We start from the raw sequence: 57671 nt of genomic DNA on the forward strand, positions 1-57671 counted from the left end.
AAAGAACACCTGGCGCGGGGTGGAGCAGTCCGGTAGCTCGTCAGGCTCATAACCTGAAGGTCAGAGGTTCAAATCCTCTCCCCGCAACCAAAATCCAAACAGCCCGTTCGATCTACAAACAGTCCACTGGACTGTTTGCTCGACGATCAAACCTCGTCAGGCTCATAACCTGAAGGGTGACGAGGAAAATAGTAAGCGTTGCATCTGACCCCCAAATTGGCGTCTTCCGGCATAGGCATCTATCGATCAAGAGCACAGGCATACATACCTAGTAGCGAAACCCAGGCAGCGACTACCGCGTTGTGGTTGGAAGCACGAATGTAGTTTCTGATCGCAAACGAAATGAATAATGAAGCCGAAACCATCGAGCGAACGAATGCTGGCTTCTTCGTTTTCGGTCTTTTCTTAGAAATGGCCAAAATTGCATCGAGGGAACTCGACAGCAACTCCATGTCAGGCTGATCTCTCCCGTCCACGTTGTACATACGGATAAGGTTTTCATGTACAGAGAAGTCATTCGGCCAAAAGTCCCCAGAGTGCTCGATTGCCCAAGCCAGCATTTGTCCCCTAGACACTATTTCCAACCGCTGGTTGGGATGAAAGCCACGACGCTCTAGGTCACGGTTCATATCGTCAATGGCTCTTTGAACTTCTTCCTCAACTTCACCATTTGTCACCAACACGCATTTGTGGGGTGAATCTGGAACTCCGGCATAGACGATTGGTTGCTCAACAAGCTCTGTAAGTTGTGGTTTGATGTCCCGAAACTGACTTAATGTCAGCCGTGATCCAGGATTACCTTTTAGCTGATACGCACAAGGCGTCCCATCAGAGTCGATTGTTATTACGTCTTTCCCAAATTCTATCGGCGTGTGGCGGGTTGAATGAACAATTGTATGACCCTCGCCTACCAGCATTTGCAGGAACGCCGACTGATAGCCACGCTCTCCTATGCTATCCAACCAATGTTCGATTAGCTTCTCGATCACGCCACTCAAGCCTCTTCTTTTCAATTATCTTTTGTTGTTCCTTCTCAAAGTTTTTTGCCGCGGGGTCATCAATTAGTTCCTTAATTCGCGGCTCCATGGCTGGGCTAATCATCATCGTTGGCATCCTTGGGTTCCCGTCTGCGTCGAAATCAATCTGTATGGTTTCCAGAACTTCCAAGATCATTTCGTGAGAAAGCGGTTGCCCGCCTCCGTCCACGACGTTTCCGGTCTTCTTTGTGGTTTCTTGCATGACCTCAAAGAACATCTTCTCGTGGTCAGATGCCATCGCCTCTGCAACGGGGAGAAAACACTGGAGAATTTCGTCGAGGTTGGCATACAGTACGGTCTTGCTGGGGATTTCAGATTCAGCAGAAAACTCTCGAATCTCGGTTTCATCCTCCTCGCCATTGGGCCGAACGATGGCCGAATTGTGCCCTTCAAATAGACGATGCCTGGTAATCTCGCCCATGGCCGGAGCTCGGGCCCTTGTGGCGTTCTCAACGAACCTGCTTACGAGGGTCTCTAGCTCTTCCTCAAGTTGAGGTATGGTTTCCTGCAAAAGTACTTTCCTTAAAGACTTAAGTATCGAAAACAGATTGCTCTAAATGCCTGCGTTGGTCGAGGGTTCATTTCGTTATGTTGTTGCTAGATCGTCCGACAGACGGCCCAAGAAGTGCCGATAGGCAATGTCCGCTGTGGGTTGCGACCCGCCAAATGCATCCGTAGCATCCAGTTGGTGTGGCAATGACAGCTCAGGGCTCGTTTGGCGCGTTTGATGCTTTAAAAACAATCACGGTTGAAAAATTGCGGTCAAGAGATCAGTGTAAAGCAACAAAATGCAGGCGAGATTATTGTGCCTGAAAACTCTGAAATTGTTCGATTTAATGCCCATGATTTCTAAACACAACACTCCAATGAGCCTTAGAGACTGGTTGGGTTTTACCAGTTCTCCAAACTATGCCAACGCTAAGCCATTGGGGAGAGTGCTGGGCAGCTTGTTGCTTTTGTTTGTACTCCTTTTGGTTGTATCTGTTCTTGTGGTACTTGCGGATTTTTTTCAGGCGAGCTTAAGGGTCGGTCCCTACAAGAACGACGCGGATGGATCTGCTATACGCAACATTGGTCTTGTCCTCGCCGCACTGATCGGTGCGCCCTTCATCATTTGGCGCACAATTGTCGCTTCGAAACAGGTTGCGGTCGCGGAAGAATCGCTCTTCAACGAAAAAATCAGCGCCGCTCAGCAAGGCTTAACGGCACGCCACGAGATTTCTCATGTTCAGAATGATGGCGAAGGTCAACAGATTGTCGTTAATGAGTGGGTTGACGACTTGGTGACGAGGGCTGCTGCTTTAGATACTCTTGAAGGCTTGGTCGCTGAGAGGCCTGAAGCTGCGCCACGTATTGTCAAAATTGTTGCCGCTTACGTTAGAGGGACATTCCCGGCCAAAAATTTAATTTTTACGGAGCCGCCCTTTGACAGAAAAACGCCTCGGTTAGATTTGCAGAGAGCAGTTGACGTTATTGGCCGAGTTCACAGAACAGCTGTGAAAGTTGACACCGGTAAATGGCGACTGGATTTGCGGAAGTGTGACTTTGATGGAGTCAATTTTCAGGAAGGGTATTTTTGGGCATCAGATTTTAGCGGTAGCCGATTTGAAGCAAGCTTTCTTGATGGTGGAGTGTTTGAGGGATGTCGCTTCATAGATACGCTTCTTAAATTTGCTTCATTCAAAAAGACAAATCTTGTTGGCGTACGGTTTGATGTGGCGATAATCAACCGCCCGGAAGCGCCACCACATCAGTTTGTCAGTAGTATTAATCTCGGCAATATCAGGGGCGCATCTTTCATAAAGGCAGATATTTCAGCACTGCACTTTCTTGGGACGAAGGCAACACTTCCTACAACATTCGGGACTCAGGACACGCAGGTTTCTGTCACGTTACGCATGCAAATGCCGGATCCCGGCAAGCACTCGAACGTAGTTACGCGGCGGTTGGCAAGCTCAGAGAACCCTCTTGATGCAGCAGAAGTTGCGGAAACGCAGGAAGTAGACGCAACCGGTTTCCAAAACTGGGCCCCTTGGGCTTCGTCAGATATGTCGACCTCTTTTTTGTTTGAGAACCACCTGGAATCGTTGGGTATGAAGAAGTGGCCGTACTGGTAGATGAGCAAAGTCCGAAAGCACGATCGATGGCGGCAATGGGTTCAGTGCCACCACTGAATACTTATGCAGCGAAGGACTGTTATGGGGGCGATCCACAAAGTACATTGCACACTCGGTACCAACGACTAAGTTGAAACAAAGCAGAGTTGTTTCATCCAATTGATCCTATATTTTTTGTAAGATATGAAAAATTTTGATGCCTCAGATTGGGAAATCCGACTGTCCAATGCTTTGAGCAGACTTGCAAAAGTCCAAGACAGTTTCTTGCGAGATTATTGGGAAACCAATGGGTATCCGGTGCAGTGTACCTTCAATGGAAAGGACGAAACTCCATTTCCGACAGAGGCCTACTACCAAGTCTACAATGATGCATTGACCGCCAAACAGTGCGATCAAAGGCGATACTACAAGCCGCTAGTGGAGGCGCTTGCACCGGTAAGATCTCTTCTGCGCATCCACCCAGCATTTGCTTCGATACTCAGGATGCAGCTTGGACCTGAAGTTGTTCATGTTGGAATTTTGAACGGCAGCACCTACACTGACGTCGCCCAACTCATTTCTGGGGTGATGGCTCGACAATATTACCGATCCAACAAAAAATTCCTGAACACTGTCCAGGAGTTAAATTCTTTACTGTCGCTTGCGTCGCGACATGCGACCTCGCCCTTGAGTAGTGATTTCGACTTGGGCTTGGATGTCGATCTGTTTTACGGCGTAGAAGTTCCGCATAAGATCGAGCTAGGCAATGGCTTCTTTATCGCGCCCTTCGCTGAATTGCGTGACTACATTGAGCCAGAATGGTTTCGAAATCGAGCGCCGGATCAAGTAGAGGCACGGAATCTAGATTTGTTTTTTGGCTTTGCATCACCATTCCGCTGGCAGCCCGAAATCCGCCATGTAAATGCTCGCATCCCCGACAGACCTCCGAGGGATGTGCCTCCTTTGTTTCATCGCAAAAGCGCCGAATTTGCGGAACTTTTGTCGGTTGTTTTACGGTGCGCGATTACTTGGGTTTACGATTTTCCGGGTACCGTTCACAAGTCTAGCACGCAACTATTAGGGCAAGATCAAAAGGTGACATCGCCTCGCGCTGGCGAATTTGTTGGGAACTTTCACGACCCATTCCAAAAACGTAAGGCGGCAGATGTTGACCTGATTCTAGAAGCGGTAAACTTGTTCTCGAGAAAGAGCGAAACAGAATACCCGACTGTCGCCCCGCTCATCCACCGGCTCGCTGAAGCGCAACGAACATTTGGCAGATACGCGAAAGAAGATCGAATACTTGATCTAGCGATCATCTTTGAACGTTTTTATCCAGAAGAAAGTACACGTAGCAAACAATTGAGTAAGAAGGTTTCGAGAGCATTGGGTGGCAGTGACGCTGAGATCGCGAAGACAGAAGAGGCCTTCAGACACTTTTACAAAGTTCGCAGCGCTTTAATCCACGGAGCAAAAAAGGAAAGTGACAAGGATCTATTGCAGGAAATCGACGTCGCATTGGAAAACGGCTTTAGATTCGCACGAGCTTTGTTGTTGAATTCTATCTCGTAAAATCCTCGCAGAAAAATACCTAGCTCTTTGACAAGAACCGTTTGAGGATCGTTCAGGCAATCAGTGACCGACTGTTTTGGGCTGTGATCAGCCGAGTGCGCTCGCAGCGGTCACCTCGGACGGCTATCCTAACCGACGCCGCTCAGAGGCCAGTTCTTTCATCCTTGTGCGCAGTTCCGTGTCGGCAGGGCGCTTCGACGTGCGCCGAGACACACGCGGATCGATCCCGGCCAGCGCGCAGGCGCGTCGTTGATTGTAGCCCTTGGTCTTCATCGCCCAGTTCACAGCATTCCTCCTCGAACCGGGCTTCAGAAGTTTTTTCCGAGCATCTCTTTCAGCATCGCCACGTCCATCATCTGCTCAGCCAGCATCTTCTTCAGTTTGGCGTTCTCAGATTCCAGCGTCTTCAGCCACCGAGCGTCGGAAACCTCCATGCCGCCATACTTGGATCGCCACTTGTAGAAGGTCGCATCGCTGATCCCATGCTTGCGGCACAACTCCTTCGCGCCAAGCCCAGCCTGGTGATCCATCGGAATGCCAATGATCTGCTCTTCGCTGAAACGGCTTCTCTTCATCGTCTGTCTCCTCAGTTGGAGAACAGGCTAATCTCAAATCGAGGGCATTTCAGGGGAGCAGGTCATCTGCAATGAAGTTCCCATTCGTGCATTTTCCCCAAGGCACCGATCATCGACAGGTTCATCATCGACCGCGTCTTGGCACCGATGACGATCATGCCAATGCCGACAAGGCCAATGATGGGGGCAAGAAATTGGGCGAGATAAAAGAAAAAACGCATAGGGTTTGGATGCTGTTTTAAGTTGGCAAAAATGTGACGGGCGGAGTTGAGGTGGAAATCGCCTGTTACTTGGGGTCGGGTTCAATTTTTTCGACAAAAATAGTCCGTGATTTCAGAGCTCTAATCAGCTCTACGGGAAACCCCCAGTATCGAAAGAAATCAGGTTCCGTTAACCGTAACTTATCGAACGGAATACTCGGACGATACCACTTTTCCCCTGTGGGGGGCTGGCTACTTACCCCCTCGGCCGGCCCCTCATTAACGGGATGGTATGCATGCTGCGCTATGCGCTTTTCCCCAGAGATAGCAATACATCGGTAACGATCCCGGGCAATTCCGAAGCAGCGTCATAGGTGGCTGTGTGCGGAATCTCGGTGATTGGCGACTTACGGTACCCTTCGGTAAACAGAAGAAATGGGACTTCTGCCCGCAGCGCGGTTTCCGCGTCCACTTCGCTGTCTCCAACAAAAAGGAACGGGCCGGTTTGGGGGACAGCGGCAAAGCTGGCTTGCAGGTGGCGCGGATCCGGTTTGCGGTTGGTTACGCTGTCACCGCCAAGAACGGCATCGAAGTATTGCGAAAGGCCCAGAGCCTCAAGAATATGGCGCGCGGGGGCTTCGGGCTTGTTGGTGCAAACGCCCATCGCGCAGCCCATGTCGCGTAGCTGCTCAAGCGCCTCAATCACGCTGGGATAAACAACCGTTTGATCGCTGGCGGCGTTGTTGTAGTGGGTCAGCGTTTGCTGTGTCAGCTCGACATGCTTTTCCAATGGCAGGGTGCAATGTAAAATCACCCGCTCAACCAGCTTTGGCAGGCCGTTGCCCACAAACTGCTGAATCTGAGACAGGGGTAGGGGTGCTACCTTTTGATCCTCTAGCATTCTGTTCGCGGCGGCGGCCAGATCGGCAATGCTGTCTACCAGTGTTCCGTCCAGATCGAACATGATGGTTGCGCTCATGGGGGCCTCATGGGGGTTGCGATAGGGTTTTGCGGCAATCTGCCGGATATTTTCACGAAATAACAGCGCTTTGGTGAATCTGCTCGAACAGGTCTTGACATACCTGACTAAATTAATCAGATTACAGGCCAAGACGACAGCCAACCCCGGTCGGGTCAGCCATGTGACGAAAAAAAACGCGAACAGATTCAGGTATTTCGCTCGAGACCCTTTGGAGTTGTCCCGATGAACATGCAAAACACAGATACCAGCCAAACCTATGCCGTCTCCATGCTGCCCTCGCACAAGGCAGAAGATCTGACCAAGGGTGGAAACCTGGCCCATATCGAGTTGGGTGACCAGCTGTATACGCTGCGCATCACCCGCGCCGGTAAGTTGATCTTGACGAAATGAGCAGGTCCTCGCCCCGTGGCGGTGCAGCCGTTGGCCGACTTGCAGACCTAAGCCCTGTTGAGGCAGGTGCCGTAATGTATTTGCGGCTATGGGGCGAAGGCGCGCAGGGCCGCGCAGATGCCGCCAGCGACTTTGAGATCGCGCTTGGCCTGGAAAGCGGGCGCGCTGCGATGCTAACGCTGGATCGGCTGTGCACGCTTTGTGCGCATCACGGTCGACGTCCCTTGATCCGTCATGGGTTGGGATGTGCGTGCCTGGGTGCGGATGAGAATTGCTTTGCGCAGATGATCGCTGCAGCCTCAGAGGGTGCGCGCGAAGACGCCATGATGATGGCTTCGTTGATCGTACGGGCGGACTTTGCGCCCGCGCTGACCTCATTGTCCGAAGAACTTGGGCTGACCCTGCGCCGTATGACGGCCTCTGTCCCGATGCCCAGCACCGGACACCGACCCCCCGCAGCCGTGCTGCATTAAGCAGCAGGCAAGCGCTAAACCCCGGCCCCCCTCGTGCCGGGGTTTTTTATCAGCAGCATCCGCAACCGGCGTGATGGTGATCATGGTCGCAGACCGGCACCGGGGCAAAATCACCCACCTCGGACAGCACATCGCGCAACGCCCACAGGATCATGTCCACATCTTCGGCCTCGATCGTCAGAGGCGGGCGGATTTTCAGGATATTGTCTCTGGGCCCTTCGCTGCCGATCAGGATACGATGATCCCGCATCCGGTTCTTGACGTATTTGCAGATCTCGGTGCCCTCGGACCCGTCCGGGTTGATCAGTTCGACACCCAGGAACAGGCCCATACCGCGCACATCGCCGACGCAGCCGAAATCGGCCTCGATCTTGCGCAGTCCGTCCATCAGGCGGGCCCCCATGGTGCGGGCGTTGTCCTGCAGCCCTTCGTCATCGACGATGTCCAGAACCTCTTTCCCGATCCGGCAGGACAGGGTTGATCCGCCGAAGGTCGAAAAGAACTCAATCCCGTTGTCAAAGCTGCGGGCGATGTCCTCGGTGGTGACAAGCACGCCCAGGGGGTGCCCGTTGCCGATGGGTTTGCCCATGACAACGATGTCCGGCAGCGCGCCCTGGTGTTCAAAACCGAAGTAATATTCGCCCAGACGCCCAAGCCCGGTCTGCACTTCATCGGCGATACAGACACCGCCCGCGGCACGGATTTTCTCGTAAACCGCCGGCAGATAGCCCTTGGGCGGGATGATCTGCCCCCCGACCGAGGGGAAGGTCTCGGCGATGAAACCGGCGACACCGTGCCCTTTGTCTTGCAAGGCGGCAATCGCAGGGTCCACAAAATTCGCGAATTTTGTGGCGCGGTCGGGATCGTCGCGCCTGAACGATCCGCGATAATCGTCGGCCACCTCAACCAGTTCGACCCAATCGGCCTGACCTACCCCGCCGGGCTTGTTGAACTTGTAGGCCGAGATCGCAACGGCTGCGTTCGTATTCCCGTGATAGCCGTGATCCGGGGTTACGATCCCCATGGCCCCGGTATGTGCGCGGGCCAGCCGCAGCGCCAGCTCATTCGCCTCAGTGCCGGAATTGACGAAGAAACAGACCTCCAGATGATCCGGCAGTTTCGACAGAATCTTATCTGCAAAAGCGGTTTGCGCCGGGTGCAGATAGCGGGTGTTTGAATTCATCCGTTTCAACTGATCCGCCGCCACAGCCTGAATGCGCGGATGCGCGTGGCCCACATGAGGAACGTTGTTATAGGCGTCCAGATAAGGCCGCCCCCATTCGTCAAACAGGTGATGTTTCCACCCCCGCACCAGCATCACCGGATCATCGTAGGTCAGACTGAGATTGCCGCCGAAATGGTCTTGCCGCCCCTGCAGGATCGCGTGTTTGTCGGTCGGCTGATAAAACACCTTGTCATCGGGCAGGTTCAGCAGAGCCGCCGGGTTGGGGCAAACCGCATGCCACAGCTCCATCTCATCCGGGTCGCCCACGCCGGGCCAGTCGTTTTGCATCCCGTCGGTGGTCAGGGCCAGCTGGAAATGGACATGCGGGGCCCAGCCGCCATTTTGACTGGCATCCCCCAGCTGCGCAAAGGCGGCCCCCTGTGCCACCGGGTCGCCCGGTTTCAGCCGGTCGCAGACCTCGGGGTCCAGATGACCATAGAGCGTATAGAACGGATCGCCCTCGGGGGTTTCGTGGTGCAGGATCACCACGCCGCCATAATCCAGATGCGCATCCCGGTTCTCGATGGCTTCAACCCGACCGCTCATCGGCGCGTGCAGCACGGTGCCAGCAGGGGCAAACACATCTACGGCCAGATGCACGGTGCGCCGGTCAGAGGCCTTCCAAGGGCCCTTGCGGAACCCGGGCTCGGCGTAAATCAGGCGGGGTTCGTTGTAGTAGCCCAGCCATAGGCCCTCGCCAAATTCCTCACCCACGCGGGCGGCTTCTTCGAGGGGCATATGAAACGGGTTCTGGGGCCAGACAGAGTTCTCAACAGACAATGAGCCCATGAGAACATCGCTCAGGTCCTGGCCAAACATCGGGGCGAATTGGCCGCGATGCTCGGACAGATAGGCATGGATACGCTCGGCCCCATCGGTGACAGGCAGACCGCAGGCCGCGCGCAGCCGGGCCGCCATCAGGCTGCCATTGACGTCCGCGTTTTCAAGGAACCGCCAGGCCGGGGCCTGACTGATCGTCACATAGGGGTCATCGGGGTTGTCAGCCGCCATCAGGGTCGAGTTCACCACCGACACCGCCAACCGCATCCGCAGCAGTGGCCAGATCAGATCAACCTCATCCGCGCGCAGCCGGTTGGCCGCGTGATAGCCCCGCACCAGCGCGGCCAAAGCACGTTCCGGCTTGGGATGATCCAGAACGATATACGCCCCACAAATCGCCAGATCACAAACGCGCGGAGAGGCACACATATCCCCCAGATCAATCAGGCCCGAGACGGTCTGACGCTGCCCCAGCTCACCTTCGACCAGAACATTGTAGTCATTGGCGTCATTGTGGATGGCCTGTTTGGGCAGCCCCTCAAGCCGTTCTGAAATCGCACGGAACCCATCGCAAATGTCAGCCAAAAGCGCCCGCCGCGCAGGGTCGGCAATCGCGTCCAAGCGGTCCGTGATCCAACCGGCTTGCAAAATGTCCCATTTGAAATCCGCCCGATGCAGCCCGTCATGGGTGAACCGCTCCAGCGCCTTGTCCGTCGCCCCCAGAACACGCCCCAGTTTCAGGATCAATTCCTCAGATTTCGGCGCGGCCTTGGCATAGCATTGCCCCGGCAAGCACTCCAACAACCAGACCAGGTGCGTCTGACCCTGCTGATCCGCGATTTCAGGCAGCAGCTCTCCGTTCAAATCCGCAAACACCTGCGGAAACGGCAGACCCGGTGCGGCGCTCGCCAGATGCGCCAGCGCCTTCACCTGCAGATCAACGAATTCCGCCTCGCACCCCGCGCGCATGACCTTCAGCACATAGTCCTGACCATTCGTGGCCCGCACCATGAAATTCAGATCATACTCACCATCCAGCCGCGATAGCTTGGCCTCCAGCCCCCAGTGGTTGCGCAGGGCACCCGCCCAGAAATCCGCCATGCCGCTCATGCGATGTCCAATCCCTCTTCCAACGGGATCCCCTTCATCTGTCTAAAAATATCCTCGGGGGGAATCGCGCCCAAGGCGCGATGGGGGGCAGACAGCCCCCCTGACCCGTTACCCCAAAGCGCGCAACCGCTTGATCAGCGAAGAGGTATCCCATCGTCCGCCGCCCAGCTTCTGCACATCTTTGTAGAACTGATCGACCAAAGCCGTCACCGGCAGCGACGCTCCGGTCTCATCCGCCGTATCCAGACAAATGCCCAGATCCTTGCGCATCCAGTCAACGGCAAAGCCGTGATCGAAATGATCATCCAGCATGGTTTCATACCGGTTCGCCATCTGCCAGCTGCCAGCCGCACCCTGACTGATCACCTCAACGACCGCGCGCCCGTCCAGCCCGGCTTTCTCGGCAAAATGCAGCGCTTCGCTGAGGCCCTGCACCAGACCGGCAATGGCAATCTGGTTGCACATCTTGGTCATCTGGCCCGCGCCACTGTCGCCGATCCGGCGGCAGATCTTGGAATAGACCTGCATGATCGGTTCAGCCGCGTCATAAGCCGTCAGGTCCCCACCGCACATGATCGACAACACGCCGTTCTCAGCCCCGGCCTGACCGCCCGAGATCGGGGCATCGACAAAGGCGATCCCTTGGCTTTGACCCGCCTCATACAATTCACGGGTCACTTTCGCCGACACGGTGGTGTGATCGACAAAGGTTGTACCCTCGGCCATGCCGTGAAACGCGCCATCCGCGCCGGTGCAGACCATCCGCAGGTCGTCGTCATTGCCAACGCAGGCCATGACAAATCCCGCGCCCTGAGCCGCCTCTTTCGGGGTGGCCGCCATCGCGCCGCCATGCTGGGCAACCCACGCTTCGGCCTTGGCAGCAGTGCGGTTGTATACGGTCACCTCATGACCGGCCGCCTGCAGGTGTCCTGCCATTGGGTAGCCCATGACGCCCAGGCCCAGAAACGTAACTTTTGCCATTTGGTGATCCTCTCTGCTGTCCGGTCCCTTACTGTTCGGCGGGCCGGATTGTCAGGCAGAGACAAAGCAAAGCTGCGCACAAAGAGCAACCCCGCGTCAGGCTTTGCCGCCCAAATCCTGCAGGATCGGGCAATCGGGGCGGCCATCGCCCGCGCAGGCGTCGATCAGATGGCCCAGCGTGTCGCGCATTGCATTGAGATCGGCGATCTTGGCCTCGATCTGCGCCAGATGATCGCGTGCCACTTTCTTCACATCGGCACTGGCGCGGCTTTCGTCTTCGTAAAGCGCCAGCAGGGTGCGGCAGTCTTCGATGGTGAAGCCCAGGGCGCGGGCGCGACCCAGAAAATTCAGCTTATGCACATCCTGCGTGCGAAACTGGCGGTACCCGTTGTTGTCGCGCAGCGGTTTGATCAGGCCGATATCCTCGTAGTAGCGGATCGTTTTGGCGGGCAGGCCGGTTTGAGTGGCAACTTCTCCGATATTCATGGCGTCACCTTTTGCGTGCTGTGATCCTGTGGCACCTCGGGCAGGCTGGCGCGGACGCGGCGCAGGCGCAGCGCGTTCGAGACGACAAAGACGCTCGACAAGGCCATCGCCCCGGCAGCCAGGGCAGGGGACAGAAGGTGGCCGCTGAACGGGTACAGAACCCCGGCGGCCACCGGGATCAGCAGGATGTTGTAGCCGAAGGCCCAGCCGAGATTCTGGCGGATGTTGCGCATGGTGCGGCGGCTGATCTCGACCGCATTGGCCACGCCGCGCAGGTCGCCGGACATCAGCACCACATCCGCCGTCTCAATCGCCACATCAGTGCCGGTGCCAATGGCCACCCCGATATCCGCCGCCGCCAGAGCAGGGGCATCGTTGATCCCGTCCCCGACAAAGGCAAGCGTTCCGTGCTGCTCGCGCAGCGCGGTGATTGCGGCCAGTTTGCCATCCGGCAGAACCTCGGCCGTGACGTGGTCGATACCCAGACGGTTGGCCAGCGCCTGTGCGGTGCGTGCGTTGTCTCCGGTCACCATCGCCAGCGTGACACCGGCCGCATGCAACCGTTCCAACGCTTGTTTGGTGCCGGGTTTGATCGGGTCCGAAACCGACAGCAAACCCGCGGCCTGTCCGTCAATGGCAGCAAACAGCGGCGTTGCCCCTTCGCTGGCGCGGTGATCGGCCTCGGCGGTCAGGTCGGACAGATCGATACCGTTCTGCGCCATCAGGCGCGGGGACCCGATCAGCACGTCGTGGCCCTCGACCGTCGCGCGAACACCCAGCCCGGTCATCGATTGGAACGCGGACAAGGGCGGCAGGTCCGCCGGCCCCGCGCGGGTGACCGCCGTGGCAATCGGGTGCTCGGATTGGGATTCAACCGCGGCGGCCAGCCGCAGAACGGTGTCACGGTCAAACCCGTTCACTGGCGTGATACTCTCCAGCTCGGGCCGCCCAAGTGTGAGTGTCCCGGTCTTGTCCAGCGCGATCACCCTGGCCTGTTGCAACTGCTGCAAGGCATCGCCTTTGCGGAACAGCACGCCCAACTCTGCCGCACGTCCTGTGCCGACCATGATCGAGGTTGGTGTAGCCAGCCCCATGGCGCAGGGGCAGGCGATGATCAGAACGGACACACCGGTCACCAGCGCCATCGGCAGGGCCGGGGCCGGGCCAAAGATCAGCCAGACCGCAATGGTCAGCACGGCCACCGCCATCACGGCAGGAACGAACCAGGCGGTGATCCGGTCGACCAGCCCCTGAATCGGTAGCTTGGCCCCCTGTGCCTGCTCAACCATGCGAATAACCTGCGCCAGAACGGTATCTGCCCCGACGCGCGTCGCCCGGACACGCAGCGCGCCGGTTCCGTTGACAGTGCCGCCCACAACCTGATCACCCTGCGCCTTGCCGACCGGAACAGGCTCGCCCGTGATCATGCTTTCATCGACATAAGAGGTGCCGTCCAGCACGTCGCCATCCACCGGGACACGCTCACCGGGGCGGATTTGCAGGATGTTGCCAACGGTGATTTCTGCGATAGGACGATCGACGAAAGACCCATTCTGTTCGACCCGCGCGGTTTTGGGCTGCAACCCAACCAGCTTGCGGATCGCGGCACCTGTGCGGCCCTTGGCGCGCGCCTCCATCACCCGGCCCAGCAGGATCAGAACCACGATGACCGAGGCGGCCTCAAAATACACATTCGCACTGCCCTGCGGCAGAATCTGCGGGGCAAAGGTTGCCGTGACCGAAAACAGGTAGGCCGCGCCGGTGCCCAAAGCCACCAGCGCATTCATATCGGGCGATCCGCGCAGCAGGGACGGGATGCCCTTGGCATAGAACACGCTCCCCGGCCCCAGCAGCAGGACCGAGGTGAGCGCGAATTGGATCAGGTGACTGGTCTGCGTGCCAATTGTCGCCTGCACCCAGTGGTGGAAAGCCGGGATCATATGGCCGCCCATCTCCAACACGAAAACCGGCAGAGCCAGTATCGCGGCGAATGTGGTGGCCCGTGTCAGCGCATGTGCTTCGCCCGACTTTGTTGACGCGGATGCGGTCTCGGAGCCATCCGCGATCTGCGCCGGATACCCTGCATCCGCGCATAGTTTCGCCAGCGCCTGCGGGTCTGTTGCGCCGTCGAGATAGGTGAGAGTCGCGGTCTCGGTCGCCAGATTGACCTGCGCATCGACCACCGCCGGGTTGGCCGTCAAGGCGCGCTGCAACCGCGACACGCACGAGGCGCAGCTCATGCCGTCGACTTTCAAGGTCGTTTGCCGCGTCGCCGCCGGATAACCGGCTTGCGTCAACGCGTCTGTCACAGCGCTGACAGGCCCCTCAAAAGTAACCTGCGCAGTGTCCGTCGCGAAATTCACGGATGCGTCTGAGACTTCGGGCACAGCCTGCAGCGCACTTTCCACCCGTCCGACGCAGGACGCACATCCCATACCGGTGATTTTCAACTGAGTTGTTTGCGGCGTGGCCATGCGACTCATCCCGTGGAGGTTGTCACCTCCCACATGAGGGTTCCAGTCACGGGAAGGTCAAGAGGGGATCGCAGATTTCTGTATCTCCGCCTGCGCTCTTAATCGTCCGAAAGCCGGTCCAACAGCAGAGAATCTTGTGCAACAGGTGGTGTGCTGCGCACCGCCTCGGGCGAGGCAAAGAATGACAGCATCAGCCCCGAGATCAACAGCAATGCGCCGATCAGATACAGGGCGGCTTTGTTGAGTGCTGAACGCAGCATGGATCGGGCTTCCTTTGTCTGATGCGAGGTCAGGTCTGTCTTGCCAGTTGTTGTTTCAATTCTTCGTTCTCGGCCTGTAGCTGCGCTAATTGCTGACCCAGCGCGTTCAGATGCGGGCGCAGTTCGGCCTCGGTGTAGCGCGGGGTGATGTGGCTGGGGCAGTTCCAATCCAAAGCATCGACCCGAATGATCGCGGCGCGTTCGGCTGGGGCCTGCGCGCCCTCGGGGTATAGGCTTGCCGCAGCGGCCTCACCTTCGGTGAAGGACACCCGCCCCAGAATCTTGAGACGCCGCTGGTTGGCGTAATCCATCAGGATCATCGCAACCCGGTCATTGCCGTCCAGATTCCCGCGCGAGATGTACTGTTTATTGCCCGACAAATCGGCGTAACCGATGGTTTGCGGCCCCAGAACCTTCAGAAAGCCGACCGGCCCGCCGCGATATTGCACATAGGGCCAACCGGTTTCCGAAACAGTGGATTGGTAAAAGCCATCCCGCGCCTCGATAAACGCTTTTTCGGCAGGACCGATTTGATGGCCCTGCTGCGGCCCGCCCTCAATGAACTTGGCGTAGGTTTTGGCTGATCCCATCCGTCCCTGATGTGCAAGGACCGCCGGGGTAAAGGTCAGCTCGGAAAAGGCGCGCGGCATGGGGTGTCCTTTTACAGTCCCAGATCGGACAGGCCGGGATGGTCGTCCGGGCGGGGGCCTTGGGGCCAGTGAAACAGGCGATCACTTTCCGCAATCGGCAAGTCGTTCAATGAGGCATGCCGCATGGCCATCCGGCCATCTTCCGCAAATTCCCAGTTCTCATTGCCGTAGGAACGGAACCACTGGCCGCTGTCATCATGCCATTCATAGGCATAGCGCACGGCGATCCGATTGCCTGAAAAAGCCCAGAGTTCCTTGATCAGCCGATAGTCCAGCTCCTTGTTCCATTTGCGTGTCAGAAACGCATGGATATCTGCGTGACCGCTCAGGAATTCGGCCCGGTTCCGCCATTGGCTGTCCTCGGTATAGGCCGGGGTGACCACATCCGCATCGCGGCTGTTCCAGGCGTTTTCAGCCATACGAACCTTTTGCGTCGCGGTTTCCTGCGTGAATGGGGGCAGAGGAGGGCGGCTCATCACTTGGTCGTTCACGTCAGGGCGGCTGCGATCATGGCAAGGGTCAAAAGAACCGGGACGTATTGTGGGGCGAACAGGCTGGCGTGACGTCTCATCATACTTCTCCAAAGGTTAACAGATCGGTACATCTTAAGATCAATGTGTACAGATCGGTAAGGTTTTGCAAGTCCTATTTTGAAACTGTTAGCGCTTGAACTTTGTGTGGCTGCAAATTATGTACTGATCAGTACACTTAGGAGCCCGTATATGCGCCCCAACAAACGAGATGAGCTTGTCGAAAAAGCCCTGCAGGTGTTTTACCGCGATGGGTTTCATGCCACCGGGATGGACAAGCTGGTCGTCGAGACGGGTGTCTCCAAGACCTCGATGTACAAGCATTTCCGCACCAAAGAGGACTTGATCCTTGCTGCGCTGAAACTGCGGGATGAGAGTTTTCGCGCCGATTTCCTGGCCCGTTTGGATGAGCTTGCCGATACGCCCGCAGGTCAGATCATCGCCAGCTTTGACGCGCTGGGCGAATGGTTCAGCGAAACTGACTTTCGCGGCTGTATGTTCATCAAGGCCGGCGCAGAGTATCAGGACAAGGATCATCCGATCCACAAACAATCGGCTGAGCATAAGCAGATCATGCTGGATCATTTCACCGACCTTGCCCGTAAGGCCGGCGCGCCCGAGCCTGAGGCTTTGGCGTGCCAGATCGTGTTGTTGCAAGAGGGCGCGATTGTTGCTGCGGTCTTTCTGAAATCCTGTGACTCGGCGCGGGGGGCAAAGGCGGCGGCTCATGTCCTGCTGGAAAAAGCACTCTCCTAATCAGGTCTCATCGGTAAAAAGACGTTGCGTAGCAAAGCGTCCCGCGCATTGGATTGGACGGCTTGCCCAGCTACCTTTGCTCTCAAGAGACAAGGGGAGGATACGGCATGTCGCTCTTTACCACGACCGCCAGTTGGGTGACCGAAGAACATCGGATGTTTTCTGAGATGGCAGACCGGTTCATGGAAGACGAACTGGTGCCCAACGTAGAACGCTGGATCGAGAATGGGGCCGTTGACCGAGACATGTGGCGCAAGGCGGGCGACATGGGGTTGATGGCCGGAGCCATCCCCGAGGCTTATGGCGGTGTCGGTGGCGGCATCGGGTTTGATGCGGTGACGTTGTACGCGCAAGCCTCGCACGGGGATTGCGGATGGGGTTACGCGATCCAGTCCATCGTCATCCACTACATCACCGCCTATGGCAGCGAAGATCAAAAGCAGAAATGGCTGCCGCGCTTGGCTTCGGGTGAAATGGTGGGGGCTTTGGCGATGACCGAGCCGGGAACCGGGTCTGATGTTCAATCCATTCGCACAACGGCGGATAAGGATGGTAATTCTTACCGTTTGAACGGGTCCAAGATATTCATCACCAATGGCCAGTCGGCGGATTTGATCCTTGTGGCGTGCAAGACGGATAAAACGCAGGGCTCCAAAGGGGTCTCTCTGATCGCAGTCGAAACCGATGGCGCTGATGGGTTTCGCAAAGGGCGCAACCTGAAAAAGCTGGGGATGAAGGCCAATGACACGGCCGAGCTGTTCTTTGAAGACGTCAAAGTGCCGATGACGAACCTCCTGGGGCCCGAGGAGGGTCGGGGCTTTTATCAGATGATGAAGCAATTACCGTGGGAGCGTCTGACGATTGGTATCGGCGCGCTGGGCGCGATTGATTTCGCCATCGCTGAGACAGTGAAATACACGCAAGAGCGGAAGGCTTTCGGGCAGCGCGTGATGGATTTTCAGAACACCCGCTTCAAACTGGCTGAATGCAAGACCAAGGCCGAAGTGCTACGCAGCTTTGTCAATGATTGTGTCGCACGGCTGGAGGCAGGTGATTTGGATGCGTCGACGGCTTCGATGGTGAAATACTGGGGATCAGAGGTTCAGAACGAAGTCATGCATGAGTGCCTTCAGCTGTTTGGTGGTTATGGGTTCATGATGGAATATCCCATTGCCCGCCTATACGCCGATGCTCGGGTCCAGATGATTTATGGCGGCACGAATGAGATCATGAAAGAGCTGATCGCCCGGTCAATCGACACCTGACCAGGGCCCGGCGGCGCTCCCGCCCGTCGTCGACGTTTCTGGCGAAACATCTCCTCCCGTTGGGCCAGGCAGGCGCGGGCGCAGCCCGCGCCTGCCTGGCCCCCTGCCGTCCGCAGGACGCAAGGCCGAAGGCCGCGCAGGTTTGTTGTGAGAGGTTAAGGCCGGTTTGCTTGGCTGACTTGTTCTTGCAACCAAGAACGAAAGGACTTCAGCGGCTCGGACTCCGCTCGGGATTGAGGCCAGACAAGGTAGAAATCTCCAAGGCTCACTTTCGGGCCTGGCCATGCCGACACAAGCCGGCCTGCTTTCAGATCAGCTTCGACCAGATAGCTGGGCAGCAGCGCAATGCCCAATCCATGGATCGTCGCCTGACCCATGGTTGAGAACTGGTCAAACAGCATACCACTTACCCCCGTGACCTCTTTCCCTTGCGCCGCGAACCATTTTTCCCAGGCATCGGGCCGGGTTTCCAGATGCAGCAAGGGCGCCGTCTGCAGCCATTCAACGCTTTCGCCTTCGTCTGGCCGCAGTTCAGGAGCACATACGGGCAAGACCTCTTCGCGCATGACCGGCAGGTAATTGACCCCGGCCCAGTCGCGCTGGCCAAAGTGAATGGCGGCGTCAAAACGCTCGGTTTCGAAGTCAAAGGGTTTTAGGCGCGTGTTCAGGTTGACGGTCACTTCGGGGTGGCTGCGGGCGAAATCCTGAAGCCGTGGGGCCAGCCAGTGCATGCCAAAGGCGGGCAGGATGGACAGGTTGAGCGATCCCCCCGTCGGATTGGCCTTGAGCTTGAGCGAGGCTTGCGCCAATTGGGTCAGCGCCGTTCGCGCGACCGCGACATATTCCTTGGCTGCGGGGGTCAGGTGCAGCCGCATCTGGCTGCGTTGGATCAGGTCGACGCCCAATTGCTCTTCCATCGACTTGAGCTGTCGGCTGATCGCGCTTTGGGTCAGCGACAGCTCATCTGCGGCGGCAGATGCACTGCCAAGGCGGTCGACGGCCTCAAGCGCCAGCAGCGAGGGGATCGAGGGCAGGAACCGGCGGGGCGCTATCATATGATGAATCCTCATACCTTTCGGATGGAATATCACTGGCATTTACCCTGCGCCAGACCGATATACGTGCAGGCCTTTCTTTTGGGTGACCCACTTTGACGCCATGTGTTACCCCGGATACAGCCGACGAACTGAGATCACGAGAAAATCGGGAAACAGACTATGGATCGCGCCCAGATCGTTCACGAAAATTTTCTGACACGGGTGGCCGAGGGTACGTTGCCCGAAGGCGCTGCCCCGCGACCGGGGCTTAGCAATGCCGATGCGGTGTCGCTGTTCCGGTCGCAGGTCCTCAGCCGGGCGCTGGACCGGACCAGCCGTGCGATGCAGAAGGCCGGGCAGGGGTTCTATACGATCGGCTCGTCGGGGCATGAGGGAATGGCGGCGGTGGCCCACGCGCTGCGCCCGACCGATATTGCGTTTCTGCACTACCGGGACGCGGCGTTCCAGATCGCCCGGTCCGAACAGGTGCCCGGCCAGCAGATCGCCTGGGACATGTTGCTGAGCTTTGCCTGCTCCAGCGAAGACCCGACCTCGGGCGGGCGGCACAAGGTGCTGGGGTCCAAGGCGTTGACGATTCCGCCGCAGACCTCGACCATCGCCAGCCATCTGCCCAAGGCAGTTGGCGCGGCCTATTCGCTGGGGGCTGCCCGGCGGCGCGCCCCTGAGCATCGCGAATTGCCCGAGGACGGGATTGCCATGTGTTCCTTTGGGGATGCCTCGGCCAATCATTCTACCGCACAGGGCGCGATCAATACCGCGGGCTGGACCAGCGTGCAGTCGACACCGCTACCGCTGTTGTTTGTGTGTGAAGATAACGGGATCGGTATCTCGGTCAAAACGCCCAAAGGCTGGATACAGGCATCCATGGAACATCGTCCGGGGATCAAGTATTTTCAGGCCAATGGTTTGGACATTTATGAGACCTACGCGGTGGCGCAAGAGGCCGCCGACTACGTGCGAACCCGCCGTAAACCTGCCTTTTTGCATCTGAAAACTGTCCGTCTTTACGGACATGCAGGCGCGGATGTGCCGACCACGTATCTCTCCAAAGCCGAGGTTGAGGCGGATGAGGCGAAGGATCCGCTGCTGCATTCGGTGCGATTGTTGGATCAGGCTGGCGCATTGTCACCCACAGCGGCGTTGCAGATTTATAAGGACACCTGCGCCCGGACCGACCGCATCGCGGCCGAGGCGGCGACACGTCCGCATCTGGCCAATGCCGAGGAAGTTGTGGCTAGCCTGATTCCGCCGAAACGCCCCTGCAAACCCACCAACGGCCCCAGTGCCGAGGCGCGGGCCAAGGCGTTCGGCGGAGACATGCGGGCGATGGACGACCCGCAGCCCATGAGCCGCCTGATCAACTGGGCGCTGACCGATCTGATGCTGGAACATGGCGAGATCGTCTGTATGGGCGAGGATGTGGGCCGCAAGGGCGGCGTTTATGGCGTCACCCAGAAGCTGCAGCAGCGCTTTGGCCCGGATCGGGTGATCGACACTCTGCTGGACGAACAGTCGATTCTGGGTCTGGCGATTGGTATGGGACATAACGGGTTTGTTCCGATCCCCGAGATCCAGTTCCTCGCCTATCTGCACAATGCCGAGGACCAGATCCGGGGCGAGGCGGCGACATTGCCGTTTTTCTCGAACGGGCAGTTTTCTAACCCGATGGTGCTGCGGATTGCGGGGCTGGGTTATCAGAAGGGGTTTGGCGGGCATTTCCACAACGACAACTCGCTGGCCGTGCTGCGCGATATCCCGGGTGTGATCATTGCCTGCCCATCCACAGGTGCGGATGCGGCGCAGATGATGCGGGAATGCGTCCGGCTGGCGCGTGAGGAGCAGCGGGTGGTGGTGTTTCTGGAACCCATCGCGCTTTACCCGATGCGGGATTTGCATGGGGCGCAGGATGGCGGGTGGATGACGACCTATCCGTCGCCTGATCAACGCATCGCGCTGGGCGAGGTCGGCGTGCATGGGGACGGCACGGATCTGGCCATCGTGACCTATGGCAACGGGCATTACCTGTCGAAACAGGCGCTGCCCGAGCTGGAGGCGGCGGGCATCAAGACCCGCATCATCGATATGCGCTGGCTTGCGCCCTTGCCGGTCGAGGCCCTGCGCGCGGCCACCAAAACATGTGCACATGTTTTGGTTGTTGACGAATGCCGCCGCACGGGCAGTCAGTCCGAGGCGCTGATGACTTTCTTCGTCGAAGAAAGTCCCGCCACCCCAATCGCGCGCGTTGCGGCTGAGGATTGCTTTATCGCCACGGGGCCGGCCTATGCCGCGCCGCTGCCGTCGAAGGACGGCATCGTGGCCGCCGCCCTGAACCTGATCGGATGCCGCGCATGACCCGCACCGCTGTTGTGATCTGCCCCGGACGGGGCACCTATAACAAGCCCGAGCTGGGCTATCTGCATCGCCACCACGCACAGCGCATGGACCTGTTTCAAAGCTTCGATGCCGTGCGCGCGGCGGCCGGGCAAGAGACAGTCACCGCTCTGGACGGGGCCAGCCGGTTTACGGTCAGTACGTATTCGCGCGGCGATGTGGCCTCTCCGCTGATCTATGCAGCGTCTCTGGCCGATGCGCAGGCGCTGGCCGAAGATATTGAGGTGGTCGCCGTCACCGGTAACTCGATGGGGTGGTACATTGCGTTGGCCACCGGGGGTGCCCTATCGCCCGAGAACGGGTTCCGCGTGGTGAATACGATGGGCACGCTGATGCAAGAGCAGCTGATCGGCGGCCAGCTGGTCTATCCCTTTGTGGGTGAGGATTGGAAGAACGATCCCGCGCACAAGGCCGAGCTGATAGCAGATGTGGCACGCATCAACGCATCAGACGGGTGTGATCTGGCCCTGTCGATCGATCTGGGCGGGATGCTGGTTCTGGCGGGAAATGATACGGGTCTGCTGGCCTTTGAGGACGCCCATCCCAAGATACAGGATCGGTTCCCCATGCGGCTGCCCAACCATGCGGCGTTTCATACCAATTTGCAGGCGCCCGTCGCCGCTGAGGGGCGCAAGCGGCTTGGGGCAGAGATGTTTGGCCAGCCCGCGCGCCCTCTGATCGATGGGCGGGGTAAAATCTGGTGGCCGGGCGCGACGGATACGCAGGCGCTGTGGGACTATACTCTGGGCCATCAGGTGACTGAGGCTTACGATTTCACCCGCGCCATCCAGACCGCCGCGCGGGAATTTGCGCCGGACCTGTTCATCGTGACCGGGCCGGGGGCGACCCTGGGCGGGGCTGTGGCGCAATCGCTGGTTCTGGCCGATTGGAAGGGGATGTCTGACAAAGCGGCGTTTCAGACCCAACAGGACGCACAGCCGTTTTTGATCGCCATGGGCCGTGACGATCAAAGGGCGCTTGCAACCGGCTGAGACCGCCCCGATGATCCGCGCAAAATCGAGGAGCCTTGCGTGAACGACCTGAACCACTCCCTTTGGCTGCAAACCTGTGCCGAGCATGTCGACAGCCAGCCTTTGTCCGAGGACCTGACTGTTGATCTGGCGGTGATTGGCGGCGGCTATACGGGTTGCTCGACCGCGCTGACCGCCGCTCAGGCCGGAGCGGCGGTCTGTTTGCTGGAAGCGCAGGAAATCGGGCATGGTGGGTCTGGTCGAAATGTGGGGTTTGCCAATGCCGGACTGTGGTTGCCTCCGGCGGATATCCGCAAATATCTCGGCGACAAGGACGGGGATCGCCTGACGGCCCTTTTGGCCGCCGCGCCCGGTGATGTGTTCGATCTGATCGAGGCGCATGACATTCAATGCGATCCGGTGCGCAATGGAACCCTGCACTGTGCGCATTCCGCCAAGGGATTGCAGGACCTTGAAAACCGCCACGCACAGCTAAAAGCGTCCGGTGCCCCGGTCACGCTGCTCTCGGCCCAGCAAGCCGCGCAGCGCACGGGCAGCGGCACCTTCCACGGCGCTTTGTTCGATCCGCGCGCAGGCACGATCCAGCCGCTTGGCTATGTCCGGGGCCTGGCCCGCGCCGCTGGGCAGTTGGGGGCCCGGATCGCCACCAATACTCCGGTGCAGTCGCTGACATACCACGACGGCGTCTGGACGTTGAAAACCGATCAGGCAACAGTACGTGCGAAATACATCGTACAAGCCACGAACGCGTATCATCAGGGGTTGCAGGGAACAGCCCCCGCTTATGTGCCGGTCTATTATTTCCAGTTCGCGACCGCGCCCTTGTCCGACAACCTGCGCGCAACGATCCTGCCGGGGGGCGAGGGCGGCTGGGATACGGGCCTGATCATGACCTCGTTCCGATTGGATGCGCAGGGCAGGATGATCCTGGGTGCCATGGGCGATCTGGAGCATCTGGGCCGTGCGGCTCATATCGGGTGGATCAGGCGAAAACTGGCCTCGTTGTTCCCACAGCTCTCGGATCAGCCGCTGGCGCAGGGGTGGCATGGACGGATTGCCATGACCGCAGACCACCTGCCAAAGATCACGCAGATCGGTCCCAATGCCCTGTCGGCGCATGGATTTTCCGGGCGCGGGATCGGGCCGGGCACCGTGTTCGGCCGCCAGATGGCGCACAGCCTGCTGCAAGACGACCCGGCGCTGTTGCCGGTTCCGGCTGTGCCGGACTATCGCGAAAGCTGGACCGGCCTTCGCCGGGCCTATTTCGAAACTGGCGCGGCCCTGACCCATTTCGTCAAAGCGCGGTTCTGATCCTGCGCGTTTAGCCTTGCAGCGTTGCGGCGATGCCCTCGATCCGGTTGCGTAACCAGCGGTGGGCGGGGTCATTGGTCGACCGTTGGTGCCAGACCATGTAGATCGAGACCGGCGCGCAGTCGAAGGGCAGGGGCGCGCAGTCCAGCGCCGCCAGAGGTCCGCGTTTCATCAGGGCCGTATCGGTCGAAATCAAATCACTGCCTTTAACAAAACTCGGGATCGCGTTGAAATGCGGCAGGGTCACGGTGGGCGGTCTGATCTGGCTCTGATCCACGCCGCGCATCACGGCGCGGGAACTTCGGCCATCGGTGAAACGCACCTCGACATGTTCGGTTTCGCAATAGGTTTGCCAGCTGTCGGGTGGGGTGCGCCGCGTGGCGTCGTAAAAGATCATTAGTGGGCTGACCAACAGGCGTTTCTGGAAAATGTCCGGCCCGTCAGGCGGCAGAGGGGTCAGCATCAATTGACAGCGATCACTGCGCAGAAGGTCAGGGTCCGGGACGCCCGAGGGGATAAAGCCCAGCCGCAGCCTGACCCCCTCGGACCGCAGGGCGCGCAGCAGGGGCGGAAAGATCAGCTCGCGTGGCATGTCGTTGGTGGCGATCTGGAGGCTGATCTTTTCGGCCAGCGGATCAAAGGGGCGATCATCGGTCAGGGCACGCATCCCGTCCAGCACGCGCTGCACCGGCTCTTTCAGCGAAAGGGCGCGTTCGGTTGGGGTCAGCCCATGGCCTGACCGCACGAAAAGCGGATCACCCAGCACCTGTCGCAGCTTGGCAAGGGTGTGGCTGATCGCCGATTGCGTCACACCCAGCCGGTCCGCGGCCTTTGAGACCGAGCTTTCCTCAAGAATGGTCAGAAAGACCCGCAGGACTTTGCCGTCCAGATCGGTGAAATCAATATTGCTCATACCGTGTATGACTATTCATGAATGGATTTGCAGTCCATGGCGGAATAGATGCATCCTCAGCAAGCAGGAGGCACGCGATGGGGATCCGCTTTTTCTCGGACAAGAACCGCCCGGTTCATATGGGGCAGTACCCGTCAGAGCGGTTGGCACGGCAAAGCCGGATGCCCGATTTGTCTGCGGTTTCTCCGATGCCATCGCTCAGCTTTCGCCGCCCTGACCGACCCGAGAGTATCGTAAACGCGATGGGAGAGTTTCAGGCGATGATGGACACGATCCGCGATGGATTCGTGAATCCTGTGCGCTCGGACATTCCGGCCGATCTGACCGAGCGCGCCAATCACCTCAAGGCGTTTGGCTATTTCAATGATGCTTCGATGATCGGCTGTGGCCCGCTGCCGTCCGAGGCGCTGTTGCCAGAGCCCCGGCGCAACCCAGATATCGACCGTCTGGCCTATGCGCTGAAGACACGGCAGACCAAGACGCTGGCCTCGGGCATTGACCTGATCATGGCCGATTTGAAGGAAAGCATGGAGGCCACGCCGCGCGCCATGGACAGCCACCGCCACGCTATTGTTTTACTCTATGAACACAACCGGGACCCCGACCCGGATGAGCCGGGCGCGGACTGGATCATCGACGCGCAGGACCACCGTGCCTGTCTGTTGGCGACCGAGAACGCGGTGGTGATCGCCAATTATCTCCGCATTCTGGGATATGATGCGCGGGCGCATACGGTGATGTCGTCCGAAGTTGATCTGGGCAAGCTCGCCGTCGCGGCGGGGCTGTGTTCCGTCGAGGAGGGTGAGGTTGTCGCCCCATGGCTGGGCAAACGGTTCGGGCTGGCCGCTGTGACGACCGAGATGCAGATCGCCCATGATCAACCCCTGCTGCCTATGGCACAACAGCCGTGGTTTCGCACCCAAGGCCCCGCGTGGTGGCTGGGGGCGGGGTTTGCCAAGAACGCCCTGAATCGCGACGCCTATGCCAAAAGGCGCTATGTGGACGGGGCGCATCCGTTCGAAAACCTCAAGCGGGTTGAGACGCCTACCACCTATATCGACGAGGATAACGTCGCCCGCGTGCCCAAACGCGCCGACATGTTCGCGCGGGCGCAGTTCGGGGATATGGGCAAGCCCCTGCAGGACGCGGCCAAGGGCGGCTACTATGTGCGCAAGGCGGCACCCAGTACGGCCCAACGCCGCGCGCTGGGCGCGTTTGTTCTGTTGCAGGATGGGGAAAGCGCCGACACCGCGCCGCCCACCGATGCGGCACGCAATGCCGCGAATATTAAGGCGGCGACCTATTTTCTGGGGGTCGACGCGGTGGGCCTCAGCCGATGCCCCGAATGGGCGTGGTATTCGCATGATGCGACCGGCGAAGAGATCACGCCGCCCCACGATCAGGCCATCAGCATGATCATCGATCAGGGGTATGAAACGATGGAGGGCGCCAGCGGCGATGACTGGATCAGCGTGGCGCAATCCATGCGCGCTTACCTGCGGTTCTCGCTGCTGGGCGGGGTGATTGCGCAGCAAATCCGCAATCTGGGCTACAAGGCCCGCGCGCATACGGTGATGGATGGTGAGGTCCTGCAACCGCCCCTTTTGCTGCTGTCGGGGCTGGGTGAGGTTAGCCGGATCGGAGAGGTCATCCTGAACCCTTATCTCGGCCCCCGCCTGAAATCCGGCGCGGTGACGACCGATATGCCGATGGCCCATGACAAGCCGATTGATTTCGGTCTGCAGACGTTCTGCGAAAGCTGCAACAAATGCGCCCGCGAGTGCCCTTCGGGTGCGATCACGGCCGGGCCGAAACTGATGTTCAACGGCTATGAAATCTGGAAATCTGACAGTCAGAAATGCGCCACCTACCGTGTGACCACCCCGGGTGGGGCGATGTGTGGGCGGTGCATGAAGACCTGTCCTTGGAACCTTGAGGGCATCTTCAAGGAACGCCCCTTCCGCTGGGTCGCGATGAATATCCCCAAAGCCGCGCCTGCGCTGGCGCGGCTGGACGACGCTGTGGGAAATGGCGGGCTGAACGACGTCAAGAAGTGGTGGTGGGACCTGGAGCTGCAATCCGACGGCGCCTATCGCCCGACCGACCATCCGCTGAACCGGCGCGATCTGCAAACCGATCTGGACCTGAAGTATGAGGACCAGACGCTGGCCGTTTACCCTGCCTATCTGGCCCCGCATCCATGGCCTTATCCCTTCGCCATGGACCGAGAGGCCGGGATCGCGGCGTATCAGGCCATGGTCTCAGCCGACGAATACAAGGCCCGCAAGGCGGCGGGCGATTTGTCGGTGATCCACCGCTATACCATCGCGGGCGACGCGCCGGTGATGCGGGTGGAACTGACCAAGGTCGACAAGATGACCGCCGATGTGACCAAGTATGAATTCGCGACGCTGGACGGCTCCCCCTTGCCCGAATGGACCGCAGGCGCGCATCTGGACGTGCTGGTCGCGCCGGAATTTCTGCGGCAATACTCCATGTCCGGCAACCCTGCGGACCGTGCAGCTTATCAGATCGGCGTCCTGCGCGAGGATGAGGGGCGCGGCGGTTCGGCCCTGTTGCACCGGATTTTCAACGAGGGGCGCAAGGTCTTTATCTCGAAGCCGATCAACCATTTCGAATTGGACGAAACGGCCACAAAGACCTTCCTTATGGGCGGCGGCATCGGCGTCACACCGATGATTGCCTTTGCGCACCGTTTGCATGCCTTGGGCAAACCGTTCGAGCTTCACTATTCCGCCAGTACCCGCGCCGGGGCCGGGTATCTGGATGATCTGGCGGCCATGCCCTGGGCGGATCGCGTGCACTATCATTTCTCGGACGAAGGTACGCGGGCCGATCTGGATGCGGTCCTGTCGGGCTACCGCGAGGGCTGGCACGTCTATACCTGCGGGCCAGACCGGTTCATGGATGGCGTGATGCAGGCGGCGAGCCGTCAGGGTTTCCCTGAGGAGGCGCGGCATCTGGAATACTTCTCGGTCCCCGAACAGCCCGAATATGAAAATCACGCCTTTACCTTGAGGTTGGCGAAGTCGGGTCGAGATTTGACCGTTCCGGCGGACAAGGACGCCGCGCAGGTGCTGAATGAGGCGGGCATTCACGTGGATGTGAAATGCGCCGACGGCATCTGCGGCGTGTGCAAATGCGGTGTCATCTCGGGCGACATCGAGCACCGCGATTTCGTTTTGTCCAACAAACAACGCGAGAGCGCTATCATTCTGTGTCAAAGCCGCGCCGCGCGGCCGGATGGTGTGGTTGAGATCGACCTTTGATCCGGGGTCGGAAAACGACATTCTGAATCGCGAAAATTGGTCGCTCGGGCCATGGACGCCGGGGCGCGGCTGCACTAACGTCTCCGGCGAACCCAGTGAATCCTGATCAACAGGTGCGAGGTATTTTCATGGATTATCACAGCCCCGCCAGTTTCGCCGAGGCGTCGGCTCTGGCTGCAAATGCAACGGGCGTTACCCGCTTTCTGGCGGGTGGAACGGATGTTCTGGTGCAGCTGCGCTCGGACCTGGTCACGCCCGATACGCTGATCGACATCAAAAAGATCGACGGTGTCAGCGACATCACTCGAAACGGTGATGGCAGCTGGACGCTGGGCGTCGCTGCCACCGGCGCTGAAATGAGCGAACACCCCGATCTGGGCCGCGACTGGCCCGGCGTGGTCGAAGCGATGGACCTGATCGGATCGACCCAGGTGCAGGGCCGAGCGACGCTGACCGGCAACCTGTGCAATGGCTCTCCGGCGGCGGATTCGGTGCCTGCGATGGTTGCGGCGGGCGTAACCGTCACGGTCACAGGCCCCGATGGCACCCGCGAGGTGGCCGTTGAAGACATCCCAACCGGCCCCGGCAGAACCTCGCTGGCCAAGGGTGAGGTGATCTCGGCCGTGAACATCCCCGCGCGCGGGGACAACGCGGGCGACGCATATCTGCGATTCATTCCGCGCACGGAAATGGACATCGCCGTGGTCGGCGTCGGCGTCAGCCTGCGTCTGGACGGTGACACCGTGACCGAGGCGCGCGTCTCGCTGGGCGCGGTCGCGCCCACTGTCCTGCTGGTCGACGACTGCGCCAAGGCCATCATCGGCAGCACGCTGGACGACGCGGCGCTGGATGCGCTGGCCGCTGCGGCTTCAGCCGCCTGCAACCCAATTGACGACAAACGCGGCACGATCGCATTCCGCACCGAGGTCGCTGGCGTTCTGGCCAAGCGCGCCGCGAAGATCGCCTATGCCCGCGCCAAGGGAGAAAAAGCATGAGCAAGCTCCACGTATCCACCACAGTAAACGGGGACGCGGTTGATTACCTCTGCGACCCGCGCGAAACCCTGCTGGACTGTCTGCGCGACAAGCTGCACCTGACCGGCGCGAAAGAGGGCTGCGGCACCGGCGATTGCGGCGCGTGCTCGGTCACCGTCGATGGGCGTCTGGTTTGTTCCTGCCTGATGCTGGGCATTGAGGCGGACGGCAAGACCATCGAAACCGTCGAGGGTATCGCCGATGGCGATGTTCTGCACCCGTTGCAGCAGAAATTCATCGAACATGCCGCCCTGCAATGCGGCATCTGCACCCCGGGTATTCTGGTGGCGGCCAAGTCGCTGCTGGAGAAGAACCCCACCCCGACCGAGGAAGAAACCCGGTATTGGCTGGCGGGCAACCTGTGCCGCTGCACGGGCTATGACAAGATCATTCGCGCCGTCATGGAAACGGCCGAAGAACTGCGGGAGGCGTCATAATGGCTCTGGACGATCGTAAATCAGACTTCACCTTTGTTGGCACCCGTCCGAACCGCCCCGACGGTCTGGACAAGGTCACGGGCCGCGCCAAGTTCGGCGCCGATATGTCGGCACCCGGTATGCTGCACGGCGCAATCCTGCGCTCGCCCCATGCCCATGCGCGGATCGTCAAGATCGACGCATCAAAAGCCGAGGCACACAAGGACGTCAAAGCCGTCGTGACCCGTGCGGATTTCGCCGAGGTGCCGTTCAAGCCCGGTCTGGAAGGCGAATTCTGGAACGTGCTGGAAAACGTCATGGCGGGTGAAAAAGCCCTGTATGACGGGCATGCCGTGGCTGCGGTTGCGGCGACATCGGCGCTGGCTGCGCGCGATGCGCTGAAACTGATCGAAGTGGAATACGAGGTGCTGCCCCACGTCACCGATGTGGACAAGGCGATGGCCCCGGATGCGCCTATCATTCGCGAAGGCGCGGCGGATTATTCTGTGCCTGAGGGGATGCACCCGAACGTTGTGCGCTATCACGAAAGCGGTCACGGCGATGTCGAGGCAGGCTTTGCCGAGGCGGATCTGGTCCTTGAGGACAGCTTTGTCACCGAAGCCACCCATCAGGGCTATATCGAGCCCCACGCCTGTCTGGGCATGTTGGGCAATGACGGCAAGGGTGAGCTGTGGTGCACCACCCAAGGCCACTGGATCGCGCAGAAAACCTGTGCCGCGCTGCTGGGGATCGAGACCTCGCAACTGCGCGTGACGGCATCCGAGATTGGTGGCGGATTCGGTGGCAAGACCACGGTGTTCATTGAACCGGTTGCACTGGCACTGAGCCGTAAGGCCAACCGTCCGGTCAAGGTCGTGATGACCCGGTCCGAGGTGTTCCGGGCGACCGGCCCGACCGCCTCGGCGTCGATGGACATCAAGATTGGCATGAAAAAAGATGGCACGATCACAGCCGCACGGGGTGAGTTCCGCCTGCAGGGCGGTGCGTTCCCCGGTGCGCCGTGTGACATGACCTCGATGTGTGCTTTTGCGGCGTATAACCTGAAACACGTCAAGCAGATCGGCTATGATGTAATGGCCAACCGCCCGAAACAGGCCGCATACCGTGCGCCGGGCGCGCCGATGGGGGCCTTTGCGGTTGAATCGGTGATTGATGAGCTTTGCAAGCAGTTGGGCCTAGATCCGCTGGATGTACGCCTGAAAAATGCGGCACATGAAGGCACCAAAGCCAGCTATGGCCCGACCTTCGAACGTATCGGCCTTGTCGAAACCCTTGAGGCCGCCAAGGCACACCCGCACTATTCGGCACCGTTGAAACCGGGGCAGGGGCGCGGCATTTCCTGCGGCTTCTGGTTCAACCATGGCGGTGAGACCAGTGTGTCATTGGCCCTGTCCGAGGACGGCTCGGCACAGTTGATGGTCGGCACCCCCGACATCGGCGGCTCGCGCGCGTCGATGGCGCTGATGGCGGCTGAGGTTCTGGGCATTCCCTATGAGAACATCCGCGTGACCATCGCCGATACTGCGACACTGGGCTACAACGATGTCAGCCATGGCAGCCGCGTGACCTATGCAAGCGGTCTGGCGACCATCAAGGCGGCCAAACACGCGGTCGAAAAGCTGTGCGAACGTGCCGCGAACAAGTGGGGTATCCCGGTGGATGCGGTGAAATGGGAAAACGGCTGTGCAGTGCCTTCGGGCCCCAATGCGGGCGATTTCGACCCTGTGCCGCTGGCGGATATCACAGCCGATATGGGACGCACCGGCGGTCCGATCTCGGGCCATTTCGAGGCGACGCCCGAAGGCGCGGGCGTGTCCTTTGGCACCCATATCGTCGACGCCGAGGTCGACCCCGAAACCGGCAAGACCAGCATCACCCGCTACACGGTCATTCAGGACGCAGGTAAGGCAATCCACCCGACCTATGTCGAAGGTCAGTATCAGGGCGGTGCCGCGCAAGGCATCGGCTGGGCGCTGAACGAGGAATACATCTATGGTGAGGATGGTCGGTTGCAGAACTCGATCTTCCTGGACTACCGGATTCCCGTTGCCAGCGATCTGCCAATGATCGACACGGTGATTGTCGAAGTGCCCAACCCCGGCCACCCGTTTGGTGTGCGCGGCGTCGGCGAGACCGGCATTGTGCCCCCACTGGCGGCCATCGCCAACGCGGTGTCCAATGCAGCAGGCGTGCGCATGAAGCAACTGCCGATGTCCCCGCCGCGCATTCTGGCGGCGCTCAAGGACAATGGTTGAGGTCCACCTCTGGTCCGGTCTCCGGTCTCTGACCGGGGGCCAGCAGGTGGTCGAGGTTGAGGCCAAGACCACCGGCGAACTTCTGCGTGAACTGGTGCGTGTGCATCCCCAACTGCAGGCGCCGATTGATGCAGGTGTTTCAATCGCCATCGATGGCAGGGTCATTGCCACCGGCCTGACCGAGCCCATCCCCGAAGGCAGCGAAATCTACCTGATGCAGCGTCTCAGGGGCGGTTAAGAGGGCGACCAGGGCGCGCGCCCGACCATGCGGTCGGCCTCGGCCGTGATGTCGTTCATATGTTTCTCAAGGCTAACGCGCAGGTCTTCGATCTGCTCGTCCGAGGCTTTGCGGGGCACGGTTTCCGTCCATTCCCGGCAGATGAACACGCCCTTGTTGCGCCAGGGGCGGGGCATCAGCAAGCGATCCCATGTGCCCGCCTCGCGGCCATGTTGCGCGGAATAGGTGATCCCGAACACCCGCTTGCCCGACGTGCGTGCCCAGACCAGAGGAACCGTGGACAGCACCCGCTCGGGGCCACGCGGGCCATCGGCAGCGATGCCGATGGAAATCCCCTGTTTCATTTTGCTGATCACTTCGCGCGACACGGCAATGTTGTTCGAGTGTTTGCTGGTCATGGCAATCGTGTCCATGCCAAACAGCTTTTGCACCCGGCCCACCATGCTGCCGGCCCGCGCAGACGAGGTGATCGAGCAGATGCGCCCTTTGTCCAGCGGAAAGAAATAAGGCGATTGCGCCAGTCTTTGATGCCACAGCACGACGATGACCGGCTCGCCCTGTTCGGCCAGTTGATCCAGCTCTTCGTAACCGATGCGCTGCCAGTCAGTATTGCGGTTGACCAGCCGGATATAGCCCGCAATGCGCCGCGCCGCCCAGTTCAGGACGGCTTCGCTGTCGGCGATCTTTTTTCGGATACTCACAGGTTGATGTCCTTGTTACGGGCAAAATGTGTCTTATAGAACTCAACGCCCTGCGCAACTTGTTTGTCATCGTGATAAGTAGGGCGAAATCGGAAAAAGCCTCTTGAGTCCGCCGCGCGGCTGGCATATCTGATGCGCACCTTAGGGGTATAGCTCAGTTGGTAGAGCGACGGTCTCCAAAACCGTAGGTCGCGGGTTCGAACCCTGCTGCCCCTGCCATTTCACCCGATCCTGAAGTTGTTCGTCACGATGCCCGCGCGTGAACTGTGTTGTCAGACACATTCTCTGACACCCAGCCGGATCAGATGCGCGCCCGAGATATAGTGCAGTTTTTCAGGTCCGGCGTATCTGGCCGTGGTCATGAACCAGCGCCGCACCGGGCGCGGGTAATATGTAGCAAGCGACGTGCTTTTGCGCTCAAACTCTTCGGCGGTCATTGCGGCCCGGTTCACCCGGTAAGGGCCGTGGAAGCCGAAAATCGTATCGGACGAGATACAGACGTTCTCAGCCCCAAGCAGCATGGTGCAGCTGGAGTAACAATACTCTCCAACAATCCGGATGCGCGCATTTGTTCGGTTGGCGATCTCAATCTGCACCTTGCGGTCCAGAATGCGCCCACCGGGATCATTGCCAACCTGTATCTCTTTTGACGCCAGCGGTGCGCTCATCGAAACGAGCGCCGCTAACGCTGCGATAAAGCCTCTCATCTGCCTGCCTGCTCAAAGCTGGTTATTATGTTTTTTTGAATATGTAGCAGACAGTCGAAACCACAGGAAGACAGTGGCAAACATCTGGCGAATCAGGCTGGCACAGATGGCACACCCCATCTGCGTGCCCACATCTCTGGGCCATTTACGATCTTGCGCCGAATGCCGGTTTGGTTTGCTGCGCGACGAAATGCCAATCTCGGTTTCCTATGGCGGTGGAATGGCATAATGTCCGGCGGAACACGGACACGGGTAAGGGGACACATGTCGCGTTTTGACGGATACTTCCTGCGGCAATTGCTGATTCTGTTCGGCTTTTTCACCCTTGTCCTTGTGGGCGTGTTCTGGATCACCCGATCCGTCAGCCTGTTTGATCGCGTCATCAGTGGTGGGCAATCGGCGCTTGTATTTCTTGAATTCACCGCTTTGACCCTGCCCACGCTTATCCGGACGGTGATGCCGATGGCCGTGTTTGCGGCCGCGGTCTACGCCACCAACCGGCTGAGCCGTGAAAGCGAGATGACCGTGATGCTGGCCACCGGGTCCAGCCCATGGCGTCTGGCACGGGCGGTTGTGATGTTCGGGCTGGTGGCAGGTCTGATGATGGCCGCGATCAGCATCTTTCTGCGCCCTGCGTCGGTTGAACAGCTTGAGCAGCGTCAGGCCGAAGTGGCCGGGGATGTCACCGCGCAGCTGCTGAACGAGGGCGAGTTCCTGCACCCAAGCTTTGGTGTCACTGTCTATATCGGTCAAATCGATCTGGATGGCACCTTGTCCGAGGTGTTTGTCTCGGACCGTCGTGACCCGTTGAACCCTGTCAGCTATTCCTCAAAAACGGCGTATCTGGTGAATAACGGCACCGGCATTCACCTTGTGATGCTGGATGGCATCGCGCTGCGCCTGAATCAACAGGGCCGAACCCTGTCATCGACCCTGTTTGAAGACGCGTCATACGACATCTCGGAGGTGGCGAATACGAATGCCATGGCACAGCGCAGTATTGAGGCCATCCCAACAATTGAGCTGTTGCGGGACCGTCAGGCCATCAGCGCGGCCGAAGACTTCACCGAAGGTGAGCTGATTGACGAGCTGCATCAGCGGTTCTCGTGGATCGCGATCTGTGTCGCAGTGGCGCTTGCGGGCTACGCCACGCTGATGCTGGGCAGCTTTTCGCGGTTTGGCTTGTGGCCCCAGATCCTTGGGGCCTTCACCATTCTTGTCGTCCTTGAGGGAGTCAGGGGCTTTGTGTCGCCGGTCGTGATCGATGATCCGAACCTTTGGATGCTGCTATACCTCCCGGCGATTATCGGGATCGGCATCTCGGGCCTGTTTCTGCTGGTTGCAGGCCGCCCGTTGATGCGCAAACGGCACAAACCTGCAGCCACCCTCTCAGAGGCTTAGTCTACGCGCAGGCTGCCATCAGTCGATAGACGATCTGTGCGGCGGTGAAATCCCATGCGGCGTTGCCGTCGGGGGCGAGCTCGACAACGTCGAAGCCCACGCATCTGCGGTTTTGCAGGGCGTGTTCGACCAGGCGCAGTGCCTGATAAAAGCCCAGCCCGCCGGGAACAGGGGTGCCGGTGGCAGGCATCAGGGACGGGTCCAGACCATCGACGTCAAAGCTGACATAGACCAGTTCGGGGAAGTCCTCGGGCAGGTCGACGGCGTGGATGTTGCCTGTGACAAGCTCTTCGGCGTCCACGTGGAAGACGTGGTTTTTCAGGCGGCTTTGCGCCTCTTCGGTGGAAAAGGCGCGGACACCGAACTGGGCCAGTTTGATGCCTTCCTCGGCCAGCAGGTGCATGACCGAGGCGTGCGAGTGTTTTTCACCCTGATAAGCGTTGCGCAGGTCCGCATGGGCGTCGATCTGAACGATACCGACGGGCTGGTTCAGCGCCCGCGCCACGCCCATCACCGCGCCGTAGCTGAGGGAATGTTCGCCGCCTAAGGTCACGGGCACCTTGCCTGCGCGCACGGCGGCCTCGGTGCGTTGCGCGAGGCGCTCCATCACATCCGGCAAAGGGCCGCCGCAATCCAGCGGCTCCTCGGTGAAGATACCCTCGACACATGGCTCCGCATGGCCGGTGATGCGTTCCAGTTCGTTGCTGGCTTCGATGATGGCTGCGGGACCGTTGGCGGTGCCTGACCCGTAAGACACAGTACGCTCCAGCGGCACCGGGATCACACGGAACCGGGCGTCTTCGGTGCGCTCGGATTCGGTCAGTTCACTGTCGAGGAAAATGCTCATGAGAGGCGGTCCTTAAAGTCGTCATAGCCGAACTGTTTGATGATCTTCAGCTCGTCCGTTTCGCTATTCCACAGGGCGATGGTCGGCAGGGGCACGCCATTGAACGTGTTGGTCTTGACCATCGAGTAATGGGCTTGGTCAAGGAAGGCAAAACGCTGGCCGATTTCCAACGGCCTGTCCCATGTGTAGTCACCGACCACGTCGCCCGCGAGGCAAGAGGGGCCGCCGAGGCGATAGGTATGGCCAGCCTCGGCCTCATCCATCAGGGCGGGGCGGTACGGGGCCTCGATCACGTCGGGCATGTGGCAGGTGGCCGAGATGTCGGTGATGGCGAGGTTCATCCCATTGGTGGGCAGGTCGAGGATTTCACCGACCAGAATGCCCGCGTCCAGCGCGACGGCCTCGCCGGGTTCGAGATAGACGTCGATCGCATAGGTTTCCCGGATGGCCTTGATGAAGGCCACCAGCCCGTCGCGGTCATAATCATCGCGGGTGATGTGGTGGCCGCCCCCGAAGTTCAGCCATTTGAGCTGGCCAAGGAACGGTTTGAGCTTGGGTTCGATAGCGTCCCAAGTGCGTTGCAACGGCTCGAACCCCTGTTCGCAGAGCGTGTGCATGTGCAAGCCGTGGACGCCGGTCAGTGTCTCGGCGGTCAGGTGGCTGACGGGTGTCCCGAGACGCGAACAGGGCGCGCAAGGGTCGTATTTGGGGATCTCGCCCTCGGAGTGTTCCGGGTTGATGCGCAGGCCGACCTGAACGTTTGCGGCTTGGGCTTTGGCAAGGAACCGGTCCTTTTGCGCGGGCGAATTGAAGATGATGTGGTCCGACAGCGACAGGATTTCTTCTATATCTGCGTCTTTGTAACCAGCGCAGAAGGTAGCGACTTCACCGCCATATTCCTCGCGGCCGAGGCGGGCCTCGTAGATGCCACTGGCGCAGGTGCCGCCGAGGTGCTGCCGCACCAGCGGGGCGAGCGAGAACATGGAGAAGGCCTTGAGCGCGCTCAGGACATGCGCGCCAGATTGTGTGCCGATATCAGAGAGGATGCGCAGGTTTCGCTCGATCGCCTTTTCGTCGACCACGAAGCAGGGGGTGGGGACGCGGCTGAGGTCGAAATTGCGAAAGGCACCGGCGTCGCCGGCTTGGGTGATCATCATGTCGGACATGTCAGGCGTCTCCGATTGCGAAGAGGCCGGGGGGCCAGCCCCCCGGACCCCCCGGGATATTTTTGGCCAGATGAAGTTCTGGATCTAGAATTCTACGGGGCCGTCGAGTTCGTGGACCTGCCATGGCAGGCCATGATTGTTCAGCATGTCCATGAAATCATCCGGGTCGAGTTGTTCCATGTTCCACACGCCGGGCTGGGTCCAGTTGCCTTTCAGCACCTGTGCCGCGCCGATCATGGCGGGGACGCCGGTGGTGTAGCTGACGGCCTGGCTGCCGACCTCGGCATAGCATTCTTCGTGGTCGCAGATGTTGTAGATGTAATAGGTTTTCTCGCCCGAGCCGTCCTTGGCCTGGCCTGTGGCGATGTCGCCGATGCAGGCCTTGCCCTTGGTTTCTGCGCCCAGATCGCCGGGATCGGGCAGCAGGGTTTTCAGGAACTGGATCGGGATGATTTCCTTGCCGTCATGCATCACCGGGTCGATGCGGGTCATGCCGACGTTCTCCAGCACTTTGGCGTGGGTGATGTAGGCGTCGCCGAATGTCATCCAGAAGCGGGCGCGCTCGATCTCGGGGAAGTGGGTGCTGAGCGACTCCAGTTCCTCATGATACATCAGGTACATGTTCTTAGGGCCGATGGCGGGGAAGTCGAACTCGACCTTGTGGGTCATGGCGGGGCTGGTTTTCCACTCGCCTCCTTCCCAGTGACGGACTTCGGCCAGTACTTCGCGCAGGTTGATTTCCGGGTTGAAGTTGGTGGCGAATTCCTGATCGTTGCTGCCGCCATTGGCGTCCAGCACGTCGATCTGACGGATCGTGTCCAGCTTGTGTTTCTTGAGCCATTTGGCAAAAACACTGGTCACGCCCGGATCGAAGCCCGAACCGAGGATGGCGGCCAGACCGGCCGCTTTGAAGCGCTCCTGATAGGCCCATTGCCAGTGGTATTCGAACTTGGCCTCATCCTCGGGCTCGTAGTTCGCGGTGTCGAGATAGTGGATGCCCGCCTCGAGACACGCATCCATCAGGACCAGATCCTGATAGGGCAGGGCGAGGTTCACCAGAATCTCAGCACCGGTTTCCTTGATCAGCTTGACTGTATCTTCGACCTTGTAGGCGTCCAGCTCGGCGGTTTTGATGTCCACACCGACGCGATCCTTCACAGCAGCGGCGATGGCGTCGCATTTCGATTTCGTGCGGCTGGCCAGAGTGATTTCGGTGAAGATGTCCGAATTCATCGCCATCTTGTGCACGGCTGCGTGGGATACGCCGCCCGCGCCGACAACCAGTGTTTTGCCCATGGTCTGTCTCCTTCTTATTCGTAATAGGTGTAACCGTTGATCGAGTCGCGATAGGCGCTCATCAGGGTTTTGCGGTCCTTGGCTTGCAGAGTACCGGTCGAGATCGCCTCGTCCACCATTTTGCGGAAGGCGGCGACGCAATCCTGTGGGTCGAACTCGACGTAGGATAGCACCTGACTGATCGTGTCGCCCTCTTGTTCGTGCAGCAGGTCAAAGCCGCCATCGGCGCGCAGGTCGATTGTGACGACGTTGGTGTCTCCGAACAGGTTGTGCAGATCGCCCAGGGTTTCCTGATAGGCACCGACAAAGAACACACCCATGAAATACTCGTCATCCTCGGGCAGGGAGTGCACCGGCAGGCTGGGCGAGACGCCGTCGGCCAGAATGAACCGGTCGATCTTGCCGTCGCTGTCGCAGGTTATGTCGGACAGTACAGCACGACGGTCCGGTGCTGTGTTCAAACCTTGCAGCGGCACGATCGGGTGCAATTGGTCGATGGCCCAGACATCCGGCAGGGATTGGAACAGCGAAAAGTTGCAGTGGTAGATATCGGCCACTTTCTCAAGCTGTTCGTCCACGTCCGTGTCCAGCTCATCACTGGCCACGAGGGCCTTGAGACGGGCCATAAGTGACAGGTAGATCCGTTCGGCCCGCGCCATCTGGCGCAGGTCGACATAGCCGCGGCGGAACAGGGCGCGCAGCTCGTTGCGATAGAACGTGGCGTCGTTCCAGCATTCCTGCAGGCGGTCGCTGCTGAGATAGCTGTTGATCGCGGCGAGGTCGGACACCAGATGGTGATCGTCGGCCTCGACCTCGGGGCCGGTGGGCGCGTCGTACAGTGTGGTTTCCAGTACGTTGAACACCAGCATCGAAGAGGTCGCCACCACAGCACGGCCACTTTCGGTGACCAGCGTGGGGTGATCAATTTCGGCCTCGTCCATCGCATAGGCTACGGTTTCGACCACGTTGGCACAGTATTCTTCGACCGTGTAATTGATCGAGTTCTCAGCGGCCTTTTTCTCGCCAGTATAATCCACGCCCATACCACCGCCGAGATCCAGATGGGTCAGCGGCACGCCTTCGCGCGTGAGTTCGGTGTAGTAGCGGCACGCCTCACCCACGGCGCGGCGCACATCGTTGACGTCCTGCACCTGTGATCCAAGGTGCGAGTGTTGCAGTTTCAGACAATGCAGCAGGCCCGCCGCTTTCAGTTTGTCCACCGTGGCGACAAGCTGATCGGTGTTCATGCCAAAGGCAGACCGGTCGCCCGAGCTTTCTTCCCATTTGCCGCTGATCTGGTTGGTCAGTTTGACCCGTACGCCGATCAGGGGCTCGATGCCCAGCTCGTTATAGACCTCGATCACCGTGTCGGCCTCTTTCGGGCTTTCCAGAACGATGACTGTGTTAAAGCCGATCTTGCGGGACAGGATGGCCAGCTGAATGAATTCGGCATCCTTGACGCCATTGCAGACGATCAGCGCCTCGGGGGCCAGACGGTGGGCCAGCGCCACGACCAGCTCGGGTTTGGAGCCAGCCTCAAGCCCATAGTTGTATTTCTTTCCGAACTCGACAATCCGGTCGACCACCTGCGCCTGCTGGTTCACCTTGATCGGGAAAACGCCACGATAGCTGCCCTTGTAGTTCACGCGCGCGATGGCGTCGTGGAAGCTTTCGTTCAGATGCGCGATTTCATGTTCCAGATAAGATGTGACGCGCAACAGCATCGGGGCCTTGATGCCCCGGTCGTCCAGATCGGAAAGAATACCCGGCAGGCTGATCGCATCGGCCTCGGGCCTCATTGGATTGCGCAGACCGATCTCGCCCTGCTCCGTCACCTCGATGAGGCCCTTGCCCCATTTCTCAACCCCGTAGATGGAATGCGGTGCGTCGGGCGTCTGTTTCAATCAAGTCGGTCCTTGTTTCAGGGGTGCCAGTTTCGCGCCCGCCAATACGGCAGCAGTTTGATTCGTCCAAGTGTAATCTGTGTGACGCGAATTGCCGAATTTACGCGGAAGTATGGACCGGGATCAAGTGGTTGTCCCATTGGCAATCCGGCCGGGCCGAGATCCGGGCGGTGTGCGTCAGGGAGCCGACCTTGCCCGTACCGGTGGTAAAGACGAACCCCGATTTGTCCGACCCCAGTCCGCAGACATCCTCAAGCGCAAAGGCCGCTATGAAAGCGCCGGTCGAGACGTCGAACTGATGCAGCGCATTGCCGCGTGGGCATGTGATCGCAACGGTCGTGCCGTCCCCGGCAAAGGCGATGCTGCCTGCGTATCCCTGCAAGGTGTTTTGCTGTGCCTCAGGGGCTGCCAGCAGGCGTGCAGCTTGGCCGCGTTGATGCAAGCCCAGCAGCGGGGGGTGTTCGGTATTGCCGCCCTGCCATTGCATCGCAAACGCCACCAGCCCATCAGGGCGCACCGCCAGATGGCGGATCGAGTTCTTGTGCAGCGCAGGGGGCAGTTCCACCTGTTCCTGCACCGTGCCGGTCAGGTCCAGATAGGACAGGTTCGGCTGCATGATGGGCAGGTTCAGCTTGGTGCGGCCCATATCCGGGTGGGTTTCAATGCCGCCATTGGCCACCACCAAGGTCTTGCCATCCGGCATCAGCCGCATGTCATGGGGGCCAACCCCGTTTGAGGCAAACTCGGCCACGCGGGAATAGTCGGACGTGTGCCAGACGCCGATGACCCCCTCACCGGCCTCATAGTCGTTTTCGGTGGTGTAGAGCCTTGTCCCATCGGTTGAAAAGACACCATGGCCATAGAAATGGCGGCCTTTGGGGGCGTTCAGCCGTGCGGTTTCGGTTCCTGTGATGCAATCAATGACGATGGCAAAGGTTCCGGGGCGGCGGGCAAAAGCCACGGCCTGGGCGCGGTGGGGATGCGCTGCGGCGGCGTGGCCACGGGCGGGCAGGGGCAACGAGAACAGGATGTCTCCGTCCGCGGTCAGGCCCGCGAGACGGTAAGAGCCATCGGGAAACAGTGCAGCGGCCAGATAGTCGGGTGCACCCACGGCCGCCCATCCGCGCAGTGGGGTCAGGCTGGCGGCGGCCAGACCGGCCAGAAAATGGCGGCGGCTGGTCATGGCTCAGTCCCCGTCCAACGAGTTGAACCCGGCGCTGATCCCAAGGGTCGGGCCAAGTTGGGTTGCTGCAATCGCGCGAATGTCGCTGATCGATTGTTGCAGGGCTTCGACCCGGAACCGACCCTGCGGCGTGGACACGCCCTGAAAGGCCAGATCACCCAGCGCCTGCGCGCGGGTGATGGCGCGGTCAAAGGCGGCATCCAGTTCCGCCGCAATGTCCGGGTGGTCCGAAGACAGGCGCCGGGCCAGATCGCGCAGGGCCGTCAGCGACAGTTCGACATGGCGCAGTGACCTCTCGGACCGACGGGCCTCGGCCCGGTTGGGGCGTGGGCGGTCGAATGTGCCCAATGGCCGTCCAAGCCGCGTGTCGCCGGTGAATTCCAGCCCGGTCATCAGTGATTTGTACAGCTCTTGCATGGCCTCATCGCCGGTGCGGTAGGGGCTGTCACCCCCCGGGGTCTTAAGGACCAAGGCGTAGTCGGCCCAATCGGTATCCATGGCCGTCGCGTTTCGGGCAATGTCCGACGCGATGGCCTGAACCAGCGCGCAGCGATAGGCGGCGCTGCCCTGATCCGCCAGTTGGGGTTCGTAGAGCATGAGCTCAAGCGCAAAGAACCCGCGCCCCGCGACTGAGGTTTCCGCAAATTCTGCGGTGTCCTGAACGGCGGCATCTTCGGACGCGATCATGCGCCCCAGCGCCTTGGGTGTGTGGCCTTTGGTGTCGGGCCAAAAGGCCATGGCAAAGGCGCGGTCCTCGACTTCCGAGGGTCCAAACCGCAAATGACTGACCGAGATCCAGTCGTCGAACGCACCGTTGAACGCGGCCCTTATGCTGGGCGCATCTGCCTGGCAATCAGCCTGCGCAGCTTGCGCCAGCCCCTCGGCCGATGCTGACAGCGCGGCCATGCGCGGCAGGATGTGGCCGTCTACCGCGTCGGTCAGGATCGGCCCGCGATCCTGCGCCCCGGCGCTGAAAGGAAGTGTCAGGGCAAGTGTCAAAGCAAAAGCGCGCATAGGTCAGAGACTTTCCAGAAAACGAATAAGGGCGTCGCGGTCGGGTTTGGGCATCGAAACGACGGTGTCACGGGCCGTCTGTGCCTCGCCCCCATGCCACAGAATCGCTTCGAGCAGCGAGCGCGCGCGCCCGTCATGCAGGAACTGGGTGTGGCCAGAAACCTGTTCGGTCAGGCCAATCCCCCACAGCGGCGCGGTGCGCCATTCGCGGCCCGTCGCACGTGCCTCTGGGCGGTTGTCGGCCAGCCCTTCGCCCATATCGTGCAGCAACAGGTCGGAATAAGGCCAGATCAGCTGAAAGCTGTGCTCGGCCCGATCCTCAAGGCGATGCGTCACAAAGGCCGGTGTGTGGCAAGCGGCGCAGCCGGTGTCGTGGAACACCTCTTTGCCGCGCAGCACCTGCGGGTCGTCCACATCGCGACGCTCGGGCACGCCCAGGTTACGGCTGTAGAAGGCCACAAGGTCCATGCCCACTTGGTCGACCTCGAACTCACGGGCATCGCCATCGCCATGGGGGGCGGCAACGCAATCGGTCTGTGCCAGGGTGCAATCGCCATGTCCCGCCGGGAAAAGCGGGCTGGAAATGCCGATGTCTCCGGCAAAGGCGGCTGCGGATTGCTCCATCACCGTTGGCATCCCGGCCTTGTGACCAAACCGGCCCATCATGGGCGCGTCGAACTCGGTCGACCAGACGATATTGGCGCGTCCGGAAATGCCGTCACCATTCGCGTCATCTGGATCGGCACCAGCCAGCAGGTCTTCGACCGGGATCGCCTCAAGCAACCCAAGGCCGATCATCTGAGGGGCCACGCGCGGGCTGATCATGGCGTCAGGGTGCAGCGGGCCATAGCCCAGATCAGCCGCCCTGTAGGTGGGGCGGCGCAGGGTCGCGGTTTCCCCATCCGACAGGTCGACCACCACATCCTCATAGGTGATGTCCAGACGGTATTCGGCCGGGTGGCCGGGCAGGGCGTGGTCCTGCATCTGACCGCCATAGTTGGGATCGGGTTGAGTGGCGATGTAATCCTCGATCTCGGCATAATCGGGGCCACCGGGGATTGATACCCGCAGGAACATCGAGATTGCGTTATCGTCCGGCCCGTTTGGTGTGTGGCCGCGCCCGTCCTTGATGTGGCAGCGCTGGCACGAGCGCGCATTGTAAAGCGGCCCCAACCCATCAGAAGCCAGTGTCGAAGAGGGTGATGAGACCCAGATCTTTTTGAACAGCCCGTTTCCGACCTTGAAGTCCAGTTCTTGCTCGAATTCCAGATTGCCCGATGGCTGCGAGAACGCATCCGCATCCGTCCGCGCCCGAACCGTGGCTGCCCCGGCGGACAGATGTTCAAACCGCTGAGGCGCTGAGAAATCCCGCGGCGCGGCAAGCACGCCGGCAATGCGCGCGCGCTCGGCATCGGTGCGGGGGGTGAAATTCAGGTGATGGTCTTTTAGCTGCGTGGACGGGTCATGCAGGTCTGCCGACCCGACCGCGGTGGCCGCAAGGGCGGCCACTGCAAGAATGGCTGCCCTATTCTTCTTCGTCCATTTTCGAGGCGTTGAGTTGCGCATAATTGGCTTCGCCAATCCTTTCGTACAGATCAAGCTGCGTTTCCAAAAAGTCGATATGGCTTTCTTCATCACGTATCAATTGCTCGAACAGCGACATAGAGGCATAGTCCGCAGCCTCGCGACAGTAATCGCGCGCCTCTACATATAGGGCCCTTGCGTCTTGTTCCGCGGCGAGATCACATTCAAGTGTCTCTTTGGGGGTTTGCCCAATCCGCAGCGGGTCCAGCTTCTGAAGGTTGGGGTGACCTTCCAGAAAGATGATCCGTTCAATCAGTTTGTCCGCATGCTCCATTTCCTCGATGGATTCTTCGCGGCTTTTCTTGGCCATATGGCCCAGGCCCCAATCGTCCTGCAGCCGGTAGTGCAGCCAGTACTGGCTGACGGCCGTCAATTCATGCCGCAGTGATTTGTTCAGGTATTCGATTACTTTGGGATCGCCCTTCATCTGTCATCTCCTGTGTCGCTCCGGTGCGGAGTGCACGGAGCTGCATGGGGACTTCCAGTTTATCGTTCGACCGCATCGAGTCTAGAAAAAGGGGCATGCACCCACCGCAATCGGCGGATTTGCCAAGGGCGTGGTAGATTTTTCCAGGGGTGATGACAGCATAGGGATCACACGCGCGCATCCAGTCGATGGCGGCGTGAATGTCGTGATCCGTGATATGGGTGCAGTGACATACGATCATGGCTGACAGGGCTCTGAGTCTTATTTCTTACTTCTTTACTCAGTTATTTTTAGTGGGTCCAGAGACAAAAGGTCTCGGCGGTCATCACAAAAAAGAAGCGGCATTTTCATGCCGCTTCTCTAATAGGTGAATCCGGGTGTTTTACTGGAACACTGCGTCCGGGTTATCCAGGCTGTCCGAGCCTTCGAAATCGATTTGGTCCAGCTCCAGCGTGCTGACGATCCGCTCGATTGTTTTGGTCTGATCAACCAGACCGTTGACGCCGCCCATGATCAGCGCTTCGCCACCTTCGTTTCCGCGCTCCAGCATCTGGTCATAGGCGAAACCTGCCTCGGCGGTCGATTTGATGTTGCCCAGAGCCTTCATCGTGGCGGCCAGCTTGGCCTGCATCTCGGTGTCCAGAGCGGGGTCTGTCGCGACGACCAGATCCGACAGCGATGCGCCAGCGACCGGGGTACCGTCGATGCGGGTGTAGCTGCCCAGATAAACGTTCTGAATGCCCAGCCCATCGTAGTAGTGGCTGTTATGGGTGTTGTCCGAGAAGCAATCATGCTCTTCCTCGGGGTCGTTCAGCATCAGGCCAAGGCGCATACGCTCACCGGCCTGCTCACCATAAGACAGCGAGCCCATGCCGGTCAGAATGGCCGAAACACCTGCGGTTTCGTCGGCGGTCAGTGCAGCGCGTGCTTCACCACCTTCGGCCCACTGAGCGGTGATCCATTCCAGATCGCTGACCAGCAACTCGGTCGCGGCGCTCAGGTACTGGGCGCGGCGGTCGCAGTTGCCGTGGGTGCAATCATCGCCCTGAACGTAGTCTGTGTAGGGGCGGTTGCCCGCGCCTGCGCCGTGGCCGTTCAGGTCCTGACCCCACAGCAGGAATTCGATGGCGTGGTAACCGGTGGCCACGTTCGCCTCGATCCCGTCTGCCTCATGCAGGGTCTCACCCAGCAGTTCGGGGGTGATTTCACTGGCGTCGATGGTTTCGCCGGACAGCTCAAAGCTGGGGTTGGCGATCACGTTCAGGGCCGCGAATTCGTTTTCGTCGCTGGGTCCGCCATAAGACGCGTCAACATAGTCGATCAGACCTTCGTCCAGCGGCCATGCGTTCACTTTGCCTTCCCAATCATCAACGATGGCATTGCCGAAACGGTAAACTTCGGTCTGCTGATAAGGCACACGCGCAGCAACCCAAGCCGCACGGGCGGCGTTCAGAGTGGCGTCCGAAGGCTCGGCGATCAGGGCGTTCACGGCCTCTTGCAGCGCTTTGGCTGCGATCAGGCTGTCGTCATATTTGGCTTCGGCGATATTCGCGTAGGTGTTCAGAACGTCAGCTTTCGACGGGGCATCGGCCGCAAAGGATGCGGTCGCAACGCTCAGGGTCAGGACGCTGGTGGCAGCAAAAAATCTGGTCATTAGGGTGACGCTTTCTTGTCAGAATCAAATAGCACGGGCGCCGCAGGGGCAGCGCGATACGGCGCAAAAGTTGATATATTTACTCAGGCATGTCAACCTGAGTTTTATTGTCGGGAAATCCAATCCCTTCATTTTCCTCCCCATTTTTGGTGGGGCTGCGCCCGATGCGACAAGATTGCACGGAGTGCCAAACGGATTAGAATGTCCTTTGTGATTCCCAGGTAGATGGTGCCTTTTTATGAGACGCGCAGTTCTCGCCCTGATCGTGATGCCCGCACTAGCGATGGCTGAGACCCAGATCATGCATGACCATGGCACGGGCCATCTGGATCTTGTCTTTTCAGAGGATACGATTTCCTTTGCGCTTGCCGTACCGGCCCAGGATATCGTCGGGTTCGAACATCCGGCGCAAAATGATGAGGACCGCGCCCTAGTCGCGGCAGCGATTTCCGATTTGTCCAAACCGCTTGAGCTGTTTGTTCTGCCCGAAGAAGCCGCCTGTAGTGAAGTCACGGCCAATGTCACTTTGTTGGCCGAAGGTCTTGGGGTTGGGGCGGATGTGTCTCAGTCCGCTGAAAGTGATCCGCACTCTGAGTTTCAGGCCGAGTACCAGATACAATGCCAGTCGATTGACGCCCTAGCGCGCATCGATTTCGCCTATTTCGAACGGTTCCCGAATGCGCAGAAGCTTGAAGTTCTGGTGGATCAGTCGGGCCGGTCGCAAGAACACGCAGTGACACGTGCAGAGCCGGGTTTGTCTTTTTAATCCCGGCAAGCTGTCTGTGTGGCAGTTGCCGGCACTTACCAATCGAATTCTGGAAGGGATGGTAGCGGAGGAGGGACTTGAACCCCCGACACGCGGATTATGATTCCGCTGCTCTAACCAACTGAGCTACTCCGCCATGAGTGAGAGGCGATTTAAGCGAGGGGTCCGAGAGGGTCAAGAGGGAAAAGACGGCTCGGGCCGGATTCTTTTTAGGCTCGGTTCAGGCCGTCTCTGTGGTCTGAGGTTCTGATCGTGCGCCGGTGGCAATCTGTCTGATGAACGCAGCGCAAGTATTGGGTTCAGTGATCAGGATCATGTGGCCAGCGCCTTCGATCCGTTCATTGCTGAGGCCGAAACGGGTCATGGGGTCGCCCTGTGCGCTGGGTGACAATAGCGCATCTTCCGAACCGTACAGAATGGCACCGGGCACCTTTAGATCGTTATACCGCGCCATCTGGGCATCAATACTGGCCTCGATGCCGATAACGTCCTGCGACCCGGTGATGAAGGCCGAAGGCCGCAAACCCAAAGCGCCCCCTGCACGATCCAGGAAATCGTCAGGGGCCGGTTCGGGGTGGAATACCGCCCCCAATGTGTAGGGAGCGGTCTTGTAGGCAAGCGGTACGGCGATGGTGTTGCCAATCAGGCTGCGCAGCCATTCGGCCCGGATTTCCAGAGGCTTGAAAACCGGTGGGGTTGTATCCACTTTGTGGGTCAAAGGGGCCAAAAGAGCGAGAGCTCGGGTTTGCTCGGGCCGGTCCAGCGCCATCGCCAAGGACACTGCGCCACCCAGTGAATGTCCCACCAACACGGCGTCCGAGATACTTTTGGTATCAAGGAATTCCTGAATCATGCGTGCCTGTTCGGGCAGTTGACCCAAATCGGCCGCGTCGCGTGTGGAATACCCGCAGCCCGGACGGTCGACTGCGATCACATGAAAATCCTCGGCCAGCATATCGACCAATGCATAGGTAAAGTGCTGCAGCTGTCCTGTCAGGCCATGGATCAGAACAAGGGTCTGTTTGGTAGGATCACCCCGTTCAACAAAGTGGATGCTGCCCCCTGTCACAGGCGTGATATCCCCCAGTTGCGGCACCCGCCGATGCCCTTCAGCCGTCAGTTTCCGGGTCCAAAGGTTCATACCGATGAAAAAGGCAACGATAAGCAGAAGGATTACAAGGAAAGTGTTCATCTCGTCGATCTCCACGTTGGGGTGGCGCCGGTTGGTAGTGTTCCAGTCCGGACCCGGCCATACGCTTTTGATACTCGGATACTGGCCCAGGCCAAAGCGTTGTGTTGCGGCCCTGTTCATCCTGATACCACGACGCGCACCCACCTGCCTGCCAGACGCTGTCGACGTGACGGTCCTGCATTTCCTGTGTAAAGGCGGCCTGTTTTGCAGGGTCCGGCGTAATGGCGCGCAATCCCTTGTCCTGCATCTGATCCAAAACGCGCCCGATATGGTTCACCTGCGCTTCGATCATCAGAACGACCGAGTTGTGACCCAGCCCGGTATGCGGTCCCAGCAGAATAAAGAAGTTCGGGAATCCGGCGATTGCTGTGCCCAGATTGGCCTTCATTCCATCGGCCCAGGCATCGCGCAACGTCAGGCCATCAAGACCCGAGATATCCAGACGTTGAACCACATCTGTCACGTGAAAGCCTGTCCCCCAAATCAGAACGTCCGCCTGCGTCCTGCTACCGTCTGAGGCGACGATCTGATCACCCTCAATAGCCGATACGCCATGGGGAACGACGGTGACGTTGTCGCGCGCCAACGTGGGGTACCAATCATTTGAACTGAGGATGCGCTTGCAGCCGATCCGGTAATCCGGGGTCAGTATTTTGCGCTCTTCGGGATCTGTGATCGATTTCTCAAGTTCGCCGCGCCACATCTTCATGGCAAACTTCACCATCTTTTCTTCGCCGCGGAACACGCGGTGCCGGTATTCAAAGACGGTGTAGATCAGCTTGCGCCGCAGACGTGGTAATAGAGGGATACGTCTGTACATGCGGCGTAACCACGGCGCTATGGGGCCGTCAGGTCGGGGCAGAACATAGGGCGGTGTGCGTTGGAACAGCGTGACATGCGCCGCCATTTTGGCGATTTCCGGCAGGAATTGAACGGCCGACGCGCCACTTCCCACAACGGCAATGCGTTTGCCTGCAAGCGGGGCCTTGTGGTCCCATTCGGCCGAGTGAAAACGAGACCCCGGAAAGCTGTCTGCGCCCGGAATGTCAGGAATGCTGGGTAAATGAAGCGCGCCAATGGCCGAGACCAGAAAACGGGCCGTCCAGTGCTGTCCGCTTTCGGTTTCAACCTGCCAGTTGGTTCCGTCCCACCGTGCCGATTTCAGCTGTTGGCCAAAGTGACACAGATCGTACAGACCTTCATCACGACACACTTTTTGCAGATAGGCCTGGATTTCGGCCCCGCCTGCATAGGCGCGGCTCCAATCTGGGTTCAGATGCGTTGCCATAGAATAGAGGTGCGAGGGAATATCGCATGCGACGCCGGGATAGGTGTTCTCTCTCCATGTGCCGCCTATGTCGCCTGCTTTTTCAAGTATGGCGATGTCGCGGATGCCGTGCTTGCGTGCCTCGATCGCCATGGTCAGGCCCGAGAATCCGGCGCCGACGATCAGCATATCTGTGTGTTGCGCCATGCGCGCCTCTCATTTTGCGACAGTAGCGGTTCACTCAGACTATACGGACGATCACGATTTGGAACAGCTTCCCGTCGGGTCAGGGGCTATCACATCGACGACAGTTGAGGGGCAGAGCCTTTGTGCCTTGAGGCTGTTTTGAGCGCAGAAGGCGGGTGCGGACCCGGGAAGGATCGGTTGAGCAGTATTCAGCGAGGGTTTAATTTTTTTACGGGTAAGAAAAAAGCACAATTGCGTTGAAGCTGTATTTTTCGGTCACGTTTCAGGATATGTGTCGCAAATCGGCCTGAAATGTCGGTATCGGCCTGATCGGTCGAAAGTCGACGGGCTAGGCAGGTTAACCAACGGTTGTTGCGTTTCGGCGGCAGCCCGGGCAGCATGCCCAAACAACTTTCCGTGGCTTGTTCCATTGGTGCAGACAACTCGGGCACCAACTGAACAGGTCAATTGGGAGATCAAGATTGGAGGACCGCCGTTAGGTGAGTTCAACCCAACCTATACCGTCAACACGGAGGACAAGATGTCGGTACCCGAACCATTTACAGACCTAGACATAAAAACCGCGGATAGCGGTTTTTATGAGAACAACAGCGTGCCGATTGCCCTTATCAGTAAAGGGGTCATGGTTGCGCTGGTTCTGTGGGCTCTGGTTTTCCCTGCAAATGCGAACAGCACGCTGGGCAGCTGGAACTTTAAACTTCTGGAAATCTTCAACAGTTTCTACGTTGTCATTGTTGGAATCTTCTTCTTTTTCCTGGCCGTTGTGGCGATCCTGCCGTCGACCGGTAAGCGCGTCATGGGGACGCCGGGCGAAAAGCCCGAGTTCTCGAACTTTTCATGGTTCTCGATGATGTTCGGCGCCGGTCTGGGTGTGGGCCTGATGGTTTTCGCAACCGCCGAGCCGCTGGGCCTGTGGGGGTCGAACCCGGTCGTGGTTGCAGGTGACGTGCCTGGTAACCAACCCGAGGCGGTACAGTCGGCCTATCGCTACACCTACCTGCACTATGGCTTCCATGCTTGGGCGATCTATGTGGTGACTGGCTTGTCGCTGGCCTATTACGCCTATACCCGCAACATGCCTCTGACCATCCGCGCGGCTCTGACGCCGCTGTTTGGCAAGCTGATGAACGGCTTCCTGGGCCACATCGTTGACGTTCTGGGCGTTGTTGCAACCATCCTGGGTGTGTCGGTGACCATCGGTTTCGGTGTCAGCCAGTTCATTGACGGTCTCTATGCCATCACCGGCATGGAATGGATCATGGACTTTGGCGGTGAGGTTCCGACCCCGTCCAAAGTGGGCCTGATCACCGGTCTGGTTGTGATCATGGGTCTGTCGATCATCTCGGCTGTGTCGGGTGTTGGCCGGGGCGTTAAGTACCTGTCGAACCTTAACCTGGTGCTGTCGGTTATCCTGCTGCTCACCTTCGTCGTATTTGGTTCGTTCGTATTCGCGATGACCACATATGGCACGGCGCTGGTAGACTATATCCTGCACTTCATTTCGCTGAGCTTTGGTGCTTATGGCCCGCTTTCGGCTGAAGCCTTTGCAGCGGCTCTGCCCGCTGAGGCGCAGGCGCATGCCGATGCCCTGATGGGTGGCGCAACCAACGCATGGGGCAGCTATGACGGCTTCAAGAGCGGTCTGGAAGGCGCCGCGGCTGAACTGGACGAAGCCACGCTGGCTGCAGCCTATGCTGCTGGTGAGCAAGGCCGTCAGTTCGGCTGGCAGGCAGGCTGGACAACTTTCTACTGGGCATGGTGGATCGCGTTCTCGCCCTTCGTTGGCCTGTTCCTGGCGCGTATCTCCAAGGGCCGTTCGGTTCGTGAGTTCATCCTGGGCTGCGTCTTTGCACCGGCACTGGTGTGTTTTGCCTGGATGACCGTTCTGGGTGGCACCGCGATCGATCTGGAACTGGCAGGTGAAGCTGGTGGCGCGATCATCGGCGCATCGAACACCAACAAGCTGTTCGTCACGCTGTCCTACATGATCGACGGTGGCCTGCTGTCGATGCTGAACGTGATGTGCGTTGTCCTGATCCTGACCTTCCTGGTGACCTCTGCGGACTCGGGCATTCTGGTTATGAACACCATCATGTCGGGTGGCAGCCAGGAAACCGGCATCAAGCACCGCATCATCTGGGGCCTGATCCTGACGGCTGTGATCGGCGCGCTGATCCTTGCGGCAGGTGACAACAACCCGCTGGATGCGCTGCGCAACGCGATGATCATCGGCGCGCTGCCATTTACCATGGTCATGGGCCTGATGATGGTGGCGCTGGCCAAGGCGCTGTTCCGCGACAGTCAGCGTGACAAGCATGGCACCGCGGAAACGCAAGCCGCTGAATAAGCCAGCTAAAAGCTAAAAACACGAACGCCGCCCTGAAATGGGCGGCGTTTTTTGTTGTAAGGGCAACCGGTTCAAGACCCGCAAGCGCACAGGGCAATGAACACGGGGCACCCTGTTAGAACGAATTGCCATTTTGAAACGCGCCGAAATGGTGCACCATGGGGCAAACACCAAGCCAAACTAAACGAGCCACTACATGGGGCAAACGCGCCACATTACCTTTGTCCTCATCGAGGAATTCTCACATCTCGCGTTCTCATGTGCGATTGAGCCACTTCGAATCGCCAATCTGCTCAGCGAGGAAAAACTGTACGACTGGACTCTGCTATCCGAAGACGGTGCGCGCGCGACCTGCTCGAATGAGCTGGTGACGCTGGTGAATGGTGGTTTGGCGGATGTGCCGAAAACCGATCAGCTGTTTGTTCTGTCCGGTATCCATATGCGAAACCATGTCACGCGGCCCTTGCTGGCCATGTTGCGCCGTGAACGGGCGCGGGGGACGGCGATTGGGGCGCTCTGTTCGGGTGCCTGGTTGTTGGCCGAGGCAGGATTTCTGGATGGGCGCAAGGCTGCCATCCATTGGGAGTACCACGACGCCTTCATGGAGGCCTTTCCAGAAGTGAACCTGGTGCGCAGTGTATTTGTGGCGGATGAAAAGCACATTACGGCATCTGGCGGGACTGCCACGGCGGATCTGATTCTGCATCTGATTGAACGTGACCATGGTGAAGAGCTGGCGATCGCCGTAGCAGATCAGATGGTCTATAACGCGGTGCGAAATGCCACCGCCAAGCAAAGAGTGTCTTTGCAATCACGCAATGGGATGCGCAACACTCATCTGGCGCGCGCCATCCATATCATGCGTGATTGTATTGAAACGCCAGTATCCCCGTCGAAGATCGCAGAAGACCTTGGGATTTCCACCCGTCAGTTGGAGCGGTTGTTTGGCAAGTACCTGAATACATCGCCCAAAAAGTACTTTATGGAACTGCGGCTGGAACGCGCGCAAAAGCTGCTTTTGCAGACCGAAGCATCTGTGACCGAGGTCGCCATGGCCTGCGGGTTCGAAAGCCCGGGCCATTTTTCGCGTGTCTACAGATCCAGTTTCGGGGTCACGCCACACGCGCAAAAAAGCAAGATTGATTGATGGGACGCGGCGGGGGGAGCTGCTCTGCCCGTCGGCGAGCCCGGCTGGTCAGGCGCTCACCCCCTGGTCCCGCTCGTACCCCCTCGTTAAATTCAAACTCGTAAACTGTTTAGCAGGATTGAGTATTCTTAAATGCAGAACTGGGCATAACTATTGCAAGATCATGTCAGATATATGTGCGTTGCAGCCCTGACCGTTTGGCCTGCCTCAATTCGGGATGTGTAGCAAAAGCCACGGTTTGGCGGAATCTGCGCTACCCATCGGTTGAGTTTGATTTGGATTTTGCTTTGTGTCATTTTATTATGCCAGAAAAGGGGTTTTTACGGCGAAAGATGGCAGCAATTCGCAACCGATATCACGCGCGACACTCCACATCTCTGTCAGGAGACAGAGTTGGAGGTCATGCATGAATCTGGAATCCCAAGAAGCTGCTGTTGTATTTGCCCCGGGCGTCGGCGCCATCGCAAAGCGAGAACGCCAGATATGCCAGGCCTCAGCCGCCGCCGAAGCTGCCTTTGATCGCATTGTTGCTGCCACTGACGCCTCTGGCGCTGCGCGGGACGAATTGCAGGATCGTGTTTTCCTGATTTTTCGCTGGTATTTTCTGTCGGCCTTTTGCACCCGGATGCTGACCGATGCAGCACATCGGTTGGAACATCAGACCTTGCAAGTGTCGATGGATATTATCAGCGCGGTCAAAATGGTTCTGACCGAGACAGAGATCGAACGTTCGATGGAACTGGTCAGCGTTGAACGTATCTCTCCTGCCGTGACGCGGGCCAACGATATAGGCAGCCGCGGTCACACAGTGGGCTGGGTTGCTGCGGGGCTGCACGCAAAAGGGCGGGCTTTCCCGGCTGAAATCCAAAACGCGCTGGCTGGCGCGTTGGGGGCTTCGTCGCGCATCAACTGAAATCTGACGTCAGATTTCAACGACATAGTTTACACAGCTGCAAATCCTTGCGTACCATCTGGTTGAATTCTTCCATTTGAATTAACGCAAGGGTTTGATGCCATGTCAGAAACACTCGATCTGCATAAATTCGAAAATCTAAGTCCATTTCAGATCAAAGATGAGCTTATCAAGCTGGCGCAGAAAGAAGCCCGCCAGATGGCATTGCCCTATCTGAACGCCGGGCGGGGCAACCCCAACTGGATCGCCACCAAAGCGCGTGAGGCATTCTTTCTGCTGGGTCAGTTTGCCATGACCGAGGCGCAGCGCCACCGCAATGAGCCGCAGGTGGGTCTGGCCGGTATGCCGCAGGGGCCGGGCTGCTACGACCGCCTCAAGGCGTATTGCGCCGGGTCTGACGCGAAAGACGGCCCTCCGGGCGCGGATACGCTGGTTGCAGTGGTGGATTTTGCGATCGAGAAATTCGGCTTTACCCCCGACGATTTTGTGCTGGAACTGACCGACGGTATCGTTGGCGACCACTATCCGATGCCGGATCGCTGCATGCAGCACAATGAGGCTATCGTGCATGAATACGTGATGTGGGCGATGTGTTCAGGTCATCGCCCGAATGCCAAGTTCGACATCTACGCGGTTGAGGGGGGCACGGCCGCGATGTGCTATATCTTCAAGGCGCTCAAGAACCAGCGGTTGCTGAATGCCGGAGACACCATCGCGCTGGGCACACCGATCTTCACGCCCTATCTGGAAATGCCGGTGCTTGAGGATTACGGGCTGAATATTGTGGATGTGTCCTCGGCGGAAGAAGAGCATTTTCAACTGACCGATGACGATCTGGAGCAACTGGCCGACCCCAAGGTCAAAGCCCTGTTTCTGGTCAACCCGGGCAACCCGTCGTCTGTGGCGATCAGCCCCGAGGTCATGACCCGTCTGGTCGAATTCGTCAAAACCCGCCGCCCGGACCTGATCATCCTGACCGATGATGTTTACGGCACCTTTGTTCCGAACTTTCAGTCGGTGATGGGGCATCTGCCCGAGAATACCATCGGGGTATATTCCTATTCCAAGTATTTTGGCTGCACCGGCTGGCGTCTGGGCGCAATCCTGGTGGCTGAGAACAACATCTTCGACAAAATGATCGCCGAGGCGCCCGATGACGTCAAAGCCGTGGTCAATGCCCGGTATGAGACGCTGACACCGGACCCCGATGCGTTCAAGTTCATCGACCGGATCGTCGCCGACAGCCGGGATGTTGCGCTGAACCATACGGCGGGCTTGTCGCTGCCGCAGCAGGTGATGATGACGCTGTTTTCGTTGGTTGAGTTGATGGATGAGGACAAAGCCTATCAGAAATTCTGCTGGGGTATCCTGAAACACCGGTTTGATGAGCTGGTCGAAGGTATGGGGATCGAGGTGCCCGACAATCCGCTGTTCGACAAATACTATGGCATCATCGACTTTGAATTCTGGCTGCGCAAATACGTGGGCGAGGACGTGGTCGCGTGGATCAAGGAAAATGTGCACCCGCTGGATATCTCGTTCAAGCTGGCGCAGGATCATGGGATCGTGTTGCTGAACGGGTCGGGCTTTGACGCGCCGAACTGGTCGGCGCGGGTGTCCTTTGCCAATCTCGATGACAGTGCCTATCGTCAGATCGGACGCGCCGTGCGGGCCGTGGCCATTGGCTATGTGCAGGCTTACCGCGCGTCCAAGGGCTTGCCACTGCACGGCTAAGTCTGGACGAAGGGAAGGGGAGATTGGCATGGAATTGATCGGGTCGATTTTCGGCCATCACCCCGCCCTTGCCTTGTTCTGCAGCCTGGCGCTGGGCTATGCGCTGGGCAAAATCACCATTGGGTCGTTCACCGTCGGCTCAGTCGCGGGGTGTCTGCTGGCCGGGGTTCTGGTCGGGCAGACCGGGGTGGTGATTTCGGATGATGTGAAACAGGCGTTCTTCATGTTGTTCCTGTTTGCCATTGGCTACCGGACCGGGCCGCAGTTTTTTCGATCTTTGAACCTGCAGGCGCTGCCGCAGATTGCGGTCACGGTGTTGTTGTGCGTGGTTGCGCTGGGGGTTGCGGCCATCTTGGCGCCGTTGATGGGGCTGTCGGTCGGCATTGCCGCCGGTTTGCTGGCCGGAGGCGTAACCGAAAGCGCCACATTGGGCGTGGCCATTGATGCCTTCGCCAAGACTGGCGCGGATGAGGCCGCGCAACAGGTGTTTGATGCCGAAATTGCCACCGGTTTCGCTGTGGCCTATTTCGTCGGCGTCATCGCCACGATCTTTTTCCACACCCAACTGGCCCCCCGGTTCTATGGCCGCTCGCTGAAAGAGGCCTGCGACGAATATGAGGCCGAGCTTGACGACAAGGATGCCCCCATGGTGTCCGAGCATCGCGATTTCGAGGCCCGCGCCTATCGCATCAGCGCAGACCTCGCCGGTCACAGCATTGCCGAGCTTGAGGCCCGGGTGCCCGATCATGTCCGCGCCTTTTTCGACCGGGTTCGTCGCGGAAACAAAATCCTTCCCACGACGCGCGATATGGTCCTGCAAGAAGGCGACGTGGCCGCAATTGCCGGGGTGCGGTCCTATCTGATCGACCATACGGCTATGCTGGGCGAAGAGGTCGAAGACCCCGAGTTGCTGGACCTGCCCCTGCAAACCGCCGAAATCGTGGTGACGCATAAAGATGTGGTCAACAAGACGCTGGCCGAATTGTCCGCCCGCCCCGAGGCGCGCACCATCTATCTGCGCGGTATCATGCGCGGGGGTGAGCATCTGCCCGTCTTTCGCAGCGTGACATTGCATCAGGGCGACGTGCTGACCGTATCAGGCACACGCAGCCATATCGAGGATGCCGCCGCCCGGCTGGGGTATCTGGACCGGGAAACCGACAAGACGGACATGATCTTTGTGGCCTTTTTCATTCTTCTGGGTGGCCTGATCGGTATCCCCGCGCTGAAATACGGCGCGATTGAACTGGGCCTTGGAACCTCGGTCGGGGTTTTGCTGGGCGGGCTGGTTGCGGGATGGCTCCGCTCGGTTCACCGGACGTTCGGGTTTGTGCCCGAGGCGACGCTGTGGATTTTCGATTCCCTCGGCCTGTGCGTGTTTGTGGCCTGTGTCGGCATAACCTCGGGGCCCAGTTTCGTGACCGGCGTGGTCGAAAGCGGGCCGTCGCTGATCTTTGGGTCGGTCGCCATCGTACTTTTGTCCCATGGCGCAGCGGTTATCGTTGGCCGCAAGGTCTTTGGCATCAACGAAGGGGTTCTGGCTGGCACCTGCTGCGGGGCCGGGACGTCGGCCCCCGGATTGGCAGCGGTGCAAGAGGCCGCGCAAAGCCAGGTGCCCACGCTGGGCTATGGCCTTGGCTATGCGGTTGGCAATGTGCTGCTGGCGCTGTGGGGCTCGGTCATCGTGATCCTGCTGATGTAACTTAGGGTACGAAGGCCACGACCAAAGGCCCCCACAGCGTCAGGAAGATATTCGCCACCGCATAGGTCATGGTGAAGGCGGGTGTTGGTGTCGCGTTCCCGGTTTTCTCCAACAAGGTTGCAAAGCCCGGATTGCCCGAGCGCGATCCGGTCACCACGGCGCAGGCTTCGACCGGGTTCTTGATCCGCAGCGCGAAGTAATTGATCGGGAATTGCACGATCATTGGCATCAGCGTGACAACCACACCCAGCAGCAACAGGATGATGCCGTATTCCTGAATGGCCTGCAGCGCCGGTTTGCCCGCGTTCAGGCCGACAACGCCGACAAAGACCGCAAGGCCAAAGCTTTGCAGGAAATTCGCGGCACCGCGGTTGATGCCGCCGATCTTGGGGCGGCGAATGCGCAGGTAGCCGATGATCAACCCGGTCACCAGACAGCCCAGCCCGGACCCCAGCGCCACTTTGGTGCCTGCAATGACAAAGCTGATCTCACCGATCAGATAGCCGACAGCCACACCGATCCCCAGCGCGATGAAGTTGGTGACCGAGGCGGCGGGTGGAACGTAGCCTGCCACTTTCGACACCCGGTTCAGGTCGTCTTTGTGACCAACGATGCTGAGCTCATCTCCGGCGTGAATTTCGGTATTATGCAGCACAGGAACGTCGTGCCCCATGCGCGTGATCTTTGAGATATGAACCCCGCGCCGCTGATCGGCGGTCAGAGCCTCTCGCAGTTCGCTCAGGGTTTTTCC

At 59.2% G+C, this 57671-nt stretch carries 49 protein-coding genes, 3 tRNA genes and 2 pseudogenes (1 of these 54 running past the window's edge); 24 read left to right on the forward strand and 30 right to left on the reverse strand.

Features of this window, described 5'->3' with window-relative positions:
- Window positions 1–13: 13 nt before the first annotated feature.
- Window positions 14–90: transfer RNA gene (locus ACRZ94_RS17740), tRNA-Met, on the forward strand.
- Between the two features lie 149 nt (window positions 91–239).
- Here the strand turns inward: ACRZ94_RS17740 and ACRZ94_RS17745 are convergent.
- Together ACRZ94_RS17745 and ACRZ94_RS17750 are read right to left on the reverse strand one after the other, a co-directional pair.
- Complete coding sequence (locus ACRZ94_RS17745) at window positions 240–998, reverse strand: hypothetical protein (protein ID WP_480797958.1); 759 nt, start codon at window positions 996–998, stop codon at window positions 240–242.
- Window positions 955–1548 carry a hypothetical protein gene (locus ACRZ94_RS17750; protein ID WP_480655764.1) on the reverse strand — a complete coding sequence of 198 codons (594 nt, stop codon included), beginning with the start codon at window positions 1546–1548 and terminating at the stop codon, window positions 955–957. Before ACRZ94_RS17750 ends, ACRZ94_RS17745 begins: the two co-directional genes overlap by 44 nt.
- Window positions 1549–1840: 292 nt before the next feature.
- Between ACRZ94_RS17750 and ACRZ94_RS17755 the strand changes: the two genes are divergently transcribed.
- Together ACRZ94_RS17755 and ACRZ94_RS17760 are read left to right on the forward strand one after the other, a co-directional pair.
- The gene (locus ACRZ94_RS17755; RefSeq protein ID WP_480797959.1) at window positions 1841–3154 is read left to right on the forward strand and encodes a pentapeptide repeat-containing protein; all 1314 of its coding nucleotides are present in this window, start codon (window positions 1841–1843) and stop codon (window positions 3152–3154) included.
- A 183-nt stretch (window positions 3155–3337) separates the two neighbouring features.
- Window positions 3338–4705 carry a hypothetical protein gene (locus tag ACRZ94_RS17760; RefSeq protein WP_480655768.1) on the forward strand — a complete coding sequence of 456 codons (1368 nt, stop codon included), beginning with the start codon at window positions 3338–3340 and terminating at the stop codon, window positions 4703–4705.
- Window positions 4706–4831: 126 nt separating this feature from the next.
- Here ACRZ94_RS17760 and ACRZ94_RS17765 read toward each other — a convergent pair.
- The 3 genes and pseudogenes from ACRZ94_RS17765 to gph form a co-directional block, all read right to left on the reverse strand.
- Window positions 4832–5280, reverse strand: a pseudogene (locus tag ACRZ94_RS17765) (transposase); the annotation flags it as partial.
- A 65-nt stretch (window positions 5281–5345) separates the two neighbouring features.
- Window positions 5346–5447 (reverse strand): annotated as a pseudogene (locus ACRZ94_RS17770) (carboxymuconolactone decarboxylase family protein); the annotation flags it as partial.
- A 337-nt stretch (window positions 5448–5784) separates the two neighbouring features.
- Entirely contained in the window at window positions 5785–6459 is a 675-nt protein-coding gene (gph, locus tag ACRZ94_RS17775) for a phosphoglycolate phosphatase (RefSeq protein ID WP_480655770.1), read from the reverse strand.
- A 225-nt stretch (window positions 6460–6684) separates the two neighbouring features.
- Between gph and hemP the strand changes: the two genes are divergently transcribed.
- Both hemP and ACRZ94_RS17785 read left to right on the forward strand, forming a co-directional pair.
- A complete protein-coding gene (gene hemP, locus ACRZ94_RS17780; protein WP_480655772.1) occupies window positions 6685–6852 on the forward strand; it encodes a hemin uptake protein HemP in 168 nt (55 codons plus the stop codon).
- Complete coding sequence (locus ACRZ94_RS17785) at window positions 6849–7325, forward strand: hypothetical protein (protein WP_480797960.1); 477 nt, start codon at window positions 6849–6851, stop codon at window positions 7323–7325. The genes hemP and ACRZ94_RS17785 overlap by 4 nt, the downstream gene beginning before the upstream one ends.
- A 49-nt stretch (window positions 7326–7374) precedes the next feature.
- Here ACRZ94_RS17785 and ACRZ94_RS17790 read toward each other — a convergent pair whose 3' ends face one another.
- The 7 genes from ACRZ94_RS17790 to ACRZ94_RS17820 form a co-directional block, all read right to left on the reverse strand.
- A complete protein-coding gene (locus tag ACRZ94_RS17790) occupies window positions 7375–10440 on the reverse strand; it encodes an aminotransferase class III-fold pyridoxal phosphate-dependent enzyme (protein ID WP_480797961.1) in 3066 nt (1021 codons plus the stop codon).
- A gap of 108 nt (window positions 10441–10548) precedes the next feature.
- Window positions 10549–11421 (reverse strand): NAD(P)-dependent oxidoreductase, encoded by an 873-nt coding sequence (locus ACRZ94_RS17795; protein WP_480797962.1) that lies wholly within the window; start codon window positions 11419–11421, stop codon window positions 10549–10551.
- Between the two features lie 96 nt (window positions 11422–11517).
- The gene (cueR, locus tag ACRZ94_RS17800; RefSeq protein WP_480655780.1) at window positions 11518–11907 is read right to left on the reverse strand and encodes a Cu(I)-responsive transcriptional regulator; all 390 of its coding nucleotides are present in this window, start codon (window positions 11905–11907) and stop codon (window positions 11518–11520) included.
- Window positions 11904–14381, reverse strand: coding sequence for a heavy metal translocating P-type ATPase (locus tag ACRZ94_RS17805; protein WP_480797963.1), 2478 nt, complete (start codon window positions 14379–14381; stop codon window positions 11904–11906). The genes cueR and ACRZ94_RS17805 overlap by 4 nt, the downstream gene beginning before the upstream one ends.
- A 98-nt stretch (window positions 14382–14479) precedes the next feature.
- Window positions 14480–14641 (reverse strand): hypothetical protein, encoded by a 162-nt coding sequence (locus ACRZ94_RS17810; RefSeq protein WP_480797964.1) that lies wholly within the window; start codon window positions 14639–14641, stop codon window positions 14480–14482.
- Window positions 14642–14670: 29 nt separating this feature from the next.
- Window positions 14671–15291 carry a pyridoxamine 5'-phosphate oxidase family protein gene (locus ACRZ94_RS17815; protein WP_480655785.1) on the reverse strand — a complete coding sequence of 207 codons (621 nt, stop codon included), beginning with the start codon at window positions 15289–15291 and terminating at the stop codon, window positions 14671–14673.
- Between the two features lie 11 nt (window positions 15292–15302).
- The gene (locus tag ACRZ94_RS17820) at window positions 15303–15767 is read right to left on the reverse strand and encodes a nuclear transport factor 2 family protein (RefSeq protein WP_480797965.1); all 465 of its coding nucleotides are present in this window, start codon (window positions 15765–15767) and stop codon (window positions 15303–15305) included.
- 246 nt (window positions 15768–16013) lie between these two features.
- Between ACRZ94_RS17820 and ACRZ94_RS17825 the strand changes: the two genes are divergently transcribed.
- Both ACRZ94_RS17825 and ACRZ94_RS17830 read left to right on the forward strand, forming a co-directional pair.
- Entirely contained in the window at window positions 16014–16577 is a 564-nt protein-coding gene (locus ACRZ94_RS17825) for a TetR/AcrR family transcriptional regulator (protein WP_480797966.1), read from the forward strand.
- Window positions 16578–16684: 107 nt separating this feature from the next.
- Window positions 16685–17842: an acyl-CoA dehydrogenase family protein gene (locus ACRZ94_RS17830; RefSeq protein ID WP_480655790.1), complete on the forward strand. Its 1158-nt coding sequence runs from the start codon at window positions 16685–16687 to the stop codon at window positions 17840–17842.
- Window positions 17843–17997: 155 nt separating this feature from the next.
- On the opposite strand, the gene ACRZ94_RS17835 is transcribed toward ACRZ94_RS17830, so the two are convergent.
- Window positions 17998–18897, reverse strand: coding sequence for a LysR substrate-binding domain-containing protein (locus tag ACRZ94_RS17835; RefSeq protein ID WP_480797967.1), 900 nt, complete (start codon window positions 18895–18897; stop codon window positions 17998–18000).
- Between the two features lie 162 nt (window positions 18898–19059).
- Between ACRZ94_RS17835 and ACRZ94_RS17840 the strand changes: the two genes are divergently transcribed.
- From ACRZ94_RS17840 to ACRZ94_RS17850, 3 genes are read left to right on the forward strand one after another with little or no spacing between them, the layout of a single operon-like run.
- Complete coding sequence (locus ACRZ94_RS17840; RefSeq protein WP_480797968.1) at window positions 19060–21252, forward strand: dehydrogenase E1 component subunit alpha/beta; 2193 nt, start codon at window positions 19060–19062, stop codon at window positions 21250–21252.
- Window positions 21249–22283, forward strand: coding sequence for an ACP S-malonyltransferase (locus ACRZ94_RS17845; RefSeq protein ID WP_480655795.1), 1035 nt, complete (start codon window positions 21249–21251; stop codon window positions 22281–22283). Before ACRZ94_RS17840 ends, ACRZ94_RS17845 begins: the two co-directional genes overlap by 4 nt.
- 39 nt (window positions 22284–22322) lie before the next feature.
- Complete coding sequence (locus tag ACRZ94_RS17850; RefSeq protein WP_480655796.1) at window positions 22323–23594, forward strand: NAD(P)/FAD-dependent oxidoreductase; 1272 nt, start codon at window positions 22323–22325, stop codon at window positions 23592–23594.
- A gap of 10 nt (window positions 23595–23604) precedes the next feature.
- Here ACRZ94_RS17850 and ACRZ94_RS17855 read toward each other — a convergent pair whose 3' ends face one another.
- Window positions 23605–24507: a LysR family transcriptional regulator gene (locus ACRZ94_RS17855; protein WP_480655798.1), complete on the reverse strand. Its 903-nt coding sequence runs from the start codon at window positions 24505–24507 to the stop codon at window positions 23605–23607.
- 77 nt (window positions 24508–24584) lie between these two features.
- Here ACRZ94_RS17855 and ACRZ94_RS17860 point away from each other — a divergent pair, with 77 nt between their 5' ends.
- The 5 genes from ACRZ94_RS17860 (at window position 24585) to ACRZ94_RS17880 (ending at window position 31761) form a co-directional block, all read left to right on the forward strand.
- Complete coding sequence (locus ACRZ94_RS17860) at window positions 24585–27797, forward strand: reductive dehalogenase (protein ID WP_480655800.1); 3213 nt, start codon at window positions 24585–24587, stop codon at window positions 27795–27797.
- A 128-nt stretch (window positions 27798–27925) separates the two neighbouring features.
- Window positions 27926–28792, forward strand: a complete 867-nt coding sequence (locus ACRZ94_RS17865; RefSeq protein ID WP_480655802.1) for an FAD binding domain-containing protein — start codon at window positions 27926–27928, stop codon at window positions 28790–28792.
- Window positions 28789–29268: a (2Fe-2S)-binding protein gene (locus ACRZ94_RS17870; protein WP_480797969.1), complete on the forward strand. Its 480-nt coding sequence runs from the start codon at window positions 28789–28791 to the stop codon at window positions 29266–29268. The genes ACRZ94_RS17865 and ACRZ94_RS17870 overlap by 4 nt, the downstream gene beginning before the upstream one ends.
- The gene (locus ACRZ94_RS17875; RefSeq protein WP_480655806.1) at window positions 29268–31523 is read left to right on the forward strand and encodes a xanthine dehydrogenase family protein molybdopterin-binding subunit; all 2256 of its coding nucleotides are present in this window, start codon (window positions 29268–29270) and stop codon (window positions 31521–31523) included. The genes ACRZ94_RS17870 and ACRZ94_RS17875 overlap by 1 nt, the downstream gene beginning before the upstream one ends.
- Entirely contained in the window at window positions 31516–31761 is a 246-nt protein-coding gene (locus tag ACRZ94_RS17880; protein ID WP_480797970.1) for a MoaD/ThiS family protein, read from the forward strand. The genes ACRZ94_RS17875 and ACRZ94_RS17880 overlap by 8 nt, the downstream gene beginning before the upstream one ends.
- On the opposite strand, the gene ACRZ94_RS17885 is transcribed toward ACRZ94_RS17880, so the two are convergent.
- Window positions 31758–32462, reverse strand: a complete 705-nt coding sequence (locus ACRZ94_RS17885) for a lysophospholipid acyltransferase family protein (protein WP_480797971.1) — start codon at window positions 32460–32462, stop codon at window positions 31758–31760. The genes ACRZ94_RS17880 and ACRZ94_RS17885 overlap by 4 nt on opposite strands.
- Window positions 32463–32605: 143 nt before the next feature.
- On the opposite strand from ACRZ94_RS17885, the gene ACRZ94_RS17890 reads away from it, so the two are divergent.
- Window positions 32606–32681: transfer RNA gene (locus ACRZ94_RS17890), tRNA-Trp, on the forward strand.
- A gap of 53 nt (window positions 32682–32734) precedes the next feature.
- Here ACRZ94_RS17890 and ACRZ94_RS17895 read toward each other — a convergent pair.
- Window positions 32735–33130 (reverse strand): hypothetical protein, encoded by a 396-nt coding sequence (locus tag ACRZ94_RS17895; protein WP_480797972.1) that lies wholly within the window; start codon window positions 33128–33130, stop codon window positions 32735–32737.
- 145 nt (window positions 33131–33275) lie between these two features.
- Between ACRZ94_RS17895 and ACRZ94_RS17900 the strand changes: the two genes are divergently transcribed.
- On the forward strand, window positions 33276–33398 hold the full coding sequence (locus ACRZ94_RS17900; RefSeq protein ID WP_480797973.1) for a hypothetical protein: 123 nt from the start codon (window positions 33276–33278) through the stop codon (window positions 33396–33398).
- A 35-nt stretch (window positions 33399–33433) separates the two neighbouring features.
- Window positions 33434–34570, forward strand: coding sequence for an LPS export ABC transporter permease LptF (lptF, locus tag ACRZ94_RS17905; protein WP_480655816.1), 1137 nt, complete (start codon window positions 33434–33436; stop codon window positions 34568–34570).
- 1 nt (window position 34571) lies between these two features.
- On the opposite strand, the gene speB is transcribed toward lptF, so the two are convergent.
- From speB to ACRZ94_RS17955, 10 genes are all read right to left on the reverse strand, one after another.
- Complete coding sequence (speB, locus tag ACRZ94_RS17910; RefSeq protein ID WP_480655818.1) at window positions 34572–35417, reverse strand: agmatinase; 846 nt, start codon at window positions 35415–35417, stop codon at window positions 34572–34574.
- Window positions 35414–36583: a carboxynorspermidine decarboxylase gene (nspC, locus tag ACRZ94_RS17915; RefSeq protein ID WP_480797974.1), complete on the reverse strand. Its 1170-nt coding sequence runs from the start codon at window positions 36581–36583 to the stop codon at window positions 35414–35416. The genes speB and nspC overlap by 4 nt, the downstream gene beginning before the upstream one ends.
- An 84-nt stretch (window positions 36584–36667) precedes the next feature.
- Window positions 36668–37879, reverse strand: a complete 1212-nt coding sequence (locus ACRZ94_RS17920; protein WP_480797975.1) for a saccharopine dehydrogenase family protein — start codon at window positions 37877–37879, stop codon at window positions 36668–36670.
- Between the two features lie 14 nt (window positions 37880–37893).
- Window positions 37894–39783 (reverse strand): biosynthetic arginine decarboxylase, encoded by a 1890-nt coding sequence (speA, locus tag ACRZ94_RS17925; protein ID WP_480655824.1) that lies wholly within the window; start codon window positions 39781–39783, stop codon window positions 37894–37896.
- Window positions 39784–39883: 100 nt separating this feature from the next.
- On the reverse strand, window positions 39884–40966 hold the full coding sequence (locus tag ACRZ94_RS17930; protein WP_480655826.1) for a DUF1513 domain-containing protein: 1083 nt from the start codon (window positions 40964–40966) through the stop codon (window positions 39884–39886).
- Between the two features lie 3 nt (window positions 40967–40969).
- Entirely contained in the window at window positions 40970–41980 is a 1011-nt protein-coding gene (locus ACRZ94_RS17935; protein WP_480797976.1) for an imelysin family protein, read from the reverse strand.
- 3 nt (window positions 41981–41983) lie between these two features.
- Window positions 41984–43489 (reverse strand): di-heme oxidoreductase family protein, encoded by a 1506-nt coding sequence (locus tag ACRZ94_RS17940; RefSeq protein WP_480655829.1) that lies wholly within the window; start codon window positions 43487–43489, stop codon window positions 41984–41986.
- A gap of 16 nt (window positions 43490–43505) precedes the next feature.
- Window positions 43506–43991 (reverse strand): bacterioferritin, encoded by a 486-nt coding sequence (gene bfr, locus ACRZ94_RS17945; RefSeq protein ID WP_480655831.1) that lies wholly within the window; start codon window positions 43989–43991, stop codon window positions 43506–43508.
- The gene (locus ACRZ94_RS17950; protein WP_480655833.1) at window positions 43939–44232 is read right to left on the reverse strand and encodes a (2Fe-2S)-binding protein; all 294 of its coding nucleotides are present in this window, start codon (window positions 44230–44232) and stop codon (window positions 43939–43941) included. The genes bfr and ACRZ94_RS17950 overlap by 53 nt, the downstream gene beginning before the upstream one ends.
- 141 nt (window positions 44233–44373) lie before the next feature.
- Complete coding sequence (locus ACRZ94_RS17955) at window positions 44374–45645, reverse strand: imelysin family protein (protein WP_480655835.1); 1272 nt, start codon at window positions 45643–45645, stop codon at window positions 44374–44376.
- Window positions 45646–45883: 238 nt separating this feature from the next.
- On the opposite strand from ACRZ94_RS17955, the gene ACRZ94_RS17960 reads away from it, so the two are divergent.
- Window positions 45884–46411: a ZrgA family zinc uptake protein gene (locus ACRZ94_RS17960; protein ID WP_480655837.1), complete on the forward strand. Its 528-nt coding sequence runs from the start codon at window positions 45884–45886 to the stop codon at window positions 46409–46411.
- A gap of 59 nt (window positions 46412–46470) precedes the next feature.
- Here the strand turns inward: ACRZ94_RS17960 and ACRZ94_RS17965 are convergent.
- From ACRZ94_RS17965 to ACRZ94_RS17975, 3 genes are all read right to left on the reverse strand, one after another.
- Window positions 46471–46547: transfer RNA gene (locus tag ACRZ94_RS17965), tRNA-Met, on the reverse strand.
- 84 nt (window positions 46548–46631) lie between these two features.
- Window positions 46632–47603: an alpha/beta fold hydrolase gene (locus ACRZ94_RS17970; protein WP_480655839.1), complete on the reverse strand. Its 972-nt coding sequence runs from the start codon at window positions 47601–47603 to the stop codon at window positions 46632–46634.
- The gene (locus ACRZ94_RS17975; RefSeq protein WP_480797977.1) at window positions 47521–49077 is read right to left on the reverse strand and encodes a flavin-containing monooxygenase; all 1557 of its coding nucleotides are present in this window, start codon (window positions 49075–49077) and stop codon (window positions 47521–47523) included. The genes ACRZ94_RS17970 and ACRZ94_RS17975 overlap by 83 nt, the downstream gene beginning before the upstream one ends.
- 520 nt (window positions 49078–49597) lie before the next feature.
- Between ACRZ94_RS17975 and ACRZ94_RS17980 the strand changes: the two genes are divergently transcribed.
- The 5 genes from ACRZ94_RS17980 to aspT (ACRZ94_RS18000) all read left to right on the forward strand — a co-directional run bounded on the left by ACRZ94_RS17980 (window position 49598) and on the right by aspT (ACRZ94_RS18000) (window position 56920).
- Window positions 49598–51424 carry a BCCT family transporter gene (locus ACRZ94_RS17980; RefSeq protein ID WP_480797978.1) on the forward strand — a complete coding sequence of 609 codons (1827 nt, stop codon included), beginning with the start codon at window positions 49598–49600 and terminating at the stop codon, window positions 51422–51424.
- Between the two features lie 196 nt (window positions 51425–51620).
- A complete protein-coding gene (locus tag ACRZ94_RS17985) occupies window positions 51621–52571 on the forward strand; it encodes a GlxA family transcriptional regulator (RefSeq protein ID WP_480655846.1) in 951 nt (316 codons plus the stop codon).
- Between the two features lie 406 nt (window positions 52572–52977).
- Complete coding sequence (locus tag ACRZ94_RS17990; protein WP_480797979.1) at window positions 52978–53484, forward strand: hypothetical protein; 507 nt, start codon at window positions 52978–52980, stop codon at window positions 53482–53484.
- A 102-nt stretch (window positions 53485–53586) separates the two neighbouring features.
- Entirely contained in the window at window positions 53587–55218 is a 1632-nt protein-coding gene (locus ACRZ94_RS17995) for a bifunctional aspartate transaminase/aspartate 4-decarboxylase (protein ID WP_480655849.1), read from the forward strand.
- 28 nt (window positions 55219–55246) lie between these two features.
- Window positions 55247–56920, forward strand: coding sequence for an aspartate-alanine antiporter (aspT, locus tag ACRZ94_RS18000; protein ID WP_480655851.1), 1674 nt, complete (start codon window positions 55247–55249; stop codon window positions 56918–56920).
- Between the two features lies 1 nt (window position 56921).
- On the opposite strand, the gene aspT (ACRZ94_RS18005) is transcribed toward aspT (ACRZ94_RS18000), so the two are convergent.
- Window positions 56922–57671, reverse strand: the end of a protein-coding gene (gene aspT / locus ACRZ94_RS18005; RefSeq protein ID WP_480655853.1) for an aspartate-alanine antiporter. 951 nt of this gene lie beyond the right edge of the window; only the last 750 of its 1701 coding nucleotides appear in the window; its start codon lies beyond the right edge, outside the window — the gene reads right to left on this strand; its stop codon occupies window positions 56922–56924.

The organism is Ruegeria sp. CH10, from assembly GCF_056537125.1.

Bases quoted from the DNA above. Each gene is read 5' to 3' on its own strand.
- gph (WP_480655770.1), bottom strand. From the start codon at position 6,459: ATGAGCGCAACCATCATGTTCGATCTGGACGGAACACTGGTAGACAGC.
- ACRZ94_RS17960 (WP_480655837.1), top strand. From the start codon at position 45,884: ATGAGACGCGCAGTTCTCGCCCTGATCGTGATGCCCGCACTAGCGATG.
- ACRZ94_RS17815 (WP_480655785.1), bottom strand. From the start codon at position 15,291: ATGCCGCGCGCCTTTTCCGAGCTGACCTTTACCCCGGCGGTCCTTGCA.
- ACRZ94_RS17825 (WP_480797966.1), top strand. From the start codon at position 16,014: ATGCGCCCCAACAAACGAGATGAGCTTGTCGAAAAAGCCCTGCAGGTG.
- speB (WP_480655818.1), bottom strand. From the start codon at position 35,417: ATGAGCATTTTCCTCGACAGTGAACTGACCGAATCCGAGCGCACCGAA.
- ACRZ94_RS17980 (WP_480797978.1), top strand. From the start codon at position 49,598: ATGTCGGTACCCGAACCATTTACAGACCTAGACATAAAAACCGCGGAT.
- bfr (WP_480655831.1), bottom strand. From the start codon at position 43,991: ATGAAGGGCGATCCCAAAGTAATCGAATACCTGAACAAATCACTGCGG.
- ACRZ94_RS17970 (WP_480655839.1), bottom strand. From the start codon at position 47,603: ATGAACACTTTCCTTGTAATCCTTCTGCTTATCGTTGCCTTTTTCATC.
- ACRZ94_RS17990 (WP_480797979.1), top strand. From the start codon at position 52,978: ATGAATCTGGAATCCCAAGAAGCTGCTGTTGTATTTGCCCCGGGCGTC.
- ACRZ94_RS17835 (WP_480797967.1), bottom strand. From the start codon at position 18,897: ATGATAGCGCCCCGCCGGTTCCTGCCCTCGATCCCCTCGCTGCTGGCG.
- ACRZ94_RS17950 (WP_480655833.1), bottom strand. From the start codon at position 44,232: ATGATCGTATGTCACTGCACCCATATCACGGATCACGACATTCACGCC.
- cueR (WP_480655780.1), bottom strand. From the start codon at position 11,907: ATGAATATCGGAGAAGTTGCCACTCAAACCGGCCTGCCCGCCAAAACG.
- ACRZ94_RS17935 (WP_480797976.1), bottom strand. From the start codon at position 41,980: ATGCGCGCTTTTGCTTTGACACTTGCCCTGACACTTCCTTTCAGCGCC.
- ACRZ94_RS17975 (WP_480797977.1), bottom strand. From the start codon at position 49,077: ATGGCGCAACACACAGATATGCTGATCGTCGGCGCCGGATTCTCGGGC.
- ACRZ94_RS17930 (WP_480655826.1), bottom strand. From the start codon at position 40,966: ATGACCAGCCGCCGCCATTTTCTGGCCGGTCTGGCCGCCGCCAGCCTG.
- ACRZ94_RS17895 (WP_480797972.1), bottom strand. From the start codon at position 33,130: ATGAGCGCACCGCTGGCGTCAAAAGAGATACAGGTTGGCAATGATCCC.
- ACRZ94_RS17820 (WP_480797965.1), bottom strand. From the start codon at position 15,767: ATGAGCCGCCCTCCTCTGCCCCCATTCACGCAGGAAACCGCGACGCAA.
- nspC (WP_480797974.1), bottom strand. From the start codon at position 36,583: ATGTCCGACATGATGATCACCCAAGCCGGCGACGCCGGTGCCTTTCGC.
- aspT (WP_480655851.1), top strand. From the start codon at position 55,247: ATGGAATTGATCGGGTCGATTTTCGGCCATCACCCCGCCCTTGCCTTG.
- ACRZ94_RS17955 (WP_480655835.1), bottom strand. From the start codon at position 45,645: ATGACCAGATTTTTTGCTGCCACCAGCGTCCTGACCCTGAGCGTTGCG.
- ACRZ94_RS17840 (WP_480797968.1), top strand. From the start codon at position 19,060: ATGGATCGCGCCCAGATCGTTCACGAAAATTTTCTGACACGGGTGGCC.
- lptF (WP_480655816.1), top strand. From the start codon at position 33,434: ATGTCGCGTTTTGACGGATACTTCCTGCGGCAATTGCTGATTCTGTTC.
- ACRZ94_RS17810 (WP_480797964.1), bottom strand. From the start codon at position 14,641: ATGCTGCGTTCAGCACTCAACAAAGCCGCCCTGTATCTGATCGGCGCA.
- ACRZ94_RS17985 (WP_480655846.1), top strand. From the start codon at position 51,621: ATGGGGCAAACGCGCCACATTACCTTTGTCCTCATCGAGGAATTCTCA.
- ACRZ94_RS17785 (WP_480797960.1), top strand. From the start codon at position 6,849: ATGAGCAGGTCCTCGCCCCGTGGCGGTGCAGCCGTTGGCCGACTTGCA.
- ACRZ94_RS17995 (WP_480655849.1), top strand. From the start codon at position 53,587: ATGTCAGAAACACTCGATCTGCATAAATTCGAAAATCTAAGTCCATTT.
- ACRZ94_RS17865 (WP_480655802.1), top strand. From the start codon at position 27,926: ATGGATTATCACAGCCCCGCCAGTTTCGCCGAGGCGTCGGCTCTGGCT.
- ACRZ94_RS17920 (WP_480797975.1), bottom strand. From the start codon at position 37,879: ATGGGCAAAACACTGGTTGTCGGCGCGGGCGGCGTATCCCACGCAGCC.
- ACRZ94_RS17860 (WP_480655800.1), top strand. From the start codon at position 24,585: ATGGGGATCCGCTTTTTCTCGGACAAGAACCGCCCGGTTCATATGGGG.
- ACRZ94_RS17830 (WP_480655790.1), top strand. From the start codon at position 16,685: ATGTCGCTCTTTACCACGACCGCCAGTTGGGTGACCGAAGAACATCGG.
- ACRZ94_RS17845 (WP_480655795.1), top strand. From the start codon at position 21,249: ATGACCCGCACCGCTGTTGTGATCTGCCCCGGACGGGGCACCTATAAC.
- ACRZ94_RS17880 (WP_480797970.1), top strand. From the start codon at position 31,516: ATGGTTGAGGTCCACCTCTGGTCCGGTCTCCGGTCTCTGACCGGGGGC.
- ACRZ94_RS17900 (WP_480797973.1), top strand. From the start codon at position 33,276: ATGGCACACCCCATCTGCGTGCCCACATCTCTGGGCCATTTACGATCT.
- ACRZ94_RS17855 (WP_480655798.1), bottom strand. From the start codon at position 24,507: ATGAGCAATATTGATTTCACCGATCTGGACGGCAAAGTCCTGCGGGTC.
- hemP (WP_480655772.1), top strand. From the start codon at position 6,685: ATGAACATGCAAAACACAGATACCAGCCAAACCTATGCCGTCTCCATG.
- ACRZ94_RS17790 (WP_480797961.1), bottom strand. From the start codon at position 10,440: ATGAGCGGCATGGCGGATTTCTGGGCGGGTGCCCTGCGCAACCACTGG.
- ACRZ94_RS17795 (WP_480797962.1), bottom strand. From the start codon at position 11,421: ATGGCAAAAGTTACGTTTCTGGGCCTGGGCGTCATGGGCTACCCAATG.
- ACRZ94_RS17805 (WP_480797963.1), bottom strand. From the start codon at position 14,381: ATGGCCACGCCGCAAACAACTCAGTTGAAAATCACCGGTATGGGATGT.
- ACRZ94_RS17760 (WP_480655768.1), top strand. From the start codon at position 3,338: ATGAAAAATTTTGATGCCTCAGATTGGGAAATCCGACTGTCCAATGCT.
- ACRZ94_RS17870 (WP_480797969.1), top strand. From the start codon at position 28,789: ATGAGCAAGCTCCACGTATCCACCACAGTAAACGGGGACGCGGTTGAT.
- ACRZ94_RS17875 (WP_480655806.1), top strand. From the start codon at position 29,268: ATGGCTCTGGACGATCGTAAATCAGACTTCACCTTTGTTGGCACCCGT.